Origin of the sequence: Hydrogenophaga sp. (assembly GCF_048549895.1) — a bacterium.
Classification (GTDB): domain Bacteria; phylum Pseudomonadota; class Gammaproteobacteria; order Burkholderiales; family Burkholderiaceae_C; genus Hydrogenophaga.
Window position 1 is genome coordinate 112802 of record NZ_JBLYYB010000078.1, and the last position, 47057, is coordinate 159858.

General features: G+C 66.5%; 35 protein-coding genes (1 of these 35 cut by a window edge). 16 read left to right on the plus strand and 19 right to left on the minus strand.

Going from position 1 to position 47057, the window contains the following annotated elements; genetic code table 11:
- Positions 1 to 634: the 5' portion of an alpha-E domain-containing protein gene (locus tag ACN4F8_RS08585; RefSeq protein WP_419473182.1), read on the minus strand. 326 nt of this gene lie to the left of the window's left edge; 634 of the gene's 960 nt are visible here — the first part of the coding sequence; its start codon is at positions 632 to 634; the stop codon falls past the left edge of the window.
- A gap of 62 nt (positions 635 to 696) precedes the next feature.
- Complete coding sequence (locus tag ACN4F8_RS08590; protein ID WP_419473183.1) at positions 697 to 2136, minus strand: circularly permuted type 2 ATP-grasp protein; 1440 nt, start codon at positions 2134 to 2136, stop codon at positions 697 to 699.
- A gap of 202 nt (positions 2137 to 2338) precedes the next feature.
- Between ACN4F8_RS08590 and ACN4F8_RS08595 the strand changes: the two genes are divergently transcribed.
- Positions 2339 to 4258: a sigma-54-dependent Fis family transcriptional regulator gene (locus ACN4F8_RS08595; RefSeq protein WP_419473184.1), complete on the plus strand. Its 1920-nt coding sequence runs from the start codon at positions 2339 to 2341 to the stop codon at positions 4256 to 4258.
- A 171-nt stretch (positions 4259 to 4429) separates the two neighbouring features.
- On the plus strand, positions 4430 to 6235 hold the full coding sequence (locus tag ACN4F8_RS08600) for an NAD(P)/FAD-dependent oxidoreductase (protein ID WP_419473185.1): 1806 nt from the start codon (positions 4430 to 4432) through the stop codon (positions 6233 to 6235).
- On the opposite strand, the gene ACN4F8_RS08605 is transcribed toward ACN4F8_RS08600, so the two are convergent.
- Positions 6168 to 8654: a DNA internalization-related competence protein ComEC/Rec2 gene (locus ACN4F8_RS08605; RefSeq protein WP_419473186.1), complete on the minus strand. Its 2487-nt coding sequence runs from the start codon at positions 8652 to 8654 to the stop codon at positions 6168 to 6170. The two genes, ACN4F8_RS08600 and ACN4F8_RS08605, sit on opposite strands and share 68 nt — an antisense overlap.
- Positions 8655 to 8805: 151 nt before the next feature.
- Between ACN4F8_RS08605 and ACN4F8_RS08610 the strand changes: the two genes are divergently transcribed.
- The 4 genes from ACN4F8_RS08610 (at position 8806) to ACN4F8_RS08625 (ending at position 16690) form a co-directional block, all read left to right on the plus strand.
- Positions 8806 to 12393: a DUF2126 domain-containing protein gene (locus tag ACN4F8_RS08610; RefSeq protein WP_419473187.1), complete on the plus strand. Its 3588-nt coding sequence runs from the start codon at positions 8806 to 8808 to the stop codon at positions 12391 to 12393.
- 95 nt (positions 12394 to 12488) lie between these two features.
- On the plus strand, positions 12489 to 15089 hold the full coding sequence (locus ACN4F8_RS08615) for a circularly permuted type 2 ATP-grasp protein (RefSeq protein ID WP_419473188.1): 2601 nt from the start codon (positions 12489 to 12491) through the stop codon (positions 15087 to 15089).
- Between the two features lie 92 nt (positions 15090 to 15181).
- Positions 15182 to 16153 (plus strand): transglutaminase family protein, encoded by a 972-nt coding sequence (locus tag ACN4F8_RS08620; RefSeq protein ID WP_419473189.1) that lies wholly within the window; start codon positions 15182 to 15184, stop codon positions 16151 to 16153.
- A gap of 69 nt (positions 16154 to 16222) precedes the next feature.
- The gene (locus ACN4F8_RS08625) at positions 16223 to 16690 is read left to right on the plus strand and encodes a RidA family protein (RefSeq protein WP_419473190.1); all 468 of its coding nucleotides are present in this window, start codon (positions 16223 to 16225) and stop codon (positions 16688 to 16690) included.
- A gap of 104 nt (positions 16691 to 16794) precedes the next feature.
- Here ACN4F8_RS08625 and ACN4F8_RS08630 read toward each other — a convergent pair whose 3' ends face one another.
- The 3 genes from ACN4F8_RS08630 to ACN4F8_RS08640 are packed head-to-tail and all read right to left on the minus strand — an operon-like array spanning position 16795 to position 21338.
- Positions 16795 to 16995: a hypothetical protein gene (locus ACN4F8_RS08630; protein WP_419473191.1), complete on the minus strand. Its 201-nt coding sequence runs from the start codon at positions 16993 to 16995 to the stop codon at positions 16795 to 16797.
- Between the two features lie 2 nt (positions 16996 to 16997).
- On the minus strand, positions 16998 to 19349 hold the full coding sequence (parC, locus tag ACN4F8_RS08635; RefSeq protein WP_419473192.1) for a DNA topoisomerase IV subunit A: 2352 nt from the start codon (positions 19347 to 19349) through the stop codon (positions 16998 to 17000).
- Between the two features lie 18 nt (positions 19350 to 19367).
- Positions 19368 to 21338 (minus strand): DNA topoisomerase IV subunit B, encoded by a 1971-nt coding sequence (locus ACN4F8_RS08640; RefSeq protein WP_419473193.1) that lies wholly within the window; start codon positions 21336 to 21338, stop codon positions 19368 to 19370.
- Positions 21339 to 21504: 166 nt separating this feature from the next.
- On the opposite strand from ACN4F8_RS08640, the gene ACN4F8_RS08645 reads away from it, so the two are divergent.
- From ACN4F8_RS08645 to bamC, 5 genes are all read left to right on the plus strand, one after another.
- The gene (locus ACN4F8_RS08645) at positions 21505 to 22740 is read left to right on the plus strand and encodes an MFS transporter (protein WP_419473194.1); all 1236 of its coding nucleotides are present in this window, start codon (positions 21505 to 21507) and stop codon (positions 22738 to 22740) included.
- Entirely contained in the window at positions 22737 to 22946 is a 210-nt protein-coding gene (locus tag ACN4F8_RS08650; RefSeq protein ID WP_419473195.1) for a hypothetical protein, read from the plus strand. Before ACN4F8_RS08645 ends, ACN4F8_RS08650 begins: the two co-directional genes overlap by 4 nt.
- Positions 22946 to 23500, plus strand: a complete 555-nt coding sequence (locus ACN4F8_RS08655) for a class I SAM-dependent methyltransferase (RefSeq protein ID WP_419473196.1) — start codon at positions 22946 to 22948, stop codon at positions 23498 to 23500. The genes ACN4F8_RS08650 and ACN4F8_RS08655 overlap by 1 nt, the downstream gene beginning before the upstream one ends.
- Positions 23501 to 23572: 72 nt before the next feature.
- The gene (gene dapA, locus ACN4F8_RS08660) at positions 23573 to 24469 is read left to right on the plus strand and encodes a 4-hydroxy-tetrahydrodipicolinate synthase (RefSeq protein WP_419473197.1); all 897 of its coding nucleotides are present in this window, start codon (positions 23573 to 23575) and stop codon (positions 24467 to 24469) included.
- 55 nt (positions 24470 to 24524) lie between these two features.
- The gene (gene bamC, locus ACN4F8_RS08665; RefSeq protein WP_419473198.1) at positions 24525 to 25664 is read left to right on the plus strand and encodes an outer membrane protein assembly factor BamC; all 1140 of its coding nucleotides are present in this window, start codon (positions 24525 to 24527) and stop codon (positions 25662 to 25664) included.
- A 53-nt stretch (positions 25665 to 25717) separates the two neighbouring features.
- Here the strand turns inward: bamC and ACN4F8_RS08670 are convergent, their stop codons facing one another.
- Positions 25718 to 26236, minus strand: a complete 519-nt coding sequence (locus tag ACN4F8_RS08670) for a hypothetical protein (RefSeq protein ID WP_419473199.1) — start codon at positions 26234 to 26236, stop codon at positions 25718 to 25720.
- Between the two features lie 41 nt (positions 26237 to 26277).
- Entirely contained in the window at positions 26278 to 27429 is a 1152-nt protein-coding gene (locus ACN4F8_RS08675) for a JmjC domain-containing protein (RefSeq protein WP_419473200.1), read from the minus strand.
- Between the two features lie 14 nt (positions 27430 to 27443).
- On the opposite strand from ACN4F8_RS08675, the gene ACN4F8_RS08680 reads away from it, so the two are divergent.
- Positions 27444 to 27995, plus strand: a complete 552-nt coding sequence (locus tag ACN4F8_RS08680) for an FKBP-type peptidyl-prolyl cis-trans isomerase (RefSeq protein WP_419473201.1) — start codon at positions 27444 to 27446, stop codon at positions 27993 to 27995.
- A gap of 1 nt (position 27996) precedes the next feature.
- Here the strand turns inward: ACN4F8_RS08680 and dut are convergent, their stop codons facing one another.
- The 7 genes from dut to xseB form a co-directional block, all read right to left on the minus strand.
- Complete coding sequence (gene dut, locus ACN4F8_RS08685) at positions 27997 to 28446, minus strand: dUTP diphosphatase (protein WP_419473202.1); 450 nt, start codon at positions 28444 to 28446, stop codon at positions 27997 to 27999.
- Between the two features lie 23 nt (positions 28447 to 28469).
- Positions 28470 to 30272: a TRAP transporter large permease gene (locus ACN4F8_RS08690; RefSeq protein ID WP_419473203.1), complete on the minus strand. Its 1803-nt coding sequence runs from the start codon at positions 30270 to 30272 to the stop codon at positions 28470 to 28472.
- A 2-nt stretch (positions 30273 to 30274) separates the two neighbouring features.
- Complete coding sequence (locus tag ACN4F8_RS08695) at positions 30275 to 30874, minus strand: TRAP transporter small permease subunit (protein ID WP_419473204.1); 600 nt, start codon at positions 30872 to 30874, stop codon at positions 30275 to 30277.
- 168 nt (positions 30875 to 31042) lie between these two features.
- Positions 31043 to 32122 carry a TRAP transporter substrate-binding protein gene (locus ACN4F8_RS08700; protein ID WP_419473205.1) on the minus strand — a complete coding sequence of 360 codons (1080 nt, stop codon included), beginning with the start codon at positions 32120 to 32122 and terminating at the stop codon, positions 31043 to 31045.
- Positions 32123 to 32287: 165 nt separating this feature from the next.
- Complete coding sequence (dxs, locus tag ACN4F8_RS08705; RefSeq protein WP_419473206.1) at positions 32288 to 34183, minus strand: 1-deoxy-D-xylulose-5-phosphate synthase; 1896 nt, start codon at positions 34181 to 34183, stop codon at positions 32288 to 32290.
- A 47-nt stretch (positions 34184 to 34230) separates the two neighbouring features.
- A complete protein-coding gene (locus ACN4F8_RS08710) occupies positions 34231 to 35142 on the minus strand; it encodes a polyprenyl synthetase family protein (protein ID WP_419473207.1) in 912 nt (303 codons plus the stop codon).
- Positions 35139 to 35363, minus strand: a complete 225-nt coding sequence (gene xseB, locus ACN4F8_RS08715; RefSeq protein WP_419473221.1) for an exodeoxyribonuclease VII small subunit — start codon at positions 35361 to 35363, stop codon at positions 35139 to 35141. The genes ACN4F8_RS08710 and xseB overlap by 4 nt, the downstream gene beginning before the upstream one ends.
- Positions 35364 to 35629: 266 nt before the next feature.
- Here xseB and ACN4F8_RS08720 point away from each other — a divergent pair, with 266 nt between their 5' ends.
- From ACN4F8_RS08720 to ACN4F8_RS08735, 4 genes are read left to right on the plus strand one after another with little or no spacing between them, the layout of a single operon-like run.
- Positions 35630 to 36784, plus strand: a complete 1155-nt coding sequence (locus ACN4F8_RS08720) for an aromatic ring-hydroxylating oxygenase subunit alpha (RefSeq protein ID WP_419473208.1) — start codon at positions 35630 to 35632, stop codon at positions 36782 to 36784.
- A 3-nt stretch (positions 36785 to 36787) separates the two neighbouring features.
- On the plus strand, positions 36788 to 37678 hold the full coding sequence (locus tag ACN4F8_RS08725) for a DMT family transporter (RefSeq protein ID WP_419473209.1): 891 nt from the start codon (positions 36788 to 36790) through the stop codon (positions 37676 to 37678).
- A gap of 30 nt (positions 37679 to 37708) precedes the next feature.
- The gene (locus ACN4F8_RS08730; RefSeq protein ID WP_419473210.1) at positions 37709 to 38566 is read left to right on the plus strand and encodes a sulfurtransferase; all 858 of its coding nucleotides are present in this window, start codon (positions 37709 to 37711) and stop codon (positions 38564 to 38566) included.
- A 38-nt stretch (positions 38567 to 38604) separates the two neighbouring features.
- Positions 38605 to 41160: a PAS domain S-box protein gene (locus ACN4F8_RS08735; protein WP_419473211.1), complete on the plus strand. Its 2556-nt coding sequence runs from the start codon at positions 38605 to 38607 to the stop codon at positions 41158 to 41160.
- A 3-nt stretch (positions 41161 to 41163) separates the two neighbouring features.
- On the opposite strand, the gene ACN4F8_RS08740 is transcribed toward ACN4F8_RS08735, so the two are convergent.
- The 4 genes from ACN4F8_RS08740 to polA form a co-directional block, all read right to left on the minus strand.
- Positions 41164 to 41970: a ZIP family metal transporter gene (locus ACN4F8_RS08740; RefSeq protein ID WP_419473212.1), complete on the minus strand. Its 807-nt coding sequence runs from the start codon at positions 41968 to 41970 to the stop codon at positions 41164 to 41166.
- A 73-nt stretch (positions 41971 to 42043) separates the two neighbouring features.
- Positions 42044 to 42943 carry a dienelactone hydrolase family protein gene (locus ACN4F8_RS08745; RefSeq protein WP_419473213.1) on the minus strand — a complete coding sequence of 300 codons (900 nt, stop codon included), beginning with the start codon at positions 42941 to 42943 and terminating at the stop codon, positions 42044 to 42046.
- A gap of 46 nt (positions 42944 to 42989) precedes the next feature.
- On the minus strand, positions 42990 to 44183 hold the full coding sequence (locus ACN4F8_RS08750; RefSeq protein WP_419473214.1) for a serine hydrolase domain-containing protein: 1194 nt from the start codon (positions 44181 to 44183) through the stop codon (positions 42990 to 42992).
- Positions 44180 to 47020: a DNA polymerase I gene (gene polA, locus ACN4F8_RS08755; protein WP_419473215.1), complete on the minus strand. Its 2841-nt coding sequence runs from the start codon at positions 47018 to 47020 to the stop codon at positions 44180 to 44182. Before polA ends, ACN4F8_RS08750 begins: the two co-directional genes overlap by 4 nt.
- Positions 47021 to 47057 lie beyond the last annotated feature (37 nt).

Genomic DNA, 47057 nt, shown 5'->3' on the forward strand with positions numbered 1-47057 from the left:
TGCGCAGGATGGCGCTCCAGTGGTAGAAGTCGTACTCCTGATCGAGCTCGCTGGCGTTGCCGAAGAAGTCGCTGTGCACGGCGTGGAACTTCACATCGAGCAGGCGCGCGGTGTTGTCGGCGCGCTCCAGAAAGGTGCCCATGCGGTAGAAGTGGAACGCCTCGTCTTGCAGCATGGTGCCGATGGCCACGCCGCGCGAGAGGTGTGACCGGAACTTGACCCATTCGAAGAATTCGCTGGGGTCGCGTTCGAAGTTCTTGCTCTTGATCATGCGGCCAAGTTCGAGCCAGGTCTGGTTTTGGGTTTCCCACAGCTCGGTGGTGAGCGCGCCGCGCACGGCCCGGGCGTTTTCACGCGCGGCCTTCAGGCAGGTGGCAATGCTCGACGGGTTGGACTCGTCGCGCACCATGAAGTCGAGCACGTTGCGGGGTGTGATTTCCTGGCCGTACTTTTTGTTGTAGGCGGGCATGAGCTCGCTGATGACCAGCAATCCCTCCCAGCCCACCTGCGCCACGGCGGCGGACTGCGGCAGCAGCGAGGTCTGGTAATTCACATCGAGCATGCGGGCGGTGTTCTCCGCGCGCTCGGTGTAGCGGGACATCCAGAAGAGGTGGTCGGCGGTGCGTGACAGCATGTGTGATCCCTATATTCAGATGGGGTCAGAGCTGCAGGTCTGACCCCAGGTCTATTCGAAGCTCAGTCTTCCAGTACCCAGGTGTCCTTGGTGCCCCCACCCTGCGAAGAGTTGACAACCAAAGAACCATCCTTCAACGCCACACGGGTGAGCCCACCTGGCACCATCTGCACCTCCTTGCCGCTGAGCACAAAGGGCCGCAGGTCGATGTGGCGGGGCGCCACGCCGCTTTGCACATACGTGGGGCAGGTGGAGAGCGAGAGCGTGGGCTGTGCGATGTAGCCGCTGGGGTTGGCCTGCACGGCCTTGCGGAAGTCTTCGATCTCGGCCTTGGTGGAAGCCGGGCCGACCAGCATGCCGTAGCCGCCAGCCCCGTGCACCTCTTTCACCACCAGGTCTTTCAGGTTGGCCATCATGTATTTCAGGTCTTCGGCGTCGCGCCCCATGAAGGTGGGGACGTTGTTCAGGATGGGTTTCTGGCCCAGGTAGAACTCGATCATCTTGGGCACGTAGGGGTAGATCGACTTGTCGTCGGCCACACCGGTGCCCACCGCGTTGCAAATGGCCACGTTGCCGCTGCGGTACACGCTGAGCAGGCCTTCGCAGCCCAGCGTGGAGGTGGGGCGGAACACGGAGGGATCGAGGAAGTCGTCGTCGACCCGGCGGTAAATCACGTCCACCCGCTTGGGGCCGCGCGTGGTGCGCATGTAGACGAAGTTGTCCTTGACGAACAGGTCTTGCCCTTCCACCAGCTCGATGCCCATCTGCTGCGCGAGGAAGGCGTGTTCGAAGTAAGCGCTGTTGTACATGCCGGGCGTGAGCACCACCACCGTGGGCTCAGCGGTGGTGGCCGGGCTCACCGCGCGCAGGGTTTCCAGCAGCAGGTCGGGGTAGTGGGCCACCGGGGCCACGCGGTTGGAGCCAAAGAGTTCGGGGAAGAGCCGCATCATCATCTTGCGGTCTTCGAGCATGTAGCTCACGCCACTGGGCACGCGCAGGTTGTCCTCCAGCACGTAGTACTCGCCCACGCCCTGGGCGTTGGGGGCGCGCACGATGTCCACGCCCGAGATGTGCGAGTAGATGTTGTGCGGCACGTCCACGCCCATCATCTCGGGGCGGAACTGCGCGTTCTGGAAAATCTGCTCGGCCGGCACGTGGCCCGCCTTGATGATTTCCTGGTCGTGGTAGACGTCGTGGATGAAGCGGTTGAGCGCGGTCACGCGCTGCACCAGGCCTTCTTCCATGCTGTGCCATTCGTGCGCCGGAATGATGCGGGGAATCAGGTCGAAGGGGATCAGGCGCTCGGTGCCGGAGCCGTCTTCGTCCTTGGCGCCATACACCGCGAAGGTGATGCCGACGCGGCGGAAGATCATTTCCGCCTCCTCACGGCGGGCCGCCATCACCTCCTCGGGCTGCTGCGCCAGCCAGCGGGCGTAGTTCTCGTAGTGGGCCCGCACCTCGTTGGGCGAGGCATTCATTTCGTCAAACATGGGTCTGCTCATGGGCTTTTTTCTCCTGATCACAGCATAGCAAGGAGTGGGCCAGCGAAACCCCTCCCCCCACCCCTGCCGCGTCTTTCCTGCGCCTTTCCAGCGCCGGCCTCCTTACGGAAAACCCTGTGCACCCAGACGCTCGGGCCGACTTCTAATCGAAAGCCGCGTTGGCGCCAGCCGACATCCGTGCAAGCCCAACCGGGAGACAGCCATGAATGCCAGCCAGCACCGGCACATTGCCGCGGTGATGCAGGTCGCCGAAAACGGCCTGGGTGCGCCGGTGGCCACCGGCAACGAGGCGGTCATCCGCGAGTCGTGGCACCGCTGCGTGCACCAGCACCAGCTCGACCCCACCCGGATGCAGGAGGCGGTGATCCTGCCGCAGGCCCGCTTGCGTGAGCACCAGGACCAGATGGAGGCTTTCCTGCACATCGCGCGGCACGGTCTGGAATCGCTCTACACCAAGGTGGCGGGGCTGGGCTACGTGGTGCTGCTCACCGACGCGCGCGGCGTCACGGTCGATTTTCTGGGCGACTTGGTGTTCGAGCCCAGCCTGCGCAAGGCCGGGCTGTACCTGGGTGCGGACTGGAGCGAGCAACACGCCGGCACCTGCGGGGTGGGCACCTGCATCACCACCGGGCAGGCCCTCACCGTGCACCTGGACGACCACTTCGACGCCACCCACATCCCGCTCACCTGCACCACCGCGCCCATCTTCGACAGCAAGGGCGCGCTCAGTGCGGTGCTCGACATTTCCCAGCTCAGCTCGCACCAGCCCAAGGCCAGCCAGCACCTCGCACTGCAGCTCGTGCAGATGTACGCGCACGACATTGAAAACGCCGCCTTCCTGCACCGCCACCGCCGGGACTGGATCCTGCGGCTGTCGGCGGCGCCCCAGTTTCTGGACGTGCAGCCCGAGTACATGCTGGCGCTGGACGCGAGCGGCCGCGTCATTGGCCACAACCGCCGCGCCCAAGTGGCTTTTCAACGCCCCGGCGCGCAGGCTCTGACCGGCCTGCGCTTCGAAGACCTGTTCGATGTGCCGTTCTCCCGGATCGGCGATTTTGTGCAGGCACGCCCTTCGGACCAGCGCGCGCTCATGCCCACGAACAAACGCCAGTTGCTGTTTCTCTCCGCCTCGCCCCCGCCTTCGCGCCTGGCCACCGCCCAGACCGCACCGGCCTCCCCCCTTCCGCAGCCGCTGCGCACCTTGTCGGCGGGCGACGCCACACTGGAGCGCCAGATCCACCGAGCCGCGCGGCTGGTGAATTCGCCCATCAGCCTGCTGGTGACTGGAGAGACCGGGGTGGGCAAGGAATATTTCGCCAAAGCGGTGCACGCCAGCAGCGAGCGGCGCCACCGCCCTTTCGTGGCGGTCAACTGCGCCGCCATCCCCGAGAGCCTGATCGAGAGCGAACTCTTCGGCCATCTGCCGGGCAGCTTCTCCGGGGCGTCGCCGAAAGGCAAACGCGGCCTGATCCCGGAAGCCGATGGCGGCACCCTGTTTCTGGACGAAATCGGCGACATGCCGCTGGCTCTGCAGGCGCGCCTGCTGCGCGTGCTCTCGGAGCGCGAGGTGTTGCCGGTCGGCGCGCTCAAGCCGACGCCGGTGAACATCCGCGTGATTGCTGCAACCCATGCGCCATTGGAGACGCTGGTGAAGGCCGGGCGCTTCCGCGACGATCTCTACTACCGCCTCAACGGTGCCCACATCGACCTGCCGCCGCTGCGCGAACGCTCCGACCTCGGCGCCATGATCGACCGCATGCTAGACGGCAAGACCCTGACACCGCCCGCCCGCGCCCGGCTGCTGGCGCACGACTGGCCGGGCAACCTGCGCGAACTGCGCAACGCGCTGGACTTCGCCATGAGCGTGAGCCGGACGCCCACCATCGATGTGGACGACCTGCCCGAACTCAGAACGCGCTCGCCGATGGCCACCCACCGCCACGCGGCGGCACAAACCGCCGCAGACCCGGCCTCGGACGATGCGCTGCTGGAAGCGCTCACCCAGGCGCATTGGAACGTGAGCGCCGTGGCCCGACAACTCGGTCTCTCGCGCATGACGATGTACCGCCGCATGAAACGCGCGGGCATCGTCTCGCCCAACCGGCAGCCCACGGTGCAGTGACAGGTGTCACAGGCGAGGTGTCACACCGTGACAGGTGCACGCCCCCGCCTTCGGTGAAATCTTGTTTTGAATCAATGGCTTGACGATTTCAGGGCGTTGGCACGGGTCTTGTGATGTCTGAGCCGGTCGAACCTTCATGTTGAAGGCGACCCACAACAGGAGACAAGACCCATGACCCACACCCCTTCCCAAAGGGCCTCCAGCTGGCTGTCGGATTTCGAGACCGCCTTGTCCACCGGCGATGTCGACGGGGCCACCTCCGCTTTTGCGGAAGACGGCTTCTGGCGCGACCTCGTGGCCTTCACCTGGAACATCCGCACCCAGGAGGGCCGCCCCGCCATTGCGGCCATGCTGCGCGATCGCCTGGCCGACACGGCACCCAGCCACTTTGCGCTGGAAGGCGAGGCCACCGAGGCCGACGGCATCGTTGACGCCTGGTTCACCTTCGAGACGAAGGTGGCCCGGGGCCGCGGGCACCTGCGCCTGAAGGCCACGCCCGCTGGCGACCAGGCCTGGACCTTCCTCACCACCATGACCGAGCTCAAAGGCTTCGAGGAAAAGCGCGGCGAGAACCGCATCAAGGGCGCCGAGCACGGCTCAAAAAAGGCACGCAAAAGCTGGCTGGAACTGCGGCGGGAAGAAGAGGCGAAGCTGGGTTACGAGGAACAGCCGTATGTGGTGATCATCGGCGGCGGGCAGGGCGGCATCATCCTCGCGGCGCGGCTGAAAAAACTGGGTGTGCCCACCATCGTGGTGGAGAAAAACGCACGGGCCGGCGACAGCTGGCGCAACCGCTACAAGTCGCTCTGCCTGCACGACCCGGTGTGGTACGACCACCTGCCCTACATGCCCTTCCCGGACGACTGGCCGGTGTTCGCACCCAAGGACAAGGTGGGCGACTGGCTGGAGATGTACACCAAGGTCATGGAGATCAACTACTGGGGCTCGACCACCGCCAAAAAAGCGCAGTTCAACGAGGCCAACGGCGAGTGGGAGGTGGTGGTGGTGCGCGACGGCAAGGAAGTGACCTTGCGCCCCAAGCAACTGGTGTTTGCGCTGGGCGTGTCGGGCTACGCCAACGTGCCAAAGATCGCGGGCGCCGAGACCTTCCTGGGCGACCAGCACCATTCCAGCAAGCACCCCGGGCCAGACGCCTGCCAGGGCAAGAAGGTGGTGGTGCTGGGCTCCAACAACTCGGCGCACGACATCTGCGCGGCGCTTTGGGAGAACGACGTGGACGTGACCATGGTCCAGCGCAGCAGCACGCACATCGCGCCGTCAGACTCCCTGATGGAGCTGGCCCTGGGCGGGCTGTATTCGGAGCAGGCGGTCAAGAGCGGTATTGACCACCACAAGGCCGACCTGATCTTCGCCAGCGTGCCCTACAAGATCATGCACAGCTTCCACATCCCCGTGTACGACGAGATGAAGAAGCGCGATGCCGACCTGTACGGCCGCCTGGAGAAGGCCGGCTTCATGCTCGACTTCGGCGACGACGGTTCGGGCCTGTTCATGAAGTACCTGCGCCGGGGCTCGGGCTACTACATCGACGTGGGCGCCTCCGAGCTCGTGGCCAACGGCAGCATCAAGCTCAAGAGCGGCGTGAACATCGAGCGCATCAACCCCAGGTCGGTGACGCTCACCGATGGCACGGAGCTGCCCGCCGACGTGCTGGTCTACGCCACAGGCTATGGCTCGATGAACCACTGGCTGGCCGATCTGGTCTCGCCCGAGGTGGCGGACCGCGTGGGCAAGGTGTGGGGCCTGGGCTCGGCCACCACCAAGGACCCGGGGCCGTGGGAAGGCGAGCTGCGCAACATGTGGAAACCCACCAACCAGAAGCAGCTGTGGATCCACGGTGGCAACCTGCACCAGAGCCGGCACTACTCGCAGTTTCTTTCGCTGCAACTCAAGGCGCGCTACGAAGGCCTGTCGACGCCGGTGTACGAGCAGGCGGCGGTGCACCACCTGCGCTGAGCCCATCGACCGCAACAGGACCGGTGTGGTGCCAATAGCGCCGGTTTTCTGCCCGGTGGCAACGCACCGCGTCGGGCTCGGCGCTGCGCCAGGTGGCGGCGCCGCAGTCCGGTGAAGTCACCCAGCGCACGCCGCGCTGCTGGTAACGCTCCAGCACGGCGGGCGCCGGGTGGCCGAAGCGGTTGCGGTAGCCCGACTGCACCAGCACCCAGCGCGGCTGCAAGGTGTTGAGCAACACCGGGGTGCTCGATGTGAGGCTGCCGTGGTGGGGCGACAGCATCACCGTTGCGCGGTCTTGCGGCCGGGCGAGTGCGAGCCGCACCTCCCGCGCGGCGTCGATGTCGCCGCCCAGCCAGGCGCTGTGCTGTGCGCTGGCGATCCGCAGCACGCACGACATGGCGTTGCTGCTCAGCAAGCCCTGACCGTCGGGGCCGTAGTCGTCCGGGTCCGGGCGAAGCATCTCGAAACTCACGCCGTCCCAACTCCAGCGCTGACCCGCCACGCAGCGTTCTGCCGCATCGGCGCTGAACGACGACAACCAGCGCGCCTGCGGGTGCGCCGCTCGCACTGCCTCGGCGCCGCCAGCATGGTCGCTGTCGCGGTGGCTCACCACCACCGCGTCGAGCCGCTCGCCCAGCGCGCGCAGCAGCGGCAGCACCACGCGCTCGCCGGCATCGCTGTCGGGGCCGTAGCGCGGGCCGGCGTCGAACAGCAGGCTGTGCGCTGCGGTGCGCACCAGCACCGCGCTGCCCTGCCCCACGTCCAGCGCGATCAGCTCGAACTGCCCCGGTGCCGGGCGTGGCGGCGTGTACAGCAAAGCGGGCGCCAGCAACAAAAGGCCGGCGGAGCGCACCACCCACGGCAGGCGCAGCACCAGCAGCGCACCGCCGGCCACCGCGGCGAGTGCCAGCGGCCAGGGCGCTGCCGGGCGGAACACCGCCGCCCAACTGGCCTGCCCCATCCACTGCAGCGCCGAGGCCATGGCCTGCACCACCCAGGCCGCGGCGTCCCACAGCGGCGGCAAGGCCACACCCAGCAAAGCCAGCGGTGTGATGAGCAGCGTGACCATCGGGATGGCCACCAGGTTGGCCACCAGCCCCACCACCGAAAACTGCCCGAACAGCAGCAGCGTGAGCGGTGCCAGCGCCAGCGTGACCACGCCTTGTTCGCGCAGCAAATTCGTCAACGCGTGCCCCGCCCGCCGGTGCAGCAGCGCCACCGGCGCAGCAGCCTTTGAGCGCCCCGGGTCGGTGGCAAACAAGATGCCCACCGCCACAAAACTGAGCCAGAAACCCGGCTGCATCAGCGCCCAGGGGTCGAGCAGCAACACCGCCGACATGGCCAGCAGCCACACCACCGGCCAGGGCCAGTGCCGCACACCCAGGCGCAGGCCCACCACCACGGCCAGCATGATCACGGTGCGCTGCGCCGGCACGCCCCAGCCGGAAAACAGCGCGTAAGCCGCCGCCAGCACCACCCCGCCCATGCCCGCCACCACCGGCACGGGCACCGCCAGCAGTGCCTGCGGCCACACCGGCGCCAGCCGCCGCCAGCCCCAGGCCAGCAGGGCGGTGGCGAGCCAGGCAAACATGGTCACGTGAAGGCCGGAAATGCTCATGAGGTGGGCCACACCGGTGGTGCGGAACAGCGTCCAGTCCTCGCGGTCGATGGCGGACTGGTCCCCCACCACCAGCGCGGCCAGCACACCGGCCGCGCGCGGGTCGTCCACGCGCTCGTCGATGCCTTCGCTCACGCTCTGGCGAAAGGCCTCCAGCGGGTGGTGCCAGGTCGACCCCAGGCGCTCGGGCGCCGGGTCGCGTGGCCCGCTCTTCACATGGCCCGTGGCCTGGATGCCGCGCTCCCACAGCCAGTGCTCGCGGTCAAACCCGTGGGGGTTGGACAAGCCGTGCGGGCTGCGCAGGCGCACGGTGAAACGCCAGCGGTCGCCAGCGCGCACGCTTGGACCCCGGCTGGCCAACTCCCACAGCGGTCCTTCGGCGGCGGGCGAGAACCCGCTGGTCCAGCCCAGCTGGATGCGCCCGGGCACGGACACCGGCCGCCCTGCGCGTGTGGCCGACTCCACCAGGAAGTCAAACCGCTCACCCTGCGCCGTGCGCTGCGGCAACGAAGCCACGCGCCCGATCAGTTCAATGTCGGTGCCCTGCAAGGCCGGGTCCAGCGCGTGGCTGGCAAAGTGCGCGGCGCGCGCGCCGGTGAGACCCACGCCGATCAGGCAGCCGGCGAGCACGGCAAGGGCCACACCCGTGCCACGACCCGCCAGGCGCAAGACCACCACCAGCGCCAGGCCCGCACACAGCAGCAGGGCATACACCCACCACGGCCACAACGCCGGCTGCTGCAACTGCAGCGCCACGCCCAGCACCCAGCCCGGCAACCCCGCCATCCAGCCCCGGCGCATGGTCAGCGCAGCGTTTTCAACACCACAGCCAGCGCGATGCTGGCGGTGCAGTCATCGTTCTTTGGCGCAAGTCTTGCTAGGATGATTCCCAGCACCCACGGCCCCGCCTGTGCCCGACGATCCATTGTTTCCTCCCCGTTGAAAGCCCCACATGGCCATTCATGTTGCCCTGAGCCACATCACGCATTATCGATACGACCGGCTCGTCAAACTCGGCCCCCAGGTGGTCCGTCTGCGGCCCGCGCCGCACAGCCGCACCAAGGTGCTGTCGTACTCCCAGCGCATCGAGCCCGAGGGTCATTTCATCAACTGGCAGCAGGACCCGTTCGCCAACTACCAGGCCCGCCTGGTCTTCCCCGAGCCCACCACCGAGTTCAAGGTCACGATCGACCTGGTGGTGGAAATGGCGGTCTACAACCCGTTCGACTTTTTCCTGGAGCCGCGCGCCGAAAACTTCCCGTTCAGCTACGACGAAGAACAGAAAAAGGAACTCGCGCCCTACCTCGTCACCGCGCCGGTGACCCCGCTGCTCAAGGCGTATCTGGCCACGGTGGACCGCAAGGAGCGCCGCACGATCGACTTTCTGGTCGACGTGAACCAGAAATTGCAGAACGCCATTTCGTACACCATCCGCATGGAGCCGGGTGTGCAGGCGCCCGAAGAAACGCTCAAGCTCGGCAGCGGCTCCTGCCGCGACACGGGCTGGCTGCTGGTGCAGATCCTGCGCCACATGGGCCTGGCCGCGCGCTTTGTGTCGGGCTACCTGATCCAGCTCAAAAGCGACGTGAAATCGGTCGACGGCCCCAACGGCCCCGAGCAGGATTTCACCGACCTGCACGCCTGGTGCGAGGTGTTCCTGCCCGGCGCCGGCTGGATCGGCCTGGACCCGACCTCGGGTCTGCTCGCCGGTGAAGGCCACATCCCGCTGGCGTGCACGCCGCAGCCATCGAGTGCCGCGCCGGTGGAAGGCGCCATGGACAAGTGCGAGGTGGAATTCAGCCACCACATGGGTGTGACCCGGGTTTACGAATCCCCCCGCGTGACGCTGCCCTACACCGACGACCAGTGGGCCGGTGTGGTGGCGCTGGGCGAGAAGGTTGACGTGGATCTGAAAAAACACGACGTGCGCCTGACCATGGGCGGTGAGCCCACGTTTGTGGCCACCAGCGACCGCGACGCGGGCGAATGGAACACCGACGCGCTCGGCCCGACCAAACGCGGCTACGCCACCGAGCTGCTGAACCGCCTGCGGGTGGAATACGGCGCCGGCGGTTTCGTGCACATGGGCCAGGGCAAGTGGTACCCGGGCGAGCAGCTGCCGCGCTGGGCGCTCTCGATGTTCTGGCGCGCCGACGGCGAAACCATCTGGAACAACCCTGCGCTGCTGGCCGACGAACGCGACGAAAAACACTACACCGCCGACGACGCGCGCCGCTTCACACAGGCACTCGCCCGCAAGCTCGGCCTGTCCACGCAGTACATCACCCCCGGTTTTGAAGACACCTGGTACTACCTCTGGCGCGAACGCCGCCTGCCGGTCAACGTGGACCCGTTCGACGCCAAGCTCGACGACGAACTGGAGCGCGCGCGCCTGCGCCGCGTGTTCACCCAGGGCCTGGAGGCCACGGTGGGCTATGTGCTGCCGCTGCAGGCCTCGGGCCCCAACGGCGCCTTGTCCAACAACGGCAAGAGCAACTACGCGCGCATCTCCGGCACGGTATGGTCCACCGGCCCCTGGTTCTTCCGCGACGAGCGCATGTACCTCGTGCCCGGCGACTCGCCCATGGGCTACCGCCTGCCACTCGACTCACTCCCCTGGGTCTCGGCCGGCGACTACCCGTACCACATCGAACAAGACCCGCACACCGCGCGCGACCCACTGCCGCGCGGTGCGGCGGTGAAGCACCAGGTGTCACCGCACCAGGTGGGCGGTGGCTTTGCCGAGGGCGGCACGGTCTCCATGCAGGGCATGGACTTCGACCCCGACGCCGAAACCGTGGAAGGCCTGCGCCCGGGTCAACCCGGCCCCGGCGCAGCACCAGCCCAAGCCTTGTCGGCACGCTTTCCGCAGCGCGCCGAGTCGGCTGCCTGGCTCACCCGCACCGCGTTGTGCGTGGAAGCCCGAGACCCGCACCGCGCCAACGGCCCCAAGGCCGAAAAAGCCGGCGGCGGCAAGATCCAGCACCTCTACGTCTTCATGCCGCCCATGGCGCACCTGGAGGACTACCTCGACCTGCTGGCCGCCGTGGAAGCCACGGCCGAACGCCTGGGCGTGACCGTGGTGCTGGAGGGCTATCCGCCACCACGCGACCCGCGCCTGAAGATGCTGCAGATCACGCCCGACCCGGGCGTGGTGGAGGTCAACATCCACCCCGCCCACACCTGGGGCGAGCTGGTGGAGCACACCGAGTTTTTGTACGAGGCCGCGCACCAGACCAAGCTGTGCGCCGAGAAGTTCATGACCGATGGCCGCCACACCGGCACCGGTGGCGGCAACCACTTCGTGATGGGCGGCGCCACCCCGGCCGACTCGCCGTTCCTGCGCAAGCCCGAACTGCTCGGCAGCCTCATTGCCTACTGGCACAACCACCCCTCGCTGTCGTATTTGTTCAGCGGCCTCTTCATCGGCCCGACCAGCCAGGCGCCGCGCGTGGACGAAGCGCGCAACGACCAGTTGTACGAGCTGGAGATCGCGCTCAAGGAAATCGCGAATCAGGTTCATGGCGGCCGCCACGCCGCCGGGCCGCCCCAAGGCGGGGCAGCCCCCTCGGGGGGCAGCGGACCTCGCGAAGCGGGGGAGCGTGGGGGCGATGCCTACATGCCGCCGTGGATGGTGGACCGCACCTTGCGCAACATCCTGATCGACGTGACCGGCAACACGCACCGCAGCGAGTTCTGCATCGACAAGCTCTACTCGCCCGACTCCCCCACCGGCCGCCTGGGCCTGCTGGAGCTGCGCGCGTTTGAAATGCCGCCGCACGCGCGCATGAGCATCGCGCAGCAGCTGCTGCTGCGCGCCCTGGTCTCGCGTTTCTGGCAACAACCCTGGCACGGCCGCCTCACCCGCTGGGGCACCGAGCTGCACGACCGCTACCTGCTGCCGACCTACGTGCGCATGGACTTCGAAGACGTGCTCACCGACCTCGCCGACTTTGGCTACCAGTTCGACATGGCCTGGTTCGACCCGCACTTCGAGTTCCGCTTCCCCATGGTCGGGCAGGTCGCCGCGCGCGGCATCGAGCTCACGCTGCGCAGCGCGCTGGAGCCCTGGCATGTGATGGGCGAAGAAGGCGCACCCGGCGGCACCGTGCGTTATGTGGACTCGTCGCTGGAGCGCATCGAGGTGCGCGTGAAAGGCTGGAACGACAGCCGCCACGTGATCACCTGCAACGGCCGCGCCATCCCGCTGCAGACCACCGGTACCGCCGGCGAGTACGTGGCCGGTGTGCGCTACAAGGCCTGGAGCCCGCCGTCGGCCCTGCACCCCTCGATCCCGTCGCACGCGCCGCTCACCTTCGACATCGTCGACACCTGGATGAAGCGCTCCATGGGCGGCTGCCAGTACCACGTGGCGCATCCCGGTGGGCGCAACTACGACACCTTCCCGATCAACGCCTACGAGGCCGAGAGCCGCCGCATGTCGCGCTTCTTCCAGATGGGGCACACCCCCGGCCACATGGACGTGAAGCCGGCCAGCAGCAGCCGCGAGTTCCCCGCCACGCTGGACCTGCGTTACTGACCGTTCGCCGGGCGAAAAGCCCTGTGTGACGGAAGCAACAAGGCGGGCACCCCGGCGGGGTACCGCTTGCGGGGCAGCGGGCATACTCGGGAGCAGTGAACCACGACGCCTCCGACTCCCTGTTTGACGAGCTCAGTCCCGACCATCCTGGCGACTGGGCTTTGTCCTTGTCGGTCCCCGCCGATGCCGGCCACCGCGACGAATTGCGCGCTGGCGGCAAGCCCACCAGCGATGCGCTGGCACCCCACTGGGACAGCTTTTTCGAGCACATCGGCACCGACGGTTTCAAAGACCTGAACCGCCGCAGCGACAACCTGCAGCGCCAGATCCGCGACAACGGCGTGACCTACAACGTCTACGCCGACGCCTCGGCCGGTTTGCAGCGGCCCTGGGCGCTCGACCTCTTCCCCATGCTGGTCGGCCCGCAGGACTGGGCCCAGATCGAGACCGGCGTGTTGCAGCGCACCCGCCTGCTCAACGCCATCATGGGCGACCTCTACGGCGAGCGCGAACTGCTCAAGCGCGCGCTGCTGCCCGCCGCGCTCGTGCAAGGCCACCCCGGCTACCTGCGTTCCATGCAGGGTGTGAAGCCTCCGGGCGACACCTGGCTGCACATCGTGGGCTTCGATCTGGCCCACGGGCCTGATGGCCGCTGGTGGGTGGTGGGTCAGCGCACGCAGGCACCGTCGGGCCTGGGCTACCTGCTGGAAAACCGCATCGCGATTGCGCGCCAGTTCCCCAAGGCCTTCGCCGGCATGAAGGTGCAGCGCCTGGCCGCGAGCTACCGCGCGCTCATGGACGGCATCAAGCGCGTGGCGCCCGAAGGCGAGAACGCGCGCATCGCGCTGCTCACGCCCGGCCCCTACAACGAAACCTATTTCGAACACGCCTACCTCGCGCGCTACCTCGGCCTCACGCTGGTGGAGGGCAACGACCTCACCGTGCGCGACCAGCGCCTGTACCTCAAGACCCTCAGCGGCCTGGAGCCGGTGCACGCGCTGATCAAGCGGCTGGACGACGAATGGCTGGACCCGCTGGAGCTGCGTTCCGACTCGCGCCTGGGCGTGCCCGGCCTGCTGCAGGTGCTGCGCGCGGGCAATGTGCTGCTGGCCAACGCGCCGGGCTCGGCACCACTTGAATCGAGCGCCATGCTCGGTTTTCTGCCCGCCATCAGCCGCCACCTGCTGGGCGAAGAACTCGCCATGCCGTCGCTGGCCACTTGGTGGTGCGGCGAAGACGCTGCCTTGCGCGAGGCATTGCCCCTCATCAAGAGCAGCGTGATCAAACCGACCTACCCGCGCTCGAAACTGGACACCGCCATGGGCCAGAGCCTGAGCGAGCGGGAACTGGACGAATGGTCCGGGCGCATGGCGCGCCACCCCGACCACTACACCGTGCAGTCGTGGCTACCGCTTTCTCAAACCCCCACCTGGTCGGGCGAACGGCTGATGCCGCGCTCGGCCATGCTGCGCGTGTTTGCGCTGGCCGACGGCACAGGTTCCTGGCGCGTGCTGCCCGGTGGTTTGGTGCGTCTGGCTCAGCGCGGTGAACTCATCGCCGCCATGCAGCGCGGCGGCAGCAGCGCCGACTGCTGGGTGCTCACCGACGGCCCGGTGGACCACACCAGCCTGTTGCAGTCAGCGCCCACCACACTCGCGCTGGCACAACAAAAACGCCCGGTGACCAGCCGCGCAGCCGAAAACCTGTTCTGGCTGGGCCGCTACACCGAGCGCGCAGAAAACAGCCTGCGCCTCGCGCAGATCGTGCTCAACCACCTGGGTGGCGAAGAGCCCAACTCGCGCCCACTCATGGCCTGGCTCACCGCCACCGCCACCGAGAACTCGCTGGTGATCTCCGAAGCACCGACCGCCACCGCATCGCCGCGTGTGTTCGCGCGCAGCCTCATGGCCGCGCTCTCGCCCAAAACCACCGACCCGCTGTTCGGCAAGTCGCACAGCGTGGGTTTCAACCTGCGCGCGCTCAAATCCGCCGCCTCGCAGGTGCGCGAGCGCCTGTCGCAAGAGCACTGGCACCTGATCGAGCGCACCGAAACCAGCTTTGCACGCGACTGCGCCGCCCTGTCCACCGACGCCGAATACGCCACCGCCGAAGCGCTCACGGCGCTGCAGAACGCCAGCGAACTGCTGGCCGCCATCACCGGCTCACAAACCGACCGCATGGTGCACGACGACGGCTGGCGCCTGCTCTCCATGGGCCGCCACATCGAGCGCCTCATCACGCTCTCACGCGCCCTCTCGCTCGCGCTTGAACACGGTTGTGTGCACGACCAGGCCGGGTTTGAGGCCGTGATTGCGCTGTTCGACAGCACCATCACCTTCCATGCCCAGTACCAACAGCGCCGCGACATGGTCGCGCTCATCGACCTGTTGGTGATGGACCGAGACAACCCGCGCTCACTCGCCTGGGTGGTGCAGACGCTGCGCTCGCGCCTGGACAAGCTGGCCCGCAGCGCCACGCCACAAGACGCCGTGCTGGCTCAAGGCCTGCCCAACCCCGACACCTGGGTGCTGCAAGACCTGAGCAACTGGCAACGCAGCCCCGAAGGCCTGCGCACCTGGAGCGACCTCGCCGAACTGCTGGACGGCTGCGAGATCGCGGCGGTGGAACTCTCCAACGAACTCAGCCGCCTGCACTTCAGTCACGCCGATCTGCGCAATCAAAGCCTGGGTGTCTAGCAACATGAGCCCCCACGCTCCGCACTTCGTGTCGTCGCTGCCCCCCGAGGGGGCGCTGGCCCTCCTTGGGGCGGCCCGGCGGAGGTCCTGACATGCTCCTGCGCATCCTCCACCGCACCCGCTACCGCTACCACGGCTCGATCGACCTGGCGCAGCACATGGTGCACCTGTGCCCGCTGGACACGCCGCACCAGCGCCTGATCAACAACGAGCTTCGCATCGACCCACTGCCGGCCGCGCGCAGCCAGACCACCGACGTGTTCGGCAACCAGCGCACCTTCTTTTCGCTGCAGGCCACGCACAGCGTGCTCACGGTGGAGGCCGACAGCCTGGTGGAGACCAGCGCGCACCAGCCGCTGCCCCAGGCCCCGCCCTGGCGCGGCATGACATGGGAGCGTGTGCGCGAGCACTTCCGCTACCGGGCCAACGCCCCCTTCGACCCGGCCGCCGAATTCCTCTTCGCGTCGCCCTACGTGCCGCGCGACGACGCCTTTGCAGCCTTTGCCCGCCCCGCGTTCAAGCCCGGCCTACCCGCGCTCGCAGCGGCCCAGGCGCTGATGGAACTCATCCACACCGAGCTGACCTACGAGACCGCCAGCACCGAGGTGAACACCCCCACACTCGTTGCCTTGGCGCAAGGCAAAGGTGTGTGCCAAGACTTCGCGCACATCATGCTGGGCTGCCTGCGCACGCTGGGTTTGCCGGCGCGCTACGTGAGCGGGTACCTGCTCACGCGCCCGGCACCCGGCAAGGTGCGCCTGATCGGCGCCGATGCATCACACGCCTGGGTGTCGGTGTACGTGCCGATCGTGAGCGAAGCGGATGACGCGACCGAGACCACCGGCGCCTGGTTCGACTTCGACCCCACCAACAACCGCTGCGGCTGGGGCAGCCCGGGCGAAGACTACGTGACGCTGGCCACCGGCCGCGATTTTGGCGACGTCTCGCCCATGCGCGGCGTCATTCAAAGCGGTGCCGACCACACGCTGCAGGTGGCGGTGACGGTGGCACCACCCGACGAACTGAAGGCGCTCGAAGCGCAGGCGTCGGCCCCCAAGGTCTGACGCGCTTGCAGACCGCCCTGCTGTGGGGCCGTCATTAGAATGGGTCGCTCATTCTTCTGGAGCCTTCCCATGAGCATTTACGACAAGCTGTCACAACTCGGCATCGTGCTGCCACCCGTCTCGGTGCCCGCCGCGGCCTACGTGCCCTTCGTGCAGACCGGCAACTTCATTTTTCTGAGCGGCCACATCGCCAAACAAGACGGCAAGCCCTGGGTCGGCCAGCTCGGCCTGACCATGACCACCGACGAAGCCAAGCCCGCCGCGCGCGCCGTCGCCATCGACCTGCTCGGCACCCTGGCCGCCGCCTGCCTGGCCGCTGGCAAAACGCTCGACGACGTCAAGCGCATCGTCAAGGTGATGAGCCTGGTCAACTCCACCGCCACCTACACCGAACAGCACCTGGTGACCAACGGCTGCAGCGAACTGCTCGGCCAGGTCTTCGGCCCGGTCGGCGCACACGCACGCAGCGCGTTCGGCGTGGCGCAACTGCCCATGGGTGCTTGTGTGGAGATCGAGCTGATCGCGGAACTGGGATGACCCCCAGAACTTGTTGACCCCCCGCGCGCCTCACGGCGCTCCCCCCTGAAGGGGGGCGGCATCTGGGGCCGGCGGAGCCGGACCCTCGATGCCTCTGGTGGGGGTCACTTCGGTTGTGTCGCTTCTTGTTGCTTCCTGCGTTCGCTGGCTCGCCGCACCTGACGGCTCTGGGTGGCTCGTGCAGCGACCTCATCCTGGGTTGCACGTTTTCGCGCAAAGTGGCGCACCGCCATTCGGGTGACACCGAACGCGAGCACCGCCACGGCGGCAGCGATCACGATCCCGGTCAGTTCTCCGCTGTTCATGGTCACTCCACCCGCGTGACGCAGTTGGGTTTGAAACCCAGGTCGGCAGCCTTGCCTTTGCGGCCGCGCGCCGCACGTGCGTTGTTCAGACTGCGGATTTCCAGCGTTTCGTCGCGTTCCTTGCCGCCGCGTCCGATGCCTTCGATCTTCACGCTGCGGGTGTAGGCCGCGGCACCGGCCAAGGTGTCCTTGGGTTCGAGGTCGATCAGCATCAGGCCACGGCCGCCCTTCTCCATCAGCTTGAGTTCGCTGATCTCGAAAGTGAGGATGCGCCCACCCGTGGAGGCGCAGCACACGTGGGTGGCGGCGTTCAGCGGCTGGCCGCCCGATGTGAACGCCGCGTGCGACGGCGCGCAAGGCGTTTCGCCCTCACCCAGGTTCAGGAAGGTCTTGCCGCCACGCTGACGCGACACCATGTTCTCCACTGTGGCCAGGAAGCCGTAGCCGCCGCTGCTGCTGAGCAGCAGCGCGGCGTTGGCCGGGCCGGCAAAGTAATGCAGCGGCTGCGTGCCACTCTCCAGTTCGATCAGCGTGGTGATGGGCTGGCCGTCGCCGCGTGCGCCGGGCAGGCTGGCCACCGGCACCGAGTAGACGCGACCGTTGCTGCCGAAGACGATCATCGTGTCCACCGTGCGGCATTCAAACGTGCGGTACAGGCCGTCACCGGCCTTGAACGCGAAGCTGCCGGCCTCGTGGCCGTGTCCGGTGCGCGCGCGCACCCAGCCCTTGCTCGACACCACCACCGTCACCGGCTCGTCCACCACCTTGATCTCGGCCACGGCCTTCTTCTCGGTCTGGATCAGCGTGCGGCGCGCGTCGGCGAAGGTCTTCGCATCGGCTTCGATCTCTTTCACCATCAAGCGCTTGAGGCTGCCCGGATTGCCCAGGATGTCTTCGAGCTTGCCCTGCTCTTCTTTCAACGACTTGAGCTCCTGCTCGATCTTGATGGCTTCCAGCCGTGCGAGCTGGCGCAAGCGGATTTCAAGAATGTCCTCGGCCTGCCGGTCGCTCAGCTTGAAGCGCTCGATCAGCGCGGCCTTGGGATCGTCGGCCTGGCGGATGATCGCGATCACCTCGTCGATGTTGAGCAGCACCAGTTGCCGGCCTTCGAGGATGTGGATGCGGTCCAGCACCTTGGTGAGGCGGTGTTGCGAGCGGCGTGTGATGGTGCCCTGGCGGAACTCGATCCACTCATTGAGCATCTGCCGCAGCGACTTCTGCGTCGGCCGGCCATCGATGCCGATCATGGTGAGGTTGATCGGCGTCGAACTTTCCAGGCTGGTGTGCGCCAGCAGCGCGGTGATGAGTTCCTGCTGCTCGATGCGGCTGCTCTTGGGCTCGAACAGAAGGCGCACCGGCGCGTCCTTGCTCGATTCGTCGCGCACGCCGTCCAGCACCATCAGGATGCTCGCCTTGAGCTGCGTCTGTTCCTGCGTGAGCGCCTTCTTGCCGGCCTTCACCTTGGGGTTGGTGAGTTCCTCGATCTCTTCGAGCACGCGCTGTGTGCTCACGCCGGGTGGCAGCTCGGTCACCACCAGCTGCCACTGGCCTCGCGCCAGGTCTTCAATCTTCCAGCGCGCGCGCACCTTGAGACTGCCGCGCCCGGTGCGGTAGGCGTCGACGATGTCGCTCGCCGGGCTGATGATCTGGCCGCCGCCGGGGTAGTCGGGGCCGGGCAGGATGGCGAAGAGCTCGTCGTCGGTGAGCTTCGGGCTTTTGATGAGCGCCACGCAGGCGTCGGCCACCTCGCGCAGGTTGTGGCTGGGGATCTCGGTGGCCAGGCCCACGGCAATGCCGGATGCGCCATTGAGCAGGTTGAACGGCAGGCGCGCGGGCAACTGTTTGGGCTCCACCGTGGAGCCGTCGTAGTTGGGCACGAAATCCACCGTGCCTTCGTCGATCTCGTCGAGCAGCAGCGTGGTGATCTTGGCCAGCCGCGCTTCGGTGTAGCGCATGGCCGCCGCGCCATCGCCGTCGCGCGAACCGAAGTTGCCCTGACCGTCGATCAGCGGGTAACGCTGCGCGAAGTCTTGCGCCATGCGCACCAGCGCGTCGTAGGCGGCCTGGTCGCCGTGCGGGTGAAAGCGGCCGAGCACATCACCCACCACACGCGCACTTTTCACCGGGCGCGCCGCCGTGTTGTTGTTGGGACCGCTGAAGCCCAGGCCCATGCGGTCCATGCTGTAGAGGATGCGCCGCTGCACTGGCTTCTGGCCGTCGCACACGTCGGGCAATGCGCGGCCCTTGACGACGGAGAGCGCGTATTCGAGGTAGGCGCGCTGCGCGTAGTTGGCGAGGTTCAAGCCATCGTCCGGTTCGGACAAGGGCAGTTCGGGATTCAGGATGTCGGACATGCGTCGGTTCTAAAAGGGTCAGATGTCCACGTCGACCGAGTCGCCGTGCAGTTCCATGAGCTCGCGGCGCGAAGCGGCTTCGCCCTTGCCCATGAGCTTGGTGATGAGGGCTTCGGTGTCCGCGAAGTTGATGGCGCCGAGCACCACCGGCATGAGGCGGCGCGTGTCGGGGTTGAGCGTGGTGTCCCACAGTTGTTCGGCGTTCATCTCGCCCAGACCCTTGAAGCGGCTGATCTGGCATTTGTCGCGCGCCACGCCGTCTTTCTCGGCCTTGTCGAGGATGGCGTGCAGCTCGCCGTCGTCCAGCGCGTATTGCTTGAGCGCAGGCTTCTTGCCACGCGCGGGCACGTCCACACGGAACAGCGGCGGGCGCGCCACGAACACGTGGCCGGCTTCGATGAGCTTGGGGAAATGGCGAAAGAACAGCGTGAGCAGCAACACCTGAATGTGCGAGCCGTCCACATCGGCGTCGCTCAGGATGCAGACCTTGCCGTAGCGCAGGCCGCTCAGGTCGGGCGTGTCGTTCGGGCCGTGCGGGTCCACACCGATGGCCACCGAAATGTCGTGGATCTCGTTGTTGGCAAACAGTCGGTCGCGCTCCACCTCCCAGGTGTTGAGCACCTTGCCGCGCAGCGGCAGCACGGCCTGGCATTCCTTGTCGCGGCCCATCTTGGCGCTGCCACCAGCCGAATCGCCCTCGACCAGAAACACCTCGTTGTGCGCCAGGTCCTTGCTCTCGCAGTCGGTGAGCTTGCCGGGCAACACGGCCACGCCCGAACCCTTGCGCTTCTCGACCTTCTGCCCCGCCTTCTGGCGCGTTTGTGCGGCCTTGATGGCGAGTTCGGCGAGCTTCTTGCCGTAGTCCACGTGCTGGTTGAGCCAGAGCTCCAGCGCGGGCCGCACAAAGCTGCCCACCAGGCGCACCGCGTCGCGCGAGTTCAGGCGCTCCTTGATCTGGCCCTGGAACTGTGGATCGAGCACCTTGGCGCTCAGCACGTAAGAAGCGCGTGCAAACACGTCTTCGGGCAGCAGCTTCACGCCCTTGGGCAAGAGCGCATGCAACTCGATGAAGCCCTTGACCGCCTGGAACAAGCCGTCGCGCAAACCGCTCTCGTGTGTGCCGCCCGCGCTGGTGGGGATCAGGTTCACATAACTCTCGCGCACCGGCTGGCCGTCTTCGGTGAAGGCCACGCACCAGGCCGCGCCCTCACCTTCGGCAAAGCTGTCGTGCCCACTGTCGGCGAAACCTTCGCCCTCGAACAGCGGGATCACCGGGTCGCCATTGAGCGTCTGCTGCAAATAGTCGCGCAGGCCGCCTTTGTAGAGCCAGGTCTGCACGTCCTTGGTCTTTTCGTTGACCAGGGTCACCGTCACGCCCGGCATCAGCACCGCCTTGCTGCGCAGCAGGTGGGTGAGCTCGGCCATGGGCAACACGGCGGACTCGAAGTACTTGGGGTCGGGCCAGGCGCGCACCGTGGTGCCCTGCTTGCGGTCGCCCTCGCCTTTGGGCGCAATGACCAGGGCCTTGATCACGTCACCGGCGGAAAACGCGAGCTTCGCCACCTGGCCTTCGCGGTAGCTGACCACTTCCAGCCGGGTGGAGAGTGCGTTGGTCACGCTCACGCCCACGCCGTGCAGGCCGCCCGAGAAGCTGTAGGCGCCGCCCTTGCCCTTGTCGAACTTGCCGCCGGCGTGCAGGCGGGTGAACACGAGCTCGACCACGGGGGCTTTTTCTTCGGGGTGCAGGCCGAACGGGATGCCGCGGCCGTCGTCTTCCACGCTCACCGAGCTGTCGGCGTGCAGCGTGACCTTGATTTTTTTGCCGTGCCCGGCCAGGGCCTCGTCGGCCGCGTTGTCGAGCACTTCCTGGATGATGTGCAGCGGGTTGTCGGTGCGGGTGTACATGCCCGGGCGCTGCTTGACCGGCTCCAGGCCCTTGAGGACGCGGATCGAGCCTTCGGAATACACGGGGGGAGTTTGGGTTGCCATGGGGGCGGATTGTAAGCACCGGAGCCCCGAAAGACTGTATGGAGATACAGATATCCGCTCTGGCAGCCGCTGTGATGCCCGCACGGCATCAATCCACCCGTGCGATATCAAGGCCGGAGCCCGGCGGTGACAGGTGAAGCGAGGGCTTCTTCGCTACAGTCGCCGGATGTCGTCCGCTGCCCATACCCGCACCCCGCTGTCCACCGTTCAGGTCCTCGCCTGCGGCGCTCTCATCGTCACGCTCTCCATGGGCATCCGACATGGCTTTGGCCTGTGGCTGCAGCCCATCACCCAGGCGCAAGACTGGACACGCGAGAACTTCGCCTTCGCGCTGGCCATTCAAAACCTCTCCTGGGGCCTGTTCGGCATCTTCGCGGGCATGGCGGCCGACCGCTTTGGTGCGTTTCGGGTGCTGATCGGCGGCGCGGTGCTCTACGGCCTGGGCCTCACCGGCATGGCGCTGACCACCACGCCCATGACGTTCGCGCTCACCGCCGGCGTGTTGATCGGCGCGGCGCAGGCCGGTACCACCTACGCGGTAATCTACGGCGTGATCGGGCGGCAGATCTCGGCGGAACGGCGCTCGTGGGCCATGGGCGTGGCGGCGGCAGCCGGCTCGTTTGGCCAGTTCCTCATGGTGCCGGTGGAGGGCTGGCTCATCAGCAGCTTCGGCTGGCAAGAGGCGCTGCTGTTCTTGAGCGCCGCCGTGCTGCTGATCGTGCCGCTGGCCTGGGGCCTGCGTGAACCGGGCTTTGCCGGCGGTGCCGCACCGGCGCGCGAACAGACCATTCTGCAAGCGCTGCGCGAGGCGTTTCGCTACCGCAGCTTCCAGTTGCTCATGGCGGGTTACTTCGTGTGCGGCTTCCAGGTGGTCTTCATCGGCGTGCACATGCCGAGTTATTTGAAGGACAACGGCCTCTCGCCCCAGGTGGCCAGCTACGCGCTGGCGCTGATCGGGCTCTTCAACGTGTTCGGCACGTATGCGGCCGGCGTGCTCGGCCAGCGTCTGGCCAAGCGCCACATCCTGTCGTTCATCTACTTCGCGCGTGCCGTGGTCATTGCCATCTTCCTGATCGTGCCGCTGTCGCCCATGAGCGTGTACGTGTTTGCCAGCGTCATGGGCCTGTTGTGGCTCTCCACGATTCCACCCACCAACGCCGTGGTGGCGCAGATCTTCGGCGTGGCCCACATGTCCATGCTGGGCGGCTTCGTGTTCTTCAGCCACCAGATCGGCAGCTTCATGGGCGTGTGGCTGGGCGGCGTGCTGTACGACCGCACCGGGAGCTACGACATCGTCTGGTACATCTCCATCGCACTCGGCGTGTTCGCCGGTCTCATCAACCTGCCGGTGCGCGAGACGCCCATCGTGCGCGCGCCGCAGCGCCTGGGAGCCGCCGCGTGAATCTGGACCCCCACGCTCCGCCGATGCGCGGGTCGCTGCCCCCCAAGGGGGCTGAGCCGCCTTCGGGCGGCCGTGCGGCGGCTCACCTCTGGCAGCGCGCCCTGGTGTGGACCGGCGTGATCGCCGCCCTGCTGGGCACGCTCACGCTCTACAACCAGCCGGGTTTTCTCGTGAGCCTCGCCGATCAGCTCTGGAGCTGTTTCTGATGCACGGCACGGAAGCGCCATCGGCGTGGGTGCAGCGCTGGTCGCACCTGGCGCCCGCAGGCGGCTCGGTGCTGGACGTGGCCTGCGGCCATGGCCGGCACCTGAAGTGGTTCGCGCAACGCGGTCACCAGGTCACCGGTGTTGACCGTTCCCCCGAGGCCATCGAATCGGTGAAGCCCTTCGGCCGCGCCGTGCTCGCCGACATCGAGAACAGCCCCTGGCCCCTGGATGGCGAAACCTTTGACGCGGTGGTGGTGACCAACTACCTCTGGCGCGCGTTGTTGCCCGTGATCACGCGCAGCGTGGCGCCGGGCGGCATGTTGATTTACGAAACCTTTGCCATCGGCAACGAAAGCGTGGGCAAGCCCTCGCGGCCCGACTTTCTGCTGCAGCCCGGTGAACTTCTGCGCGCCTGCGAGGGCCTGCGGGTGGTGGCGTATGAAGACGGTTTCTGCGACCGCCCGGAGCGCTTCGTGCAGCGCATCGCGGCGGTGCGAAAACACCCGGTAACACCCGACTCGCCGCCCCGGTATCCGCTGGATGCCACTGGGTAGAATGCACGATCCGCGCAGATGCCGCGCCCTCAGGGGCGGCCCAGACAAGCGCCCCCAATTGAGCCTGCAGCAATGAACACCATCACCGGCAGCATCGTGGCCCTGGCCACCCCCCTGCATGAAGACGGCAGCGTGGACTACCCCACCCTGCGCAAACTCATCGACTGGCACATCACCGAAGGCACGGACTGCATCGGCGTGGTCGGCACCACCGGCGAGTCGCCCACCGTCACGGTCGAAGAGCACTGCGAAATCATCCGTGTCTCGGTCGAACAGGCCAAGACGCACGGCGCCAAACGCGTGCCCATCATGGCCGGCTGCGGCGCCAACTCCACCCGTGAAGCCATCGAGCTCGCGCGCTTCGCACAAAGCGTGGGCGCCGACTGCCAGCTGCAGGTCGTGCCCTACTACAACAAGCCCACGCAAGAAGGTCAGTACCAGCATTTCAAGGCGATTGCTGAAGCCGTGGGCGACCTGCCCACCGTGCTCTACAACGTGCCCGGCCGCACCGTGGCCGACATGCACCACGAAACGGTGATCCGCCTGGCCCAGGTGCCCGGCATCGTCGGCATCAAGGAAGCCACCGGCAACATCGAGCGCGCGCAGTGGCTGATCCGCGAAGCGCCCAAGGGCTTCGCCATCTACTCGGGCGACGACCCGACGGCCGTGGCGCTGATGCTGTGCGGCGGCCAGGGCAATGTGAGCGTCACCGCCAACATCGCGCCGCGCCTCATGCACGTACTCTGCGTGGCCGCCATCGCCGGCGACGTGCAACGCGCCATGGACATCCAGTTCCGCCTGATGCCAGTGCACAAGCAGCTGTTCTGCGAGGCCAACCCGATCCCCCTGAAATGGGCCATGGCCCGCATGGGGCTGTGCCGTGAGACCATGCGTCTTCCGCTCACGCCCATGTCCCGCCATCTGGTGCCGCAGGTCGAAGGCGCGCTGCAACAAAGCGGCCTGATCTGACTCTGACCCCTCTTCTGTCCACCCCACACACTTTCGGTCGCCACCGAGCCCATCCATGCCCACTCCCACTCTGAACCAGACCTCCCGCCTCCAGACCTGGGCCGGCGCTGCCGCGTGGTCCCGCCTGGGCCTGGTCGCCGTTGCCGCCCTCATCGCCTCGGGCTGCTCCATGCTCCAGGAAGACAAGATCGACTACAAGAGCGCGCAGCGCGGCAGCACGCTGGACGTGCCACCCGACCTCACCCAGCTCAGCCGCGACTCGCGCTACAACGTGCCCGGCACCACGGTGACCGCCAGCGGCTACCAGGCAGCCCAGCCAGCGCAAGCCACGGCAGCCACCACCGCAACAGCCACTGTGGGCGATGTGCGCATCGAGCGCGCAGGCAACCAGCGCTGGCTGGTGGTGAACCGCCCGGCCGACAAGCTCTGGAGCCCCGTGCGCGACTTCTGGCAAGAAAATGGTTTCCTGCTCGACATCGACCAGGAAACCCTGGGCATCATGGAAACCGACTGGGCCGAGAACCGCGCCAAACTGCCGCAGGACTTCATCCGCTCCACCATTGGCAAGGTGTTCGAAAACCTGTATTCCACCGGCGAACGCGACCGCTTCCGCACCCGCCTGGAGCGCACCGCCAACGGCAGCACCGAGGTCTACATCAGCCACCGCGGCATGGTCGAGGTGTACTCCTCCACCGACAAGGACCAGACGGTATGGCAACCCCGGCCTGCTGACGTCGAACTCGAAACCGAGTTTCTGCGCCGCCTGATGGTCAAGCTCGGCGTGACCGAAGCACAAGCCCAGGCCGTGACCGCCACCGCGCCGGTGCAGGCGGCGGCCAAGGTGGTCTCGGTGAACAACGCGCCGGTGGTGCAGTTTGAAGACAACTTTGACCGCGCATGGCGCCGTGTGGGCCTCTCGCTGGACCGCACCGGCTTCACCGTGGAAGACCGCGACCGCAGCAAAGGCATCTACTTCGTCCGCTACGTCGAACCCGTGACCAACGCCACCGAGCCCGGCTTCTTCAGCAAGCTGTTTGGCGGCTCCAAGAAAGAAGCGGCCACCGAGCGCTACCAGGTGGTGGTGCGCAGCGCCGGCACCGCCACCACCGTCTCGGTGCTGGGTGCACAGGGCCAGGCAGACGCTTCGGCCAACGCACGCCGCATCACGCAGCTGCTGGCCGACGACCTGAAATAAGCACGCGCTGCACAGACAACACTGGCCGCCTTCGGGCGGCCTTTTTCATGGGGCTACAACCCCAACTGGCTCGCGGGAAACGAAGGCGTGCTTCGGAGCCAGCACTCGTTCACGCGCTCCTGCAGCGCCACACGGCGCTCGGCATCCGTGCTGGCCACCAGCGTGTTGCGCAGCGGGTCCAGCCGCTCCAGCGTCCACACCGGCGAGCCGATGGCACTGGGCAGTTCGGCCCCCGCAGCACCCGCGCAGGCGTGTGCCTCCACCAAGTGGGACCAGGTCACGCGCCATTGCACAAACCGTGGGTGCTGCAGACGCAGCTGGTCGTAACTGCGCGCGAGCATCTTCAGCGTGCGGCCCCGGCGCGCCCAGCGGTTCAGCGCATCGACCACCACGCGCTCGCCCAGCGGCCAGTCGGCGAAGTCGGGATCGCTCAGGGTGATGTGGCTCCAACCTTCTGCTGCGGCCGCATCGAACGCCTGGCGCACGGTGTCGAGAAAGACCTGGCGGCCCTGCATGCGGCCGGTGGGCAACGGGGGCAGCGGTGTGGTCTCGCTGATTTGGGGTTCGGTCATGGCGAGCTCCTCGGTGGGTGGTCAGCAAGACCTCGACGGCTTCACACGCGGTGCAGCCATCCAGCCTCGAACCAGTCTTGCAGCAAGGCCCGCGCGCCTTCGCTGGCACGCTGCACCTGGCGCGCATCCAGGCTGCGTTCATCGGCCAGGCGCTGCATCAGGCGCGCATCGGCGCCGCCAGCGCGAAAGCTCTCGCCATTGATGAACACATGGCGCGGGTCGTACATCATGCGGGTGCGTCGATCCAGGCGCACGGCGCCCGCCACCCAGTCGGTTTGTGCTTCGTCAAAAAAGATCCGCGGCTTGGGTTCGGTCATGACCTCACCCAACGCGCAGGCCAGCGATTGGCGCTCGGCCAGCAGGCGCTGCAGGGCATCCACCGCGAACGCTTCCAGTCCTTCGGGCATGGCACCCGGGTGGGCCGTGGCTGGCTGACCCGGGTCGCGGTACAGCGTCTCGTCTTCAAGCTCGTCGGCCATGCGCTGCAACAGTTCACCCGCGAGCCCGCCGCGCTGGGGTGCGCGAAAACCGATCGAATACGTCATGCAGTCTTCGCCCACCGCATCACCATCGTGCGCCCAGCGCGGCGGCAGGTAGAGCATGTCGCCGGCTTGCAGCACGTGTTCTTCCTCGGGTTCGAAGTTCTGCAGGATCTTCAGCGGCACATCGGGCTGCAGCGTCAGGTCTTTCTGGCGGCCGATGCGCCAGCGGCGCTGGCCACTGGCCTGCAGCAGGAACACGTCGTAGCTGTCGAAGTGCGGCCCGACGCCGCCGCCTTCGCTGGCCCACGAGATCATCAGGTCGTCCAGCCGTGCATCGGGCACAAAACGGAAGCGTTTCAACAGGTCGTGCACAGCGTCCACGTGTTGGTCAACGCCTTGCACCAGCAAGGTCCAGCCGGGTTGTTTGAGCGGCGGCAGGCCGCTGCGTTTGAACGGCCCCTGTTTAAGCGCCCAGCCCTGGGGCTTGCGCACGATCAGGCGCGACTCGACGGCTTCCTGACTGGCCAGATCGAACAGCTCCGAGCGGCTCAGCAGCGGCCCGAAGCCGGGAATGGCCTGGCGGATGAGCAAGGGCTTTTTCTGCCAGTGGCGGCGCATGAACTGCGCTGGCGACAAACCGCCCAGCAGACTCAGAGGGACTTGCGTGGCGGCGGCCGTGGCCTGCGGCCCATGGGTTTCGGGTTTGAACATGGGACAATTGTCGGATGAAAATCACACAACAATGCGTCGTTGCGCTGACCTGGAGCCTGAAGGACACGCTGGGCGAATCACTCGATGTGCTCGAAGAGCCGGTGGAGTTTCTGGTGGGTGGCAGCGACCTGCTGGCCAAGATCGAAGAAGGTCTGCTCAACCACTCGGCGGGTGACACGATCGATCTGCATCTGGAGCCGGTGGACGGCTTCGGCGACTACGACGACACGCTGCTGTTCCTGGAGCCGCGCCACCTGTTCCCCGACGAACTCGAAGAAGGCATGGGCTTTGAAGGCCTGCCCCCGGGCTGCAATCCCGCTGCGCCCCGCGACCGCCTGTACTTCGTGAGCGACATCTACCCCGAGCACGTGGTGCTCGACGGCAACCACCCGTTGGCTGGCATTGCGCTGCGCATTTCGATGAAAGTGCACGCGGTGCGCGAAGCGACCGAAGCCGAGGTGGGCAAGGGCTCGATGGGCACCGGCTTCTTCCGCATGCAGGTGGACGAGCCTGATGAGTTGCAAGGCCCGGGCATCACGCCACCCGGCCCCCGGACATTGCACTGAATCAGCTGCGGCCCGTTGAGCCGTAGCCCCCCGCACCGCGTTCGCTCGCGGCTTCGAAGTCGTCCACCACGTTGAACTGCGCCTGCACCACGGGCACGATCACCATTTGCGCGATGCGCTCCATGGGCTCGATGGTGAAGGGCACGCCGCTGCGGTTCCAGGCGCTCACCATGAGCTGGCCTTGGTAGTCGCTGTCGATCAGCCCCACCAGGTTGCCCAGCACGATGCCGTGTTTGTGACCCAACCCCGAGCGCGGCAGGATCATGGCGGCAAAGCCGGGGTCGGCCAGGTGGATGGCCAGGCCGGTGGGCACCAGTTGCCAGGCGTTGGGCGCGAGCGTCAGCGGCGCGTCCAGGCAGGCCCGCAAATCAAGACCCGCACTGCCACCGGTGGCGTAGGCGGGCAGCTGATCCGCCATGCGCGGGTCCAGCACTTTCACATCGATGCGCATTCAGCAAACTCCTGTCTGGCGGCTCATGGTTTTTTCTTCATCGACTCTTCGAGCGCTTTGCCGGGATCGACCTCGGGTTCCGGTGGAGGCGGCTCCAGACCGGGTGGCGAGGCAGGCGCACCTTCTTCAGCCGCAGGCTCGGTGCTCTCGGGTTCGGGCACCTCGGGCTCTTCTTCCATGTCGGGCATGTTGCGCAGCATGTCGGTCACGGCGGCGTCGTCCACCACCACCTTGGCGCCCAGGCTGCCCGTGACGAGCGTGGGGTACGCGATCACCACCACCACCATGATCAGCTGCAGGACGATGAAGGCGATGGAGCCTTTGTAGATCTGTGCAGTGGTCACGGCCGGAATGCGCTGCTGGGTCACGTGGTCGGTGTAGTCGCTGCGCGCGGCCACGCTGCGCAGGTAAAACAGCGCAAAACCAAACGGCGGCGTGAGGAACGAGGTCTGCAGGTTCATGGCCAGGATCACACCGAACCAGATCAGGTCGATGCCCAGCTTGTCGGCCACCGGCGCGAGCAACGGAATCACGATGAAGGCGATCTCGAAGAAGTCGATGAACATGCCCAGCACGAACACGAGCAGGTTCACCACCAGCAAAAAGCCCATCTGCCCGCCCGGCATCTTGTCGAACAGGTGCTCGACCCAGATGTGGCCATCGGCCGCGTTGAAGGTGAAGCTGAAGACGGTGGAGCCGATCAGGATGAACATCACGAAGATGGCCAGCTTGGTGGTGCTCTCCAGCGCCTGCTTGAGCAGATCAAAGGTGAGGCTGCGGCGTGCGCCGGCCATGATCATGGCGCCCAGCGCACCCATGGCGCCACCTTCGGTGGGCGTGGCGATGCCCAGGAAAATCGTGCCCAGCACGAGGAAGATCAGCACCAGCGGAGGGATCAGCACAAAGGTGACCTGCTCGGCCAGACGGGACAGCAGCCCCAAGCGGAACAGGCGGTTGAGCAAGGCCAAGGTCAAGGCCAGGAGCGAGCCGACCGTGATCGACATGATGACCACCTCGTCGCCAGCCGGACTCATTTCGCGGCCGATCAACGGGTTGATGATGGACTCGTGCACCTGCGACCACGCCACGCTGACCGCGGCGCACAGCACCAGCAACACCAGCAGCGAGCGGTGACCGCTGGAGCCGTCGGGCTCGTTGTAGATGCGCGCCTCGGCCGGCAGCGCCGGCACCCAGCCCGGTTTGACGATGGCCACACCCGCAATGAACAGCAGGTACAGGCCCACCAGCAGCAGGCCGGGGATCAGGGCACCGGCGTACATGTCGCCCACCGATCGACCCAGCTGGTCGGCCAGCACGATCAGCACCAGCGAGGGCGGGATGGCCTGGGCCAGCGTGCCCGACGCGGTGATGGTGCCGGTGGCAATGGTGCGGTTGTAGCCGTAGCGCAGCATGATGGGCAGCGAGATCAGGCCCATGGAAATCACGGCCGCAGCGACCACGCCGGTGGTGGCCGCCAGCAGGGCCCCCACCAGGATCACCGCCACCGCCAGGCCACCACGCACCGGACCAAACACCTGCGCCACGGTGGAGAGCAGGTCCTCGGCCATGCGGCTTCGCTCCAGGATGATGCCCATGAGCGTGAAAAAGGGAATGGCCAGCAGCGTGTCGTTCTGCATGATGCCGAACACCCGCAGCGGCAAGGCCTGGAAGAGGTTGGAAGGAAACAGCCCGGCTTCCATGCCGACGAAGCCGAAGAACAGGCCGGTGGCCGCAAGCGCAAAGGCCACGGGAAAGCCGGAGAGCAGGAAGACCAACAGGCCCCCGAACATCAGTGGGACAAAGTTGGCGGCAATGAAGGCGGTCATGATCAGTTGGCTCCCTTGAGGCGCTTGTCGGCTTCGTCGAGCAGTTGCTGGGCCAGCAGCTCTTCGTCGCTGGGTCCGCTCAGGGCCAGCACATCGGGGCCGTTGCCGGTGAGGAATGCAATGCGCTTGATGAGTTCGCTCACACCTTGCAGGAACAGCACGACAAAACCCAGCGGGATCAGTCCGTACACCGGCCAGCGGATCAGCCCACCGGCGTTGGACGACATCTCGCCCGTGCTCCACGCGCGTTCAAACAGCGGCCAGCCCAGCGTGGCCATCATGTAGCACAGCGGAAACAGGAAGATCAGGATGCCGAACACGTCGACCCAGTTGCGCCCACGTGGGCTGAACCGCGAGGAGATGAAATCGATGCGCACATGCGCGTTGCGCAGGAAGGCGTAACCGCTGCCCAGCATGAACACCGCAGCGAACAGGTACCACTGAATTTCCAGCAAGGCGTTGGAGCTGTTGTCGAAGAGCTTGCGCACGATGGCGTTGCCGGCGCTGATCAGGGTGGTGGCCAGGATGAACCACATGACCAGCTTGCCGATCAGATCGCTCATGGCGTCGATCAGGCGGGACATTTTCAACAGGAATGACATGGAGTTTCCCCTGGGGGAGTGAACGCAAAAAGAGTCGCAGAGTCTACCGAACCGGCACGTGCGGCATCCGGGAGATGCCGACCCAGCGCGGGCAACCGGGGCGGCAGGACACGATCCGAGCAAAAAACCCCGCCAGGGCGGGGCTTCGTGCTCGGATCGCAATGCCGTTCACAGCTTGGCCGCTTGCATGTAGCGATCAAACTGGGCTTCGGTGAAACGGAACCAGAGGTTCTGCTCCTTGCGGAAAGCCGAGTAGTCCGAGTAGATCTTTTTCCACTTCGGGTTCTTCCCGCTGATGTCCGCGTAAAGCTCCATGGAGTTCTTGAACGCGGCGTCCAGCACGGGCTTGGGGAAAGCCAGCACCCGGGTGCCTGCGGCCACCAGTTGCTTGAGGGCGGTGGGGTTGAGCGCGTCGTAGCGGGCCTGCATGGTGGTGTGGGCGATGGCCGCGGCGCATTCCACGATGGCCTTGTTTTCGGGCGACAGCGCGTTGTAGGCCTTGTTGTTGACGTACAGCGAGAGCTGCGGACCACCTTCCCACCAGCCGGGGTAGTAGTAGTTCTTGGCCACCTTGTTGAAGCCGAGTTTCTGGTCGTCGTAGGGGCCGACCCACTCGGTGGCGTCGATGGTGCCTTTCTCCAGCGCCTGGTAGATCTCGCCAGCGGGAATGTTTTGCGGCACGCCGCCCATGGTGCCGAACACCTTGCCGGCGAAGCCGCCAATGCGCATCTTCAGGCCCTTGATGTCCGCCAGCGTCTTGATGTCCTTGCGGTACCAGCCACCCATCTGGGCGCCGGTGTTGCCCATGGGGAAGTTCACGATGTTGTAGTCCGCGTAGAACTCGCGGAACAGCTTCATGCCGTTGCCTTCGTACATCCAGGCCGTCATCTGCCGGCTGTTGAGGCCGAAGGGGATCGCGCAGTCCAGCGCAAAGGTGTCGTCCTTGCCAAAGAAGTAATAGGGCGCGGTGTGCGCGCATTCCACGGTACCTTCCTGCACACCATCCACCACGCCAAACGCGGGCATGAGCTCACCCCCGGGATGCACCGAAATCGAGAATTTGCCGCCCGACATTTCGCCCACCTTTTTGGCGAACACATCGGCCGCACCATAAATGGTGTCGAGCGCTTTGGGGAAGCTGGAGGCCAGCCGCCAGCGGATGGCGGCCTGAGCGTGCACCGCAGGCGCGGCACCAGCTGCCAGCACACCGGCCACGCCGGCGTGCTTGATCATTGAACGACGATCCATTTGATTGACTCCATGGTTGATGGGGGAACATCCGACCTGACGGACTCGGTGAAAGCCTTGTCAAGTCCATGGAAATTGTAGGAATCGCCCTCGGGCAAAGCCCCGGGGTTTTCCCTCGAACAAAGGCCCGCGTCCGGGGCCGTGCTCAAAACCGGTCCGGGCCGCTCAGCGCACCACCTTCAAACCGGGTGCTGCGTGCAGCAGCGGTTCGAAGCGGGTCCTGATGGACGCCTCGATGCCGGCAGCGTCCAGGCCCAGCGCGGCCAGCAGTTTGGCGGGATCGCCATGCTCCGAGAACTCGTCGGGCAGGCCCAGCGAGAGCACGGGCAGGTTGATGCCTTCGGACTGCAAGGTCTCAACCACCGCACCGCCAGCGCCACCGGGCAGGCAACCCTCTTCCACCGTGACCAGCGCCTCGTGCGAGTCGGCGAGTTCGCGCAACAGATCCACATCAAGCGGCTTGGCCCAGCGCATGTTGGCCACCGTGGCGCCCAGCTTTTCGCCAGCGCCCAGGGCCGGGTGGAGCAGCGTGCCAAAGGCCAGGATCGCAATGCCTTTGCCCTGGCGACGCACCTCGCCCTTGCCGAAAGGCAGGCCGTCCAGGCTGGTGGGAATCGTCGCGCCCACACCGGCACCACGCGGGTAACGCACGGCCACGGGCTGGTTCTGGGCGTGTGCGGTCGACAGGAGCTGTCGGCACTCAGCCTCGTCGGCCGGGCAGGCGATGGCCATGTTGGGAATGCAGCGCAGGTAGGCGATGTCGTAGGCGCCGGCGTGCGTGGCGCCGTCCGCGCCCACCAGGCCCGCGCGGTCCAGCGCAAACACCATCGGCAGGTTTTGCAGCGCCACGTCGTGGATGAGCTGGTCGTAGCCGCGCTGCAAAAAGGTGGAGTAGATCGCCACCACCGGCTTGAGGCCTTCACAAGCCAGGCCGGCGGCGAAGGTCACGGCGTGCTGCTCGGCGATGCCGACGTCGAAGTAGCGCTTGGGGAAGCGTCGCTCGAACTCGACCATGCCCGAGCCTTCGCGCATGGCCGGCGTGATGCCCACCAGGCGCTCGTCGGCCGCGGCCATGTCGCACAGCCACTGGCCAAACACCTGGGTGAACGTGGTCTTGGGCGCTGCGGTCGCTTTCACGATGCCCACGGCCGGATCGAAGGTGCCTGGGCCGTGGTACGCAATCGGGTCGTTCTCGGCCAGCTTGTAGCCCTGACCCTTCTTGGTCACCACGTGCAGGAATTGCGGCCCGCTGTCGGTCTCCAGCAGATGGCGGATGTTCTCCAGCGTGGGAATCAGCGAGTTCAGGTCGTGCCCGTCGATGGGGCCGATGTAGTTGAAGCCGAACTTCTCGAACAGCGTGGCCGGCACCACCATGCCTTTGGCTTGTTCTTCCAGACGCTTGGCCAGTTCAAACAGCGGCGGCGCGCCCTTGAGCACCTGCTTGCCCACGTTCTTCGCAGCTGCGTAAAACTGTCCACTCATGAGCTGGGCCAGATAGCGGTTGAGCGCTCCCACAGGTGGCGAGATCGACATGTCGTTGTCGTTGAGCACCACCAGCAGGCGGCCTTCGGCCACACCGGCGTTGTTGAGCGCTTCAAAGGCCATGCCGGCGGTCATGGCGCCATCGCCAATGATGGCCACGGCGTTGCGGTGCTCGCCCTTGATCTTGGCGCCCATGGCCATGCCGAGCGCGGCCGAGATGCTGGTGGACGAGTGCGCGGTGCCGAAGGTGTCGAATTCGCTCTCGGAGCGGCGCGGGAAACCGCTGATGCCACCGAGCTGACGCAGCGTGCTCATGCGGTCGCGCCGACCGGTCAGGATCTTGTGCGGGTAGGTCTGGTGTCCCACGTCCCAGACCAGGCGGTCTTCGGGCGTGTTGAACACGTAGTGCAGCGCCAGGGTCAGCTCGACCGTGCCGAGGTTGGAACTCAGGTGGCCACCGGTGCGCGCCACGCTTTGCAGCAGGTAGGTGCGCAACTCGTCGGCCAGCGGCAGCAGCTGCGCGCGGCTCAAGCGGCGCACATCGGCCGGTGACTCGATGGATGAGAGCAATGAACTCATGGGCAGGGATGCTCGGGTCATGAATGAATGAACAGGGCCGCAGGGCCTCAGGAGGCGCGACGACCCACCCAGTCGGCCAGTGCATGCAGGGTGCCGGGCTGATGGACGCCGCTGTGACGCAAGGCTTCGTGAGCCCGCTCCAGCACGCGATCGGCGTAAGCCTGTGCAGCCGCCAGCCCCATCAGGGACACAAAGGTGGGCTTGTCGGCGGCGGCGTCCTTGCCCGCCGTTTTGCCCAGCGTAGCCGAATCGGCGGTCACGTCAAGGATGTCGTCCACCACCTGGAAGGCCAGGCCCAGGCAAGCGCCGTACTCGGCCAGCCGGGATTCGGTTGATGGCAACACCTGCGCAGTGGCCAGCCCCATCATCACGCTGGCCTGCAGCAGGGCGCCGGTTTTGTGGCGGTGCATGGCCTCAAGGGCCGGTTGGTCCAGCGAGTGGCCCACACTGGCAAGATCGATCGCCTGCCCCCCGGCCATGCCACCCGCGCCTGCGGCCAGCGCCAGCAGCCGGCACAGCCGCGCGGCCATGGCGGGTGGCACGCTGCCGTCGTCGGGCACCAGCAACTCGAAGGCCAAGGCCTGCAGGGCATCGCCAGCGAGCAGGGCCTGGGCCTCACCAAACTGCACATGCACCGTGGGCTTGCCCCGGCGCAACACGTCGTTGTCCATGCAGGGCATGTCGTCGTGAACCAGGGAATAGGCGTGGATCAGCTCCACCGAACACGCCGCGCGCAGGGCAACATCAGACAGCCCGCCCAAGGCTTCACACGTGGCCAGAACCAGCAGCGGGCGCAAGCGCTTGCCACCGTCCAGCACCGCGTAGCGCATGGCGTCACCGAGGCCCGCGGGCGCCTCGGACGGTACCCAGCGCGAGAGCGCGTGTTCCACCAACGTTTGTTGCGTTTCACGCCAGCCGGCAAAGCCCGCCGCGTGTTCAGAAGCCACCACCACCGTCATGCTGCGTCCCAGGGTTTGAGTTCGCCACCTTCGAGCACCTTGATCTGGTTTTCCACCGCTTCCAGACGCGCACGGCAGAAAGCCAACAGTTCGGCACCGCGCTGGTAACGCGTGAGCAACTGGTCCAAGGGCAACTGCCCAGCGTCGAGCTGGGACACAAGTTGCTCCAGCTCCTGCAGCGCGGCTTCGTAGCTGGCGGCAATCGGCGGGGTGTCGGCCATGGAAGCGGCTGCGGTGGTCTTGGGGGTTCGGGGCACGGTGGGAATGGATTCGTTCACGTGGTTCATTCTAAAGTGGGCACGCTTTGGCGTACCGGCGCTGGACGGCGGGTACTGCCCCGGGGGGTAGAATTCGCCCCTTTTTCATCACTGACGGGCTCTCACGGCCCGGAGGGACGCACCACTCCACCCATCCCGCGCGAATTCGTCTCACGAGCACAGCGCTTACCCTGCCCCTTCATAGGGGGAGTCTCTAGGTCAGGACCACGATGTCTGATTTAAGTCTTCAACTGCAGCAGGCCGCAAGCCAACTTCAGGTTTCCAGTTACTTCGACGAAGCGCTGTTCCAGCGCGAAAAGGAAGTCCTCTTCCAGCGCGGGCCCCGTTATGTGGGGCACCAACTTGCCGTCCCCAACGTGGGGGACTACCACGCCCTGCCGCAAGAAGCCGGCGGACGTGCTCTGGTGCGCACCGCCAGCGGTGTGGAGCTGGTCTCCAACGTCTGCCGGCACCGGCAGGCCATCATCCTCAAGGACCGGGGCAACCTGCAGGAAACCCGCAGTGGCAGCGCGGGCGGCAACATCGTTTGCCCGTTGCACCGCTGGACCTACAGCGGCATCCAGGGCGAACAGGCCGGCCAGTTGCTGGGCGCCCCCCACTTCGCCAAAGACCCCTGCCTGAACCTCAACAACTACCCGCTTCGCGAGTGGAACGGGTTGCTGTTCGAGGACAACGGCCGCGACGTGGCCGCCGACCTGGCGAACATGGGCCCGCGCGCCGCGCTCGATTTCGAGGGCATGGTGCTGGACCACGTGGAGCTGCACGAGTGCAACTACAACTGGAAGACCTTCATCGAGGTCTACCTGGAGGACTACCACGTGGCGCCCTTCCACCCGGGCCTGGGTGGTTTCGTCACGTGCGAAGACCTGCGCTGGGAATTCAAGCCCGAGTACTCGGTGCAGACCGTGGGCCCAGCCAACCTGCTCGGCAAGGCCGGCAGCCCGGTCTACCAGCGCTGGCACGAGCAGCTCATGCAGTACCGCCAGGGCCAGATGCCCGAGCACGGCGCGATCTGGCTGACCTACTACCCGCACATCATGGTGGAGTGGTATCCGCACGTGCTCACCGTGTCCACCCTGCACCCGGTGAGCGTGGACAAGACCATCAACATGGTCGAGTTCTACTACCCCGAAGAGATCGCCGCCTTCGAGCGCGACTTCGTCGAAGCCCAGCGTGCGGCCTACATGGAGACCTGCCTGGAAGACGACGAAATCGCCGAGCGCATGGACGCGGGTCGCAAGGCGCTGCTGGCGCGCGGCGACAACGAGGTCGGTCCCTATCAAAGTCCGATGGAAGACGGCATGCAACATTTCCACGAGTGGTACCGGGACAAGATGAGCCCCCCCGCGCCGCCTGGAGTCTGACCCGTGCAAGCGCTGTGGATGGTCTTGGCGTCGCTGTTTTTTGCCACCATGGGCGTGTGCATCAAGTTCGCATCGACGCACTTCAACAGCTTCGAGATCGTCTTCTACCGTGGCCTGGTGGGCGTGGCCTTCCTGATCGGCCTCACCCGTGTGCAAGGTGTGTCGTTGCGCACCAGCCTGCCCATGATGCATGTGTGGCGCAGCGTGGTGGGGGTGACCGCACTCACCTCCTGGTTCTACGCGATAGCCGTTTTGCCGCTGGCCACTGCCATGACGCTGAACTACATGAGCAGTGTGTGGATCGCGGCCTTTCTGCTTGGGGGCGCGCTGCTGGTGCAAGGGCGCAACGCGCCGATTCGCCAGCAAGCGCCGCTGTTCCTGGCGGTGCTGGCGGGCTTCGGTGGCGTGGCCATGATGTTGCGCCCCACGCTGGGTGAAGGTCAGGCGGTCGGCGCACTGGTCGGACTCATGTCGGGCATCTTCTCGGCCTTTGCGTACCTGCAGGTGGCTGCCCTGGCCCGGGCCGGAGAACCCGAGGGCCGAACGGTGTTTTATTTCTCCATCGGCGCGGTGATCGCAGGCGCGCTGGGCATGGTGTTCGCGGGTGCCAGCGAGTGGCTCTGGCCGAGCGCACTGTGGCTGCTGCCGATCGGCCTGCTGGCGGTCTTCGGCCAGCTGTGCATGACACGCGCCTACTCCAGCGGCGCCACCATGGTGGTGGCCAACCTTCAGTACTCGGGCATCGTCTTTGCGGCGCTCTACAGCCTCACCGTCTTTGGCGACCAGTTGCCCCTGGTGGGCTGGCTGGGCATGGGCCTGATCATCGTCAGCGGCATCACCGCCACCGCACTGCGCGCCCGCGCTGTGCCGAATGCGCCCGCCGAAGAACATTGAAGCCCTGGTGACCTGAAGCACAATGCGCGCATGTTCACCACCCTGATCTCTGCCCGCGAGCTGCAGCAGCTCATGTCCAGCGGTGCCCCGTTGCGCGTGTACGACTGCAGCTTCGACCTCATGAAGCCCGATGCGGGCGAAGCGCAGTTCGTCAAGGAACACATCCCCGGCTCGGTGCATGTGCACCTGGACCACCACCTCAGCGACAAGACCGGTGCCGACCGCGCCAGCGGCGGGCGCCACCCCCTGCCCTCGCGCGAGACGTTTGCGAAACGCATGGCCAACCTCGGCTTGTCCGACGGCGTGCAGGTGGTGGTGCTGGACCGTCAGGGCGCCAACTACTGCGGCCGCCTGTGGTGGATGCTCAAATGGTGTGGTCATGAACCCGTGGCCGTGCTCGATGGCGGGCTGGCCGCCTGGAAGGCCGCCGGCGGCGCCGTGGCCAGCGGGGCGGCGCCCGTGCCGGCGCCCGGTCACTTCACGCTTCAGCCCGCCGCAGCGGCAACCGCGTCCACCGGCAGCATCTCGCAAGCGCTCGGCCGCCCCACGCAGACGCTGATCGACGCGCGGGCCACCGCCCGATTCCGAGGCGAGATCGAACCGCTCGACCCGGTGGCCGGCCACATTCCGGGTGCACTCAACCGCCCCTTTGCCGAGAACATCGGCCCCGACGGTCGCTTCAAACCCGCCACTGAGCTGCGCGCCGAGTTTGAGCGCCTGCTCGCCGGGCGCGACCCAGCCAGCGTGGTGCATCACTGCGGCAGCGGCGTGAGCGCCATTCCCAACCTGCTGGCCATGGAAGTGGCCGGCCTGGGCCGCACGGCGCTCTACCCCGGCAGCTGGAGCGAGTGGTGCAACACGCCCGATGCGCCTTGCGCCGCAGGCTGACGATTGCACCGACCCTGCGCCCTTCTTCTTCATCCACCATGCAGCCTTACGAAGACGCAGCCCTCAACATACTGGGCGACAAGGACCGCACCGCCGCGCTGTCCCTGATGTCGCTCGTGATCGGGATCGCAGGTCTGGTGGTGCTGGCGATGGAACTGGTCCTCGCCTCCCCGGGCCAGCACGAGGGCTGGGTCGCTGGTGGCCTCACGGTCGTTGCCTGGATGAGCTACGGTCTGGCGCGCGTCGGCCGCACGCGCTACGTGGCGCATCTCATCGTGGCAGCCGTGCTGGGTGCTGCCATCTTCTCTGCCATCACCTACGGATCGGTGCGCACCGCCGTGGGCTTTCTCTTCATGGGCTCGGTGGTGGGTGCCGGCATCTTTCTGGGGCGCACTGCACTCGTCGTCACCACGGTGGCCAGCATCGGCTCGCTGGGTGCGCTGACCTGGGCAGAGGCCACCGGGCTGCTGACGGCCAGGCCCGACTTCAGCGTCGGCCTGCGCGTGTGGATCACCCATTCGGCCACGGTGCTGGTGTGCGCACTCATGGTGCACCACAGCCGGCTCAGGACCAACCGGGCCATCAAGCTCAAGACGCAGGAATTCGAGCGCCGCAAGGCCACCGAGCAGGAACGCGACCGCAGCCTGGAGCGCTTTGCCCGCATCTTTCGCACCAGCCCGAGTCCCATGGTGGCCCAGTCGGCGCGCACCGGCTCCATCCTCGATGTGAACCCCGCGTTCGAGCGCAGCTACGGCTACGCGCGCGACCAGGTGCTGGGTCGCCAGGAACACTTTCTGTGGGCCGACGCGACGCAGCGCGAGATCTACCTGCAGCGGCTCTACGCCGAACGCCACGTCGACCAGTTTTCCTGCCAGGGTCGCCGCTGCGATGGCACCGTGTTCGAGGCGCTCATCTCCAGCGAGATGGGCACCGACCGCGAGGACAAGCTCATCATCACCACCGTCACCGACGTGAGCGCACAAGCCGAAGCCATGGAACGGCTGCGGCGCTCCGAAGAGCGGTTCGCCAAGGCGTTCAACTTCAGTCCGCTCAACCTCACCATCACCCGCCTCAGCGACGGGAGCTTTCTGGAGATCAACAAGGCCCAGGATCGCGTGCAGGGCATGCTGCCCGAAGAGCTGATAGGCAAGACCACGGTCGAGGCCGGTGCCTGGCTCACGCCCGCCGATCGCGAGCAGTTCGTGGCCCAGCTTCTGCGCGACGGTCGGATCAACAGCTATGACACCCTCATGCGCCACAAGGATGGCAGTCTGGTGGACACACGACTGTGGGCCGAACTGATCGAGATTGACGGGGAGGTGTGCATCCTCTCGTGCACCGTCAATATCGCGGCCGAGAAGCGGCGCGAGGCCCTGCTGCTCAATGTGGCGCGGGGCGTGGCGGCTGAAACGGGAGAGGCCTTTTTCACCGCGCTCACGCGCCATCTGTCGGAGAGCATCGAGTGCGACATCGTGGTCATCGGGGAATGCAGGGATTCGCAGCAGGTGGACGCCCTGTCCATCTGGAAAGATGCACAGCCCATGCCCACCTTCAGCTTCGAGACGGTCAACACGCCGTGCGCCGAAACGCTGAGGCAGAAAGAAATCTTCGTGTGCGCACAAGGCCTGTCACAGGATTTTCCGCAAGCCCGGGGCATCAACCGGGAGGGCTTCCAGTCTTACCTGGGTCAGGCGCTGCGCGACGCCGACGGCACCCCCATCGGCATCCTGTTTGCGATGTGGCGCAAACCCCTGAAGCTGCGTGAAGACATGGAGGCACTGGTCTCCATTTTTGCCAGCCGCGCCAACGCCGAGCTGGTGCGGCTGCACCGCGACCGCGAGATCCAGCGCCTGACGGAAACCCTGGAACAGCGCGTGCGCGAGCGCACCGCCGACCTGCAAAAGCTCAATGCAGAGCTCGACTCGTTCGCCTACACGGTCTCGCACGACCTGAAATCCCCGCTTCGCTCCATCGACGGCTTCACCCGCTTGCTCGAGGAGCAGATGGGCGAGCGCCTGAGCGCCGACGAGCGCGAGATGTTCGATCGGGTGTTGTCGTCCACCGCCCGCATGGGCTCGCTGATCTCTGCGCTGCTGGCGCTGGCGCGTGTGAGCCAGGCGCAGCTGGAGCGCCAGACGGTGGACCTGAGCGAGCTGGTGCGCAGCATCCTGGCCGATCAGCTGGGCAAGCACCCGCAGCGGCAGGTGCAGTGCCACATTGCCGATGGCCTGAGCGCCGGATGCGACCCCCAGCTGGCGCGCATTGCACTGGAAAACCTGCTGGCCAACGCCCTCAAATACACCCGCAATGAATCCTGGACCCGGATCGAGTTCGGATGCTCGGTGCCTGAAGACGGCAGCGTCCCCCGGTACTTTGTGCGCGACAACGGGGTGGGCTTCAACATGGCGCACGCCGCCAAGCTGTTCAAACCCTTCCAGCGCCTGCACATGGCCAGCGAGTTCGAAGGCACCGGCATCGGCCTGGCCACCGTGCGCCGCATCATCGAGCGCCACGGTGGCGACATCACCGCCATCAGCGCGCCCGGCGAAGGCGCCACCTTCAGCTTTTCGCTGGGCGACGCGACATCCCACTGAGGATCAGTGGGCCAGGCTGCTCACCAGGGTCACCAGCGCGATGCCCGCCAGCAACCAGGCCACCTGCGCCACCGTGTCGCGAAACCCCAGCTTTTTCTGCAGTTGCGGAATCAGATCGGCCAGGGCCACATACACAAAGCTGCTGGAAGCCGCCACCAGGAAGAACGGCAAGTAATCCTGCAGTTGCGTCACGAGGAAATAACCCACCACCCCACCGATCGCGGTGACGGTGCCCGCCAGCGACACCTTGACCAGCGCAGCGCGCGAGGTGCCCGAGGTGTGGCGCAGCACCACGAGGTCGCCGATGTGGTGCGGCACCTCGTGCGCCAGCACCGCCAGCGAGGTGATCACGCCCAGGCGCATGTCGGCCAGGAACGCCGAGGCGATCAGGATGCCGTCGCCGAACGCATGCACGCTGTCGCCGGCCAGCACCGCCCAGCCGCCCGAGCGCGGACCGTGGTCGTGGTGCGCATGCGCGTGCCCATGGTGGTGAGCGTGGTCTTCATGACCGGCTTGCGGCGCCGGCCCATGGTTGTGCTCATGCCCGTGGTGCCACAGTTCGGCCTTGTCGAGCAAGAAGAAAAACACCAGCCCGCCCAGCAGCATGGCAAACAGCTCGTGGGCGCCGGCTTCGCTCTCGAAAGCCTCGGGCAGCAGGTGCATGAAGGCGGTGGCCATGAGCGCACCGGCGGCCATGCTCAGCATGTGCTGCGTGAATCGCGCCAGCATGGCAAATGCCATCAGCGCGGCCAGCCAGACGCTGCCCACACCGGCCGCCACGGTACCCACCAGGATCGCCAACAAGGTCATGTTGCTCTTTTCAGTTCGTCCACAAAAAAAGGCCGCTGTTCAGCGGCCTTGGTCTTGCCCGGCGCCAGCGCCCTCAAGCCACACCGTGTTGCTTGAACCAGGCCAGGGCACGGTTCCAGCCATCGTCGGCGGGTTCCTTGCGGTAGGTCGGTCGGTAGTCGGCATGGAAGGCGTGGGGCGCTTCGGGGTAGACCACAAAAGTCGATGCCCTGGCGGCTGCATTGCCCACCGCCAGAGCAGCTTTCATCTTATCAACCGTGTCAAGGGGGATGCCGGTGTCGGCGCTGCCGTAGAGCCCGAGCACCGGGCCTTTGAGCTGGGCCGCCACGTCCACCGGGTGTTTCGGACTCAGCGGTGTTGCGTCGCCCACCAGCCGTCCATACCACGCCACGCCGGCCTTCACCGCCGGGTTGTGGGCGGCGTACAGCCAGGTCTGGCGTCCGCCCCAGCAGAAGCCGGTCACGCCCACTTTGGCGGCATCACCGCCGTTGGCCGCTGCCCATTTCACCGCCGCGTCCAGATCGGCCATCACCTGCGCGTCGGGCACCTTGGAGACCACCTCGGCGATCAGCTTGGCCACCTCGCCATAGCTCTGTGCATCGCCCTGGCGCACGAACAGCTCGGGCGCAATGGCCATGTAGCCTGCCCGGGCGAACCGGCGCGCGGTGTCGGCGATGTATTCGTGCACGCCGAAGACCTCGGACAGCACCAGCACCACCGGCAAGCCGGTCTTGCCGGCCGGTGCTGCGCGGTAGGCCGGCATCTTGTAGCCGTTGACGTCGATCATCACCTCGCCCACGGTCAGGCCGTCAGACGGGGTGCGAATGGCGGTCTGCGCCATCAGCGGCGCAGCAGCCGCTGCATAGCCCACCCCCAGCGCCGCCTTGAGCGCGGTGCGGCGCGTGGCGCCCTGTTCGTTCGAATCGCCGGGCAGCAAGGCGCCAAGGTCCTGGGCGTGTTGGTCGTTGAGCATGGGGTGTCTCCTGAAGGGGTCGAAGCGGTCGAGTCTGCCATGCACACTAAAGCCGCGTGGCCGCGTCAAACATGTCCAGCAGTTCGTGCTCCCATGACCCCTGCTGGTCGACCGCGGTCTGCACAAGCACGGTGCGGGTGGGCAGGTCGATCAGCACGCGCTGGCCGTGGTGGCCGTGCATGGCCGGTCGCGAACCATCGGCGCGCGCATGCCAGAACAAGGCCTTGTAGCCCTGCGCCAGCCGGGCCCGGCCATGGCGCACCGGGGCATCACCCGCGCTCCACGAGGTGCATTCGTTGATCCACGCTTCGCTGACGATGGTCCGGCCATCGGGCCCCCGGCCGCGCTGGGCCACCAGTTGGCCCAGGCGTGCCCAGTCGCGCAGCCGCGCGGCGAAGCCAATGCTGTTGAACTCGGCACCACGCGCATCGGTGAACCAGGTGGCTGGCGCCTCGGCTCCCAGGGGCTGCCACAACACCTGCTCGGCCAATGCCGACAGCGATCCACCGGTGACGCGGCGCATCACCATGCCCAGCGTGAGCGGGCACAGCTCGTTGTAGTTGAAGCGCGTGCCGGCGGGCTCGCTGCGGCGGTTCCATCCCGCCACGGTGCGCGCGATGTCGGGGTCCCGACCCAGCAGCGCGCCGGGGTACAACACGGCGTTGTCGCGGGCGTGCACCACGTCGGCGCCACTGCACATGTTGGCCAAGTGGCGCAGCGAGGTTTCGCCGTGCAGGGTGCTGGCGAGTTCGGGCACGTAGCGCGCAGCCGGGTCGTCGAACGACTGGATCAGCCCGCGGTCCAGGCAGATGCCCAGCAACAACGACGTGACGCTCTTGGCCATGGACCAGCTCTGCAGGCGCATGGCCGGCTGGCGCGCAAAGCGGTAGCGCTCGAACAGGATGTTGTTGTCGCGAGCGATCAGCAGGCCGGTCACGGGCCACTGCGACAGGTAGGCCTCGGGCGTCTTGTCGACAAGTCCCGAGCGGTAGCGGAAATCGTTCACCGGCGTGTCGTTCCAGGCGGCCACCCGGTGACCGGCCTGGATCACATGGTGGCGGATCGAACGCTCAAGCCCACCCGAGTAGTTGCCCACGCGGAATTCGGGCAGACGCTCGAAGCTGGAGCGGCTCTCGGGGTAGCCACGCAGCGCGCCCCACTTGTCGTCGCTCTGTGCCCACGCAGGCAGGCCCGCCGCCGCCAGGCCGGCGCACAACAATGTGCGGCGTGGCAGCTTCAATGGGCCTTGTCCCAGTTGGCTCCGACGCCCACTTCTGCGAGCAAAGGCACCTTGAGCTCGGCCACACCCGCCATCAGGCGCGGAATCTCGGTCTTGAGCCAGTCCACCTCGGCCTCGGGCACCTCGAACACCAGTTCGTCGTGCACCTGCATGATCATCTTGGTGCCGCGCTGCTGCTCGTCCAGCGCCTTCTGCACCGCCACCATGCTGAGCTTGATGAGGTCGGCCGCCGTGCCCTGCATGGGCGCGTTGATGGCGGCGCGCTCCGCACCTCTGCGGCGTGGGCCGTTGGGGCTGTTGATCTCGGGCAGGTACAGGCGCCGTCCAAACACGGTTTCCACATAGCCCCGGGCCTTGGCCTGGGCGCGGGTGTCGTCCATGTACTGCTTCACACCGGCAAAGCGCTCGAAGTAACGCGTGATGTAGTTCTTGGCGGCCGTGTTGTCGATGGCCAGTGCTTTGGCCAGGCCGAAGGCGCTCATGCCGTAGATCAGGCCGAAGTTGATCACCTTGGCGTAGCGGCGTTGCTCGCTGCTCACCTGCGCCGCGTCCACGCCGAACACCTCGGCAGCGGTGGCGCGGTGCACGTCGATGCCTTCGTGGAAGGCCCTGAGCAAGGCAGCATCACCGCTGATGTGGGCCATGATGCGAAGCTCGATCTGCGAGTAGTCGGCGCTCGCAATCACATGACCGGCCGGGGCCACGAAGGCCTCGCGCACGCGCCGGCCTTCGGGCGTGCGGATGGGGATGTTCTGCAGGTTGGGGTCGTTGCTGGAAAGCCGCCCGGTCACCGCCACGGCCTGCGCGTAGTGCGTGTGCACGCGTCCGGTCTTCGGATGCGCGAGTTGCGCCAGCTTGTCGGTGTAGGTGCCCTTGAGTTTGGAGAGGCCGCGGTGCTCCAGGATCTTGGCCGGCAACGGGTAGTCTTCCGCGAGTTTTTCCAGCACCTCTTCGTCGGTGCTGCGTGCACCGGTGGCGGTCTTCTTGATCACCGGCAGGCCGAGCTTGTCGAAGAAGATCTCGCCCAGCTGTTTGGGACTGCTCAGGTTGAACGGCTGGCCCGCGATCTCGTAGGCCTCCTGCTCCAGCGCGTGGATGCGCGAGCCGAGTTCGTGGCTTTGTTTGGCCAGCGTGGGCGCGTCGATCAGCACGCCGTTGCGCTCGATGCGGTAGAGCGCTTCGCTGCTGGCCATTTCGAGCTCGTAGACAAAGCGCAATGGGTCATCGGCTTGAAGCTGAGGCCACAGCACGCGGTGCACGTCCAGCGTCTGGTCGCTGTCCTCGCACGAATACTCGGCCGCCTTGGCCACGTCGACCTGCGCAAACGGAATCTGGTGCGCGCCTTTGCCGCAGAGGTCTTCGTAGTTGATGCCTTTGCGGCCCAGGTGGCGCTCGGCCAGGCTGGCCAGGCCGTGCGGCTTGTGCACTTCGAGCACATAGCTCTGCAGCATGGTGTCGTGCACATAACCCTGCACCTCGATGCCGTGGTTGGCGAACACGTGGCGGTCGTACTTCACGTGCTGGCCGAGCTTGGCGTGTTTGCCGTCTTCCAGCCAGGGCTTGAGCTTGGCCAGCACCTCGTCGAACGGCAGTTGCTCGGGCGCGTCGGGCCCGCTGTGGCGCAGCGGAATGTAGGCCGCCTCGCCCGGCGTCACGCTGAAGCTGATGCCCACGATTTCGGCGCGCATCTCGTCGAGCGAGGTGGTTTCGGTGTCCACCGCCACGAGATCGGCGGCCAGCACGCGGGCCAGCCAGGTGTCGAAGAGCGCCCAGGTGAGGATGGTGTCGTAGGCCACAGCCGCCCGTTCGGGCTGAGCCTGTCGAAGCCCTTCTTCGGCAGGCTCGTCGAACAGGTCGCCCATCCGGTCGGACTGGGCTTGTCGAAGTCCATTGGCACCGGGTTTGGCGAGCCCTTCGACAGGCTCAGGGCGACCGGATACCTTGGCACCCAGCGATTGCGCCAAGCCCTTGAAACCATACGTCTCGTAGAAGGCTTTCAACGCTTCGTTGTCGGGCTCACCGATGCGGATCGCATCCAGCGCCGGCAGACCGGGCACAAAACCATCGAGGTCGCAATCGGTCTTGATGGTCAGCAGTTGGCGCCCCGTGGGCAGCCAGTCCAGCGCCTTGCGCAGGTTCTCGCCCGCCACGCCCTTGATCTCACCCGCGCGCGCCACCAGCGCGTCGAGCGAGCCGTATTCCTGCAGCCACTTGGCGGCGGTCTTGGGCCCGACCTTCTCCACGCCGGGCACGTTGTCCACCTGATCGCCCACCAGGGTTTGAAAGTCCACCATCAGCCGCGCGGGCACGCCGAACTCGGCTTCCACGCCGGCCAGGTCGCGCTTCTTGCCGTTCATGGTGTCGATGATGGTGATGTGCTCGTTCACCAGCTGGGCCAGGTCCTTGTCGCCGCTGGAGACGATCACGCGGATGCCTTGCTGCGCTGCGGTCACGGCCAGCGTGCCGATCACGTCGTCGGCCTCCACGCCGGGCACGTCCAGCACGGCCCAGCCGAGCAGGCGCACCACCTCGTGGATGGGCGGGATCTGCGCGCGCAGGTCGTCTGGCATGGGGCTGCGCTGGGCCTTGTACTCGGGGTAGATGGCGTCGCGGAAGGTCGGGCCCTTGGCGTCGAACACGCAAGCCACGAAGTCGGCAGGCACCTCTTTTTTCAGGCTCTGCATCATGTTGACCATGCCGCGGATGGCACCGGTGGCCGGGCTGGACGCGTCACCGGGCACGGCCCGCAGGTCCGGCATGGCGTGGAACGCGCGGTAGAGGTAACTGGAGCCGTCGACCAGCAACAGGGTGGGGGTGGGGGATGAAGCGTCGGACATGGGCGCATTGTCGGGGAGATCGCGCCGCATCCAGCGA

Coding starts and splice junctions, on each gene's coding strand:
- ACN4F8_RS08590 (WP_419473183.1), bottom strand. CDS start 2,136: ATGAGCAGACCCATGTTTGACGAAATGAATGCCTCGCCCAACGAGGTG.
- ACN4F8_RS08595 (WP_419473184.1), top strand. CDS start 2,339: ATGAATGCCAGCCAGCACCGGCACATTGCCGCGGTGATGCAGGTCGCC.
- ACN4F8_RS08600 (WP_419473185.1), top strand. CDS start 4,430: ATGACCCACACCCCTTCCCAAAGGGCCTCCAGCTGGCTGTCGGATTTC.
- ACN4F8_RS08605 (WP_419473186.1), bottom strand. CDS start 8,654: ATGCGCCGGGGCTGGATGGCGGGGTTGCCGGGCTGGGTGCTGGGCGTG.
- ACN4F8_RS08610 (WP_419473187.1), top strand. CDS start 8,806: ATGGCCATTCATGTTGCCCTGAGCCACATCACGCATTATCGATACGAC.
- ACN4F8_RS08620 (WP_419473189.1), top strand. CDS start 15,182: ATGCTCCTGCGCATCCTCCACCGCACCCGCTACCGCTACCACGGCTCG.
- ACN4F8_RS08625 (WP_419473190.1), top strand. CDS start 16,223: ATGAGCATTTACGACAAGCTGTCACAACTCGGCATCGTGCTGCCACCC.
- ACN4F8_RS08630 (WP_419473191.1), bottom strand. CDS start 16,995: ATGAACAGCGGAGAACTGACCGGGATCGTGATCGCTGCCGCCGTGGCG.
- parC (WP_419473192.1), bottom strand. CDS start 19,349: ATGTCCGACATCCTGAATCCCGAACTGCCCTTGTCCGAACCGGACGAT.
- ACN4F8_RS08640 (WP_419473193.1), bottom strand. CDS start 21,338: ATGGCAACCCAAACTCCCCCCGTGTATTCCGAAGGCTCGATCCGCGTC.
- ACN4F8_RS08645 (WP_419473194.1), top strand. CDS start 21,505: ATGTCGTCCGCTGCCCATACCCGCACCCCGCTGTCCACCGTTCAGGTC.
- ACN4F8_RS08655 (WP_419473196.1), top strand. CDS start 22,946: ATGCACGGCACGGAAGCGCCATCGGCGTGGGTGCAGCGCTGGTCGCAC.
- dapA (WP_419473197.1), top strand. CDS start 23,573: ATGAACACCATCACCGGCAGCATCGTGGCCCTGGCCACCCCCCTGCAT.
- bamC (WP_419473198.1), top strand. CDS start 24,525: ATGCCCACTCCCACTCTGAACCAGACCTCCCGCCTCCAGACCTGGGCC.
- ACN4F8_RS08670 (WP_419473199.1), bottom strand. CDS start 26,236: ATGACCGAACCCCAAATCAGCGAGACCACACCGCTGCCCCCGTTGCCC.
- ACN4F8_RS08675 (WP_419473200.1), bottom strand. CDS start 27,429: ATGTTCAAACCCGAAACCCATGGGCCGCAGGCCACGGCCGCCGCCACG.
- ACN4F8_RS08680 (WP_419473201.1), top strand. CDS start 27,444: ATGAAAATCACACAACAATGCGTCGTTGCGCTGACCTGGAGCCTGAAG.
- dut (WP_419473202.1), bottom strand. CDS start 28,446: ATGCGCATCGATGTGAAAGTGCTGGACCCGCGCATGGCGGATCAGCTG.
- ACN4F8_RS08690 (WP_419473203.1), bottom strand. CDS start 30,272: ATGACCGCCTTCATTGCCGCCAACTTTGTCCCACTGATGTTCGGGGGC.
- ACN4F8_RS08695 (WP_419473204.1), bottom strand. CDS start 30,874: ATGTCATTCCTGTTGAAAATGTCCCGCCTGATCGACGCCATGAGCGAT.
- ACN4F8_RS08700 (WP_419473205.1), bottom strand. CDS start 32,122: ATGGATCGTCGTTCAATGATCAAGCACGCCGGCGTGGCCGGTGTGCTG.
- dxs (WP_419473206.1), bottom strand. CDS start 34,183: ATGAGTTCATTGCTCTCATCCATCGAGTCACCGGCCGATGTGCGCCGC.
- ACN4F8_RS08710 (WP_419473207.1), bottom strand. CDS start 35,142: ATGACGGTGGTGGTGGCTTCTGAACACGCGGCGGGCTTTGCCGGCTGG.
- xseB (WP_419473221.1), bottom strand. CDS start 35,363: ATGGCCGACACCCCGCCGATTGCCGCCAGCTACGAAGCCGCGCTGCAG.
- ACN4F8_RS08720 (WP_419473208.1), top strand. CDS start 35,630: ATGTCTGATTTAAGTCTTCAACTGCAGCAGGCCGCAAGCCAACTTCAG.
- ACN4F8_RS08730 (WP_419473210.1), top strand. CDS start 37,709: ATGTTCACCACCCTGATCTCTGCCCGCGAGCTGCAGCAGCTCATGTCC.
- ACN4F8_RS08735 (WP_419473211.1), top strand. CDS start 38,605: ATGCAGCCTTACGAAGACGCAGCCCTCAACATACTGGGCGACAAGGAC.
- ACN4F8_RS08740 (WP_419473212.1), bottom strand. CDS start 41,970: ATGACCTTGTTGGCGATCCTGGTGGGTACCGTGGCGGCCGGTGTGGGC.
- ACN4F8_RS08745 (WP_419473213.1), bottom strand. CDS start 42,943: ATGCTCAACGACCAACACGCCCAGGACCTTGGCGCCTTGCTGCCCGGC.
- polA (WP_419473215.1), bottom strand. CDS start 47,020: ATGTCCGACGCTTCATCCCCCACCCCCACCCTGTTGCTGGTCGACGGC.